Origin of the sequence: Pedobacter terrae (assembly GCF_900100705.1) — a bacterium.
Lineage (GTDB): Bacteria > Bacteroidota > Bacteroidia > Sphingobacteriales > Sphingobacteriaceae > Pedobacter > Pedobacter terrae.
Genome location: NZ_FNCH01000013.1, coordinates 1 through 57,671 on the forward strand (window position 1 = coordinate 1; position 57,671 = coordinate 57,671).

At 39.2% G+C, this 57,671-nt stretch carries 51 protein-coding genes (1 of these 51 running past the window's edge); 18 read left to right on the forward strand and 33 right to left on the reverse strand.

Annotated elements, in window-relative coordinates; translation table 11 throughout:
• A partial coding sequence (locus BLR60_RS25095; protein WP_208600656.1) for a hypothetical protein occupies positions 1 to 252 on the reverse strand: 252 nt, incomplete at its 3' end.
• A gap of 200 nt (positions 253 to 452) precedes the next feature.
• On the opposite strand from BLR60_RS25095, the gene rlmF reads away from it, so the two are divergent.
• Positions 453 to 1,421, forward strand: coding sequence for a 23S rRNA (adenine(1618)-N(6))-methyltransferase RlmF (rlmF, locus tag BLR60_RS16155; RefSeq protein WP_090501659.1), 969 nt, complete (start codon positions 453 to 455; stop codon positions 1,419 to 1,421).
• 373 nt (positions 1,422 to 1,794) lie between these two features.
• Here the strand turns inward: rlmF and BLR60_RS16160 are convergent, their stop codons facing one another.
• A complete protein-coding gene (locus BLR60_RS16160; RefSeq protein ID WP_244155683.1) occupies positions 1,795 to 2,346 on the reverse strand; it encodes a VIT1/CCC1 transporter family protein in 552 nt (183 codons plus the stop codon).
• Positions 2,347 to 2,414: 68 nt separating this feature from the next.
• Positions 2,415 to 2,837 carry a cupin domain-containing protein gene (locus BLR60_RS16165; RefSeq protein WP_090501661.1) on the reverse strand — a complete coding sequence of 141 codons (423 nt, stop codon included), beginning with the start codon at positions 2,835 to 2,837 and terminating at the stop codon, positions 2,415 to 2,417.
• 1,148 nt (positions 2,838 to 3,985) lie between these two features.
• On the opposite strand from BLR60_RS16165, the gene sucD reads away from it, so the two are divergent.
• From sucD to fabG, 11 genes are all read left to right on the forward strand, one after another.
• The gene (gene sucD / locus BLR60_RS16170) at positions 3,986 to 4,858 is read left to right on the forward strand and encodes a succinate--CoA ligase subunit alpha (protein ID WP_090501663.1); all 873 of its coding nucleotides are present in this window, start codon (positions 3,986 to 3,988) and stop codon (positions 4,856 to 4,858) included.
• A gap of 476 nt (positions 4,859 to 5,334) precedes the next feature.
• Positions 5,335 to 5,838 carry a methionine-R-sulfoxide reductase gene (locus BLR60_RS16180; protein WP_090501667.1) on the forward strand — a complete coding sequence of 168 codons (504 nt, stop codon included), beginning with the start codon at positions 5,335 to 5,337 and terminating at the stop codon, positions 5,836 to 5,838.
• A 144-nt stretch (positions 5,839 to 5,982) separates the two neighbouring features.
• Positions 5,983 to 6,363, forward strand: coding sequence for a septal ring lytic transglycosylase RlpA family protein (locus tag BLR60_RS16185; RefSeq protein WP_090501669.1), 381 nt, complete (start codon positions 5,983 to 5,985; stop codon positions 6,361 to 6,363).
• Between the two features lie 451 nt (positions 6,364 to 6,814).
• Positions 6,815 to 7,786, forward strand: coding sequence for a ribonucleoside-diphosphate reductase small subunit (locus BLR60_RS16190; protein WP_090501671.1), 972 nt, complete (start codon positions 6,815 to 6,817; stop codon positions 7,784 to 7,786).
• Between the two features lie 175 nt (positions 7,787 to 7,961).
• Positions 7,962 to 10,346 (forward strand): ribonucleoside-diphosphate reductase subunit alpha, encoded by a 2,385-nt coding sequence (locus BLR60_RS16195; RefSeq protein ID WP_090501673.1) that lies wholly within the window; start codon positions 7,962 to 7,964, stop codon positions 10,344 to 10,346.
• Positions 10,347 to 10,543: 197 nt separating this feature from the next.
• Complete coding sequence (locus BLR60_RS16200) at positions 10,544 to 10,765, forward strand: cysteine-rich CWC family protein (protein ID WP_090501674.1); 222 nt, start codon at positions 10,544 to 10,546, stop codon at positions 10,763 to 10,765.
• A gap of 527 nt (positions 10,766 to 11,292) precedes the next feature.
• A complete protein-coding gene (locus BLR60_RS16205; RefSeq protein WP_090501675.1) occupies positions 11,293 to 13,260 on the forward strand; it encodes an SPFH domain-containing protein in 1,968 nt (655 codons plus the stop codon).
• 418 nt (positions 13,261 to 13,678) lie between these two features.
• Positions 13,679 to 14,554, forward strand: a complete 876-nt coding sequence (locus BLR60_RS16210) for a carbon-nitrogen hydrolase (protein ID WP_090501677.1) — start codon at positions 13,679 to 13,681, stop codon at positions 14,552 to 14,554.
• Between the two features lie 147 nt (positions 14,555 to 14,701).
• Positions 14,702 to 15,055, forward strand: a complete 354-nt coding sequence (locus BLR60_RS16215) for a four helix bundle protein (RefSeq protein ID WP_090501679.1) — start codon at positions 14,702 to 14,704, stop codon at positions 15,053 to 15,055.
• A 233-nt stretch (positions 15,056 to 15,288) separates the two neighbouring features.
• Positions 15,289 to 16,365: an agmatine deiminase family protein gene (locus BLR60_RS16220; protein WP_090501681.1), complete on the forward strand. Its 1,077-nt coding sequence runs from the start codon at positions 15,289 to 15,291 to the stop codon at positions 16,363 to 16,365.
• 98 nt (positions 16,366 to 16,463) lie between these two features.
• Positions 16,464 to 17,207, forward strand: a complete 744-nt coding sequence (gene fabG, locus BLR60_RS16225; protein WP_090501683.1) for a 3-oxoacyl-[acyl-carrier-protein] reductase — start codon at positions 16,464 to 16,466, stop codon at positions 17,205 to 17,207.
• 145 nt (positions 17,208 to 17,352) lie between these two features.
• Here fabG and BLR60_RS16230 read toward each other — a convergent pair whose 3' ends face one another.
• Positions 17,353 to 18,087, reverse strand: coding sequence for a L,D-transpeptidase family protein (locus BLR60_RS16230; protein WP_090501685.1), 735 nt, complete (start codon positions 18,085 to 18,087; stop codon positions 17,353 to 17,355).
• 250 nt (positions 18,088 to 18,337) lie between these two features.
• Between BLR60_RS16230 and BLR60_RS16235 the strand changes: the two genes are divergently transcribed.
• The gene (locus BLR60_RS16235; RefSeq protein ID WP_090501686.1) at positions 18,338 to 20,422 is read left to right on the forward strand and encodes a hypothetical protein; all 2,085 of its coding nucleotides are present in this window, start codon (positions 18,338 to 18,340) and stop codon (positions 20,420 to 20,422) included.
• Between the two features lie 150 nt (positions 20,423 to 20,572).
• Positions 20,573 to 21,121, forward strand: a complete 549-nt coding sequence (locus BLR60_RS16240; RefSeq protein ID WP_090501688.1) for an REP-associated tyrosine transposase — start codon at positions 20,573 to 20,575, stop codon at positions 21,119 to 21,121.
• Between the two features lie 182 nt (positions 21,122 to 21,303).
• On the opposite strand, the gene BLR60_RS16245 is transcribed toward BLR60_RS16240, so the two are convergent.
• The 7 genes from BLR60_RS16245 to BLR60_RS16265 all read right to left on the reverse strand — a co-directional run bounded on the left by BLR60_RS16245 (position 21,304) and on the right by BLR60_RS16265 (position 26,533).
• Entirely contained in the window at positions 21,304 to 21,918 is a 615-nt protein-coding gene (locus BLR60_RS16245; protein ID WP_090501690.1) for a trimeric intracellular cation channel family protein, read from the reverse strand.
• Positions 21,919 to 22,017: 99 nt separating this feature from the next.
• Complete coding sequence (locus tag BLR60_RS16250) at positions 22,018 to 22,317, reverse strand: FtsB family cell division protein (RefSeq protein ID WP_025145767.1); 300 nt, start codon at positions 22,315 to 22,317, stop codon at positions 22,018 to 22,020.
• A gap of 217 nt (positions 22,318 to 22,534) precedes the next feature.
• Positions 22,535 to 23,830 (reverse strand): phosphopyruvate hydratase, encoded by a 1,296-nt coding sequence (gene eno / locus BLR60_RS16255; RefSeq protein WP_090501692.1) that lies wholly within the window; start codon positions 23,828 to 23,830, stop codon positions 22,535 to 22,537.
• A 135-nt stretch (positions 23,831 to 23,965) separates the two neighbouring features.
• Entirely contained in the window at positions 23,966 to 24,136 is a 171-nt protein-coding gene (locus BLR60_RS24905; protein WP_167354765.1) for a hypothetical protein, read from the reverse strand.
• A gap of 224 nt (positions 24,137 to 24,360) precedes the next feature.
• On the reverse strand, positions 24,361 to 24,504 hold the full coding sequence (locus tag BLR60_RS24910; RefSeq protein WP_167354766.1) for a hypothetical protein: 144 nt from the start codon (positions 24,502 to 24,504) through the stop codon (positions 24,361 to 24,363).
• Positions 24,505 to 25,103: 599 nt separating this feature from the next.
• Positions 25,104 to 25,952: a DUF2911 domain-containing protein gene (locus BLR60_RS16260; RefSeq protein ID WP_090501876.1), complete on the reverse strand. Its 849-nt coding sequence runs from the start codon at positions 25,950 to 25,952 to the stop codon at positions 25,104 to 25,106.
• A gap of 71 nt (positions 25,953 to 26,023) precedes the next feature.
• Positions 26,024 to 26,533 (reverse strand): GNAT family N-acetyltransferase, encoded by a 510-nt coding sequence (locus tag BLR60_RS16265; RefSeq protein WP_090501694.1) that lies wholly within the window; start codon positions 26,531 to 26,533, stop codon positions 26,024 to 26,026.
• A gap of 75 nt (positions 26,534 to 26,608) precedes the next feature.
• Here BLR60_RS16265 and BLR60_RS16270 point away from each other — a divergent pair, with 75 nt between their 5' ends.
• Both BLR60_RS16270 and BLR60_RS16275 read left to right on the forward strand, forming a co-directional pair.
• A complete protein-coding gene (locus BLR60_RS16270; protein WP_090501696.1) occupies positions 26,609 to 27,241 on the forward strand; it encodes an ABC transporter ATP-binding protein in 633 nt (210 codons plus the stop codon).
• Positions 27,241 to 28,371, forward strand: coding sequence for a hypothetical protein (locus BLR60_RS16275; protein WP_090501699.1), 1,131 nt, complete (start codon positions 27,241 to 27,243; stop codon positions 28,369 to 28,371). The genes BLR60_RS16270 and BLR60_RS16275 overlap by 1 nt, the downstream gene beginning before the upstream one ends.
• A gap of 281 nt (positions 28,372 to 28,652) precedes the next feature.
• Here BLR60_RS16275 and BLR60_RS16280 read toward each other — a convergent pair whose 3' ends face one another.
• The 15 genes from BLR60_RS16280 to BLR60_RS16350 form a co-directional block, all read right to left on the reverse strand.
• On the reverse strand, positions 28,653 to 29,012 hold the full coding sequence (locus BLR60_RS16280) for a hypothetical protein (RefSeq protein ID WP_090501701.1): 360 nt from the start codon (positions 29,010 to 29,012) through the stop codon (positions 28,653 to 28,655).
• 15 nt (positions 29,013 to 29,027) lie between these two features.
• Positions 29,028 to 30,437, reverse strand: coding sequence for a D-alanyl-D-alanine carboxypeptidase/D-alanyl-D-alanine endopeptidase (dacB, locus tag BLR60_RS16285; protein WP_090501703.1), 1,410 nt, complete (start codon positions 30,435 to 30,437; stop codon positions 29,028 to 29,030).
• A 105-nt stretch (positions 30,438 to 30,542) separates the two neighbouring features.
• Complete coding sequence (locus BLR60_RS16290; protein WP_090501705.1) at positions 30,543 to 31,145, reverse strand: CDP-alcohol phosphatidyltransferase family protein; 603 nt, start codon at positions 31,143 to 31,145, stop codon at positions 30,543 to 30,545.
• Positions 31,146 to 31,202: 57 nt separating this feature from the next.
• Positions 31,203 to 32,192, reverse strand: a complete 990-nt coding sequence (locus BLR60_RS16295) for an aspartate-semialdehyde dehydrogenase (protein WP_090501707.1) — start codon at positions 32,190 to 32,192, stop codon at positions 31,203 to 31,205.
• Positions 32,193 to 32,420: 228 nt separating this feature from the next.
• Positions 32,421 to 33,290, reverse strand: coding sequence for a sugar phosphate isomerase/epimerase family protein (locus BLR60_RS16300; RefSeq protein ID WP_090501708.1), 870 nt, complete (start codon positions 33,288 to 33,290; stop codon positions 32,421 to 32,423).
• Between the two features lie 11 nt (positions 33,291 to 33,301).
• Positions 33,302 to 34,177 carry a sugar phosphate isomerase/epimerase family protein gene (locus BLR60_RS16305; RefSeq protein ID WP_090501710.1) on the reverse strand — a complete coding sequence of 292 codons (876 nt, stop codon included), beginning with the start codon at positions 34,175 to 34,177 and terminating at the stop codon, positions 33,302 to 33,304.
• A gap of 8 nt (positions 34,178 to 34,185) precedes the next feature.
• Positions 34,186 to 35,076, reverse strand: a complete 891-nt coding sequence (locus BLR60_RS16310) for a hydroxypyruvate isomerase family protein (protein ID WP_090501712.1) — start codon at positions 35,074 to 35,076, stop codon at positions 34,186 to 34,188.
• A gap of 1 nt (position 35,077) precedes the next feature.
• Positions 35,078 to 36,316, reverse strand: a complete 1,239-nt coding sequence (locus BLR60_RS16315; RefSeq protein ID WP_090501714.1) for a nucleoside permease — start codon at positions 36,314 to 36,316, stop codon at positions 35,078 to 35,080.
• A gap of 220 nt (positions 36,317 to 36,536) precedes the next feature.
• Positions 36,537 to 37,217: a 3-keto-disaccharide hydrolase gene (locus BLR60_RS16320; RefSeq protein WP_090501716.1), complete on the reverse strand. Its 681-nt coding sequence runs from the start codon at positions 37,215 to 37,217 to the stop codon at positions 36,537 to 36,539.
• A gap of 58 nt (positions 37,218 to 37,275) precedes the next feature.
• A complete protein-coding gene (locus tag BLR60_RS16325; RefSeq protein ID WP_090501718.1) occupies positions 37,276 to 38,733 on the reverse strand; it encodes a Gfo/Idh/MocA family protein in 1,458 nt (485 codons plus the stop codon).
• Positions 38,734 to 38,765: 32 nt separating this feature from the next.
• Complete coding sequence (locus BLR60_RS16330) at positions 38,766 to 39,152, reverse strand: c-type cytochrome (RefSeq protein WP_090501720.1); 387 nt, start codon at positions 39,150 to 39,152, stop codon at positions 38,766 to 38,768.
• Positions 39,153 to 39,174: 22 nt separating this feature from the next.
• Positions 39,175 to 40,233 carry a sugar phosphate isomerase/epimerase family protein gene (locus tag BLR60_RS16335; protein ID WP_090501722.1) on the reverse strand — a complete coding sequence of 353 codons (1,059 nt, stop codon included), beginning with the start codon at positions 40,231 to 40,233 and terminating at the stop codon, positions 39,175 to 39,177.
• Positions 40,234 to 40,240: 7 nt separating this feature from the next.
• Positions 40,241 to 41,398 (reverse strand): Gfo/Idh/MocA family protein, encoded by a 1,158-nt coding sequence (locus BLR60_RS16340; RefSeq protein WP_090501724.1) that lies wholly within the window; start codon positions 41,396 to 41,398, stop codon positions 40,241 to 40,243.
• A 176-nt stretch (positions 41,399 to 41,574) separates the two neighbouring features.
• The gene (locus tag BLR60_RS16345; RefSeq protein ID WP_208600657.1) at positions 41,575 to 43,275 is read right to left on the reverse strand and encodes a GMC oxidoreductase; all 1,701 of its coding nucleotides are present in this window, start codon (positions 43,273 to 43,275) and stop codon (positions 41,575 to 41,577) included.
• A gap of 18 nt (positions 43,276 to 43,293) precedes the next feature.
• Positions 43,294 to 43,881 carry a gluconate 2-dehydrogenase subunit 3 family protein gene (locus tag BLR60_RS16350; RefSeq protein WP_090501727.1) on the reverse strand — a complete coding sequence of 196 codons (588 nt, stop codon included), beginning with the start codon at positions 43,879 to 43,881 and terminating at the stop codon, positions 43,294 to 43,296.
• Between the two features lie 492 nt (positions 43,882 to 44,373).
• On the opposite strand from BLR60_RS16350, the gene BLR60_RS16355 reads away from it, so the two are divergent.
• Positions 44,374 to 45,318, forward strand: coding sequence for an NAD-dependent epimerase/dehydratase family protein (locus tag BLR60_RS16355; protein ID WP_090501730.1), 945 nt, complete (start codon positions 44,374 to 44,376; stop codon positions 45,316 to 45,318).
• A gap of 74 nt (positions 45,319 to 45,392) precedes the next feature.
• Positions 45,393 to 46,121 (forward strand): YebC/PmpR family DNA-binding transcriptional regulator, encoded by a 729-nt coding sequence (locus BLR60_RS16360; protein WP_029274031.1) that lies wholly within the window; start codon positions 45,393 to 45,395, stop codon positions 46,119 to 46,121.
• A gap of 1,201 nt (positions 46,122 to 47,322) precedes the next feature.
• Here BLR60_RS16360 and BLR60_RS16365 read toward each other — a convergent pair.
• From BLR60_RS16365 to BLR60_RS16395, 7 genes are all read right to left on the reverse strand, one after another.
• Positions 47,323 to 48,102 (reverse strand): carboxylesterase family protein, encoded by a 780-nt coding sequence (locus BLR60_RS16365; protein WP_090501731.1) that lies wholly within the window; start codon positions 48,100 to 48,102, stop codon positions 47,323 to 47,325.
• A gap of 198 nt (positions 48,103 to 48,300) precedes the next feature.
• On the reverse strand, positions 48,301 to 50,598 hold the full coding sequence (gene bglX / locus BLR60_RS16370; protein WP_090501733.1) for a beta-glucosidase BglX: 2,298 nt from the start codon (positions 50,596 to 50,598) through the stop codon (positions 48,301 to 48,303).
• A 332-nt stretch (positions 50,599 to 50,930) separates the two neighbouring features.
• Entirely contained in the window at positions 50,931 to 52,685 is a 1,755-nt protein-coding gene (locus tag BLR60_RS16375; protein WP_090501735.1) for a discoidin domain-containing protein, read from the reverse strand.
• A 14-nt stretch (positions 52,686 to 52,699) separates the two neighbouring features.
• Complete coding sequence (locus BLR60_RS16380) at positions 52,700 to 53,110, reverse strand: hypothetical protein (RefSeq protein ID WP_090501737.1); 411 nt, start codon at positions 53,108 to 53,110, stop codon at positions 52,700 to 52,702.
• Positions 53,111 to 53,168: 58 nt separating this feature from the next.
• Positions 53,169 to 54,542, reverse strand: a complete 1,374-nt coding sequence (locus tag BLR60_RS16385) for a glucoamylase family protein (RefSeq protein WP_090501739.1) — start codon at positions 54,540 to 54,542, stop codon at positions 53,169 to 53,171.
• Positions 54,543 to 54,598: 56 nt separating this feature from the next.
• The gene (locus tag BLR60_RS16390; RefSeq protein ID WP_090501741.1) at positions 54,599 to 56,080 is read right to left on the reverse strand and encodes a RagB/SusD family nutrient uptake outer membrane protein; all 1,482 of its coding nucleotides are present in this window, start codon (positions 56,078 to 56,080) and stop codon (positions 54,599 to 54,601) included.
• An 11-nt stretch (positions 56,081 to 56,091) separates the two neighbouring features.
• Positions 56,092 to 57,671 carry the 3' portion of a SusC/RagA family TonB-linked outer membrane protein gene (locus BLR60_RS16395; RefSeq protein ID WP_090501743.1) on the reverse strand. The gene runs 1,435 nt beyond the window's last position, so the window shows 1,580 of its 3,015 coding nt (coding positions 1,436-3,015); its start codon lies beyond the right edge, outside the window; the stop codon is at positions 56,092 to 56,094.

Consider the following 57,671-nt stretch of genomic DNA (forward strand, 5'->3'; position numbering starts at 1 on the left):
ATGTATTTTTGCCCATGTTGTATTTAGGTGTGGTAACTCAAATATAACAGCACAAAGGGTAGCTTTTATCGCTACCCTTTTTTTATAAGCAAAAATATTTTCTCCGGACAACAGTGAATTTATTTCAGCATCTTTCCTGCAAAATAGACCCTGAAATGAATTCAGGGTGACGACTATAGGGTTAATATCAACTAAAAACTCCGAACTCCCAACTAAAAATTCCCAACTCCAGGCTAATTCGATTGTTTTCAAACCTTCCAGCCTTTAACTTTCCCACCCTCAACCTTTTTATTTATTTATTGAAACAAATTCGACATCTATCGGATCAATGTGGTAATCGCTTTATTTCTGTACTTGATAACTCCCAACTAAAAACTCAGAACTCCAAACTATTTAAACTATCTTTGCAGCAGAAACAGGCAACACAGCTTGTTTAGTTAATTCATAGCACATTGGCTCAAGAAGAACAAAATAACCGCAAAGAAAAGAGCGAGTTACACCCACGCAACAAACACCGTTCGCGTTACAATTTCAAACAACTTACCGCAACTTCAAAAGAATTGAAACGTTTCGTTTTTAAAAACGAACATAACGACGATTCTATCGATTTTGCCGATCAAAATGCCGTAAAAGCGCTGAATAGGGCTTTATTAAAATATTTTTACAATATCCAGCAATGGGATATTCCTCAGGATTTTCTTTGTCCGCCTATTCCGGGCCGGGCAGATTATATCCACTATGTTGCCGATCTGTTGGGATCGAGCAACAAAGGTAAAAATCCAAAAGGACCTAAAATTAATGTGCTTGACATTGGCGTAGGCGCTAACTGCATTTACCCGATTATCGGCCATCAGGAATACGGATGGAATTTTGTGGGCTCGGAGATTGATCCACTTTCGGTTGAATCGGCGAAGCGCATTATCGAAGCCAACAAACCATTGCAGGGTGCGATAGAAATCCGTCAGCAATCATCTAAAATGGGTATTTTTAGGGGAATTGTAGGCAGAACAGAACGTTTTGATGCCGTTGTTTGTAACCCACCGTTCCATTCTTCCTTAAAAGAAGCTGAACAGGGTACCCGCCAAAAATGGCGCAACCTGGGCGGAAATGAAAAAGAAGTAAAACACGTACTGAACTTTGGTGGGAATAAGGCAGAACTTTGGTGCCCTGGAGGCGAACGTGCCTTTGTGGAGCAGATGATTATCCAGAGTGCCCAAATTAAAAACCAGGTGTTATGGTTCAGTTCACTCGTTTCAAAAAGCGCAAACCTTAAAAGTATTTATAACGCTTTGGTTAAAACAAATGCTTTTGAAGTACGTACTGTTATCATGAGTCAGGGCCAGAAAATAAGCCGCTTTGTGGCCTGGACTTTCCAGGATGAAAAAGCGCAGGAGGAATGGGTAAAAGGATGGAAAGCGTAAGTTGGGAGTTCCTAGTCTGGAGTTTTCAGTTTTGGATACATAATTCAATCAGATCATATGATAATGCCGGGTGGATATCATTCATTCGACATTATTGTTTATGGTTTTTTCCGTTTTAACATTGTAATTTAGATCAACCTTATTCTCTTTCAGTTAGTCGGGCTTTGCAATTCCGATTTGAACGTTTAGATTATAAATTAACTGCCAACTGAAAATTGTAAACTGCCAACTGAAAACTAACCCGTCTTAGCGCCAAAAATATATCCGGCCAAAGCAGTCACCACCATGGCCACGGTTCCCCAGAAGCAGATTCTAATTACGGCTTTAATTACATTTGAACCTCCGGCCCTTGCTGCAATCGTACCAGATAAAGTTAAAATACAATGGCGAAACCATATTGATAAAACACCATCGATTTAATGGGCGCAAAAAAAGCAACCAGAAATGGTAAAATACCACCGGTAATAAAAGATGCTCCAGATGCAAGCGCTGCCTGAAGCGGTTTTGGCTGGGTAATTTCGTTAATGCCAAGTTCATCTCTGGCGTGCGCGGCCAAAGCATCTTTCTCTGTAAGCTGTATCGCCACCTGCATGGCTAAATCTTCATCCAACCCTTGGGTCACATATATTTTCGCAAGCTCTTTAAGTTCTACCTCTGGCATAGTTTCGAGTTCCATTTTCTCCCGTTCCAGATCTGCTTTCTCAATGTCGGACTGAGAGCTTACCGAAACGTATTCGCCAGCGGCCATTGATAATGAACCTGCCACCAAACCAGCCAGGGCTGCCAGTAGGATAGGGTTTCTCGTATCGCTCGCAGCTGCTATACCAATAACCAAACTCGTTGTAGAAATAATGCCATCGTTTGCACCCAGTACGGCAGCTCTTAACCAGCCCGTTCTATTGGTGTAATGCTTTTCCAGTTCCATTTTTGGTGATGTGTTTTTCTTTTGGTCAGGGCTGAGCGGGGTCGATGCCCCTTATCCTCCGAATATCATTATTTCTTTTCATAAACAATCAAAATGGTTAGGTCATTGCTTGCATCTGGCGAAATGCCATGCGAACTGCCTGGTCGGGTTAAAATCGCATCGCCAGGTTTAACAGCAAACGTTTTCCCATTCATTTGCATAGTTCCTTTTCCGCTGATCACATAATAAATTTCATCCTCTTTTTGCAGGTGGTAACCGATTGATGAGCCCGGTTTCAAAATCCTTTTCCTAAAGGCTGTTTTCAGGTTTTTAGCTTGGGCAAAGAAATTAAAACCGATGGTTTTGCCTCCACCATTGTGCGTGCCTGGCTCTTCTTTGGCTACTTCAGCATCGTTTTGCAAAAAGTATTTACTGGTATCGGCAGTTTGTGCTTTGGCCGCGATTGAAATAAAAAATATGAAAAATAGTAAGGTTAGTGCTCTGCTGCTCATTTGGCTCGTTTTATATCAATATTGGCTTTTAAGCTTTGGTCTTTCTGCTTTAGCCTTTAAAGGTAAATTTAAGCGTTTCACCCGGATGTTGCCAAAAGCGTCTGAACTTTGTTACTAAACTACTGCCCGTTGCAGGCGGGCGATCTTAGTGATTCCTCGGGCTCCTGCACCTACCGTGGACATTTTGTTTTAAGAATAGGTTAGGCATTTTGCTAACCAACTTTAATAAAGCACGGATTTTAACTAAGGACGCTGTCGATCCCAAGAGCCAGGGAAATCAAAAAACAGTTGCAGTTTAGGTAAATTAGCACTCAACAAACCTGAACCGCAGTGGTTTTGTGTTCATAACAACAAGAATTGCGAAAAACTACCATGCCGCCGCGGCATAGAACGGTGAAAAAAATATTAATTATTTGTCCATACGGTAGGATTTTCAATGGAATTCATCTGAAGAACGGAGCTGAAGTTTACCAAAAGCGTTGGACTACTCATTTCCTGATTTCCTTACCAGTGTTTTTGATTAGGAAACGGACGTTTTGTGGTTCTTGGCCCTCACAGCCCTGCCATCCACTATAGCTCCGATAGAAGAAATCGGAGGCTGCCGTTGCTGTCAGGTTTATTACCGAGGGCTTGCTTAGGGCATGTTGCCAAAAAGCACCTAGCCTTTGTTACTAAACCCCTGCCTGCAGCAGGCAGGCGATCTTAGTGGGATGCTCCCGATTTAAGCACTGTTTTTTGTTTTTTATTGGTGTGCTTGCTTGTTTTTACAGGTTTCATCGGAGCAGGAACGGGAGCGGGGCTGAAGCCCTCCAAAAGACGGGACTGCTCATTTCCTAATTAAAAGAAACAATATTTTTTGTAAATGATCGATTTGTGGTTCTTCGTCTCTAGCCTTGCCACACAGCGTAACTCCTATAGAAGAAATCGGGTGCTACCGTTGTTGTTAATAACCAGGTGTAACTGCCGATAGCATTTTTTTATACCACTAAGACAATCGTTGATTTGCTTTAGGCTTTTAGCTTTAATCTTTCCCCTTTCGGCTTAAAACCATTTCCTTACATTTTCCTGAAAAAACGGACTAAATAATATGGTTTTAGATTTGAATTACAGTTCAATAATATTAGCTTTGCACAAAAAAATATTGATACATGAGCGTTTTAGTAAATAAAGATTCTAAGGTTATCGTTCAGGGTTTTACCGGAAACGAAGGAACTTACCACGCTGAGCAGATGCTGGCCTATGGTACAAACGTAGTTGGTGGTGTAACACCTGGCAAAGGTGGGCAATTACATTTAGAAAAGCCTGTTTTTAATACTGTTAAAGATGCCGTTGATCAAACGGGTGCAAATGTATCTATCATTTTTGTGCCACCGGCTTTTGCTGCTGATGCCATTATGGAAGCTGCCGAAGGTGGTATTAAAGTTATTGTTTGTATTACTGAAGGTATCCCTACAAAGGATATGATTCAGGTTAAAGAATATATTGCTGATCGTGATGTGACGCTTATCGGCCCTAACTGTCCGGGTGTAATTACTGCTGACGAAGCTAAAATTGGTATCATGCCAGGCTTTATCTTCAAAAAAGGTCATGTAGGTGTGGTTTCTAAATCAGGAACTTTAACTTATGAAGCGGTAGACCAGGTGGTTAAAGCTGGTTTAGGTATTACGACTGCAATTGGTATTGGTGGCGATCCTATTATCGGAACACCGACCGTAGAAGCAGTTAAATTATTAATGAACGATCCTGAAACACACGGTATCATTATGATTGGTGAAATTGGTGGTGGAATGGAAGCTGAAGCTGCCCGTTGGATCAAAGAACACGGTACTAAACCTGTTGTTGGTTTTATCGCTGGTCAAACTGCGCCTCCGGGACGTAGAATGGGTCACGCCGGTGCTATTGTTGGCGGTGCTGATGATACTGCAGCTGCAAAAATGAAAATCATGCGCGAGTGTGGTATCCGTGTAGTAGAAAGTCCAGCTGAAATCGGTGCTGCAATGGCAGAAGAATTAGCAAAATAAGATTTTTAAAATTTACATAAAGAAAAGCGTTTCGATTAAGTTCGGAGCGCTTTTTTGTTTAACCGCAAAGAAGGCAAAGAGCAGGCGCAAAGTGCGCAAAGTTTGTTTGTCCTGATTAACCAACGAGTATACAGAGAATGGCACAGAGAAGAACGAGGCTTTAGTAGATCTCATTTTTTTACCGTAAAACTGGTTTTGATCACCAAATCGCAAATAATACAAAGTTGGACTTTATTGTTTTTTCATTTCGTCATTCCTGCGCAGGCAGGAACCACAAAGTGCTCAGCGAAGCTAATCTTAATGCCTTTGGTTAAACTTAGTTTCGGGTTAAAACCACTTCATTTTGTTTCCCTTTCCTTTAGGGGAGGGATAGCACAAAAAGATAATACGCATCAAACTTTGTCAGGGTGAAGTAAACAGTAATTAATTCTCTCAAACCAGCAAACCAAAGCAAAATCTATAGCGTATATTGAGATATGAAAACGATGTTAAATAAACTATTTTTGCTTTCCGCTGTTGTTTTAATTACAGGGCTTTCAGCCTGTGCGCAAAAGCAGGATAAGAAAGAAACAAAACAAGCAACGGAAGCAGCACAAATTATACCCAAGAAAAAGATGAACTGGAATCCATTAACTCCTGAAGAAGAAAGAGTAATTGTAAATAAAGGTACTGAATATCCTGGTACCGGTAAATATGAGCATACCACTGATAAAGGGACTTACACCTGTAAACGTTGTAATGCGTCACTCTATCGTTCAGAAAGTAAGTTCGATGCCCAATGTGGCTGGCCTGCTTTTGACGATGAAATTAAAGGTGCGGTAAAACGTATTCCCGATGCCGATGGCTCACGTACAGAAATTGTTTGCGCCAACTGTGGTGCACACTTAGGCCACGTATTTTTGGGTGAAGGATTTACCAATAAAGACACTCGTCATTGTGTAAATTCAATCTCCATGAACTTCGTGCCAGATAAAAAATAAGGTGGATGTAGATGGGTTAGGTAGAGGCGTAAGGCGATAAGCTTTACGCCTTTTTTAATGCACAAAAATGGACTGTTTTTCCACAAATTATTGATTATAAACTAAATGCTTATATTTGCAGACTCGATAAAGAAAATTTAGCCTATGAAGTATCTGCTGTTATTAAGTTTTTGTTTCCTGTTTTTACAAGGTAAAGCACAAAAGTCTGATTCATCAAATGAACCAGATAGTATCAAAAAAACAGTTCTCGCGACTTATTATCACAGAAAATTCGAAGGTCACCGAACCACGAGCGGCGCTAAATACCGCTATAAAAAACTAACAGCTGCCCATCGTACCCTGCCATTCGGCACCATGGTTAAAGTAACCAATCCGGATAACGGAAAATCAGTAATCGTAAAGGTGAATGATCGTGGCCCTTTCTCTAAAAGATTGGCTATAGACTTGTCTGAGCGTGCTGCAAAACAGATCGGTATCTACCGCAAAGGCGTAGGCAGAGTAAGTCTCAGCTATACAGTTGAATAATACGCTTTTTAGCTTCATTTAAAGCTCAAAATACTCCTAAAATTTAAGTTATTAACACTCATTTTGGTTTGCTAAAGCCTTGAAAAGAAACGATTAGCTTTTTTTTCGCTTGAAAATGATATTGGGCTGATCGTTTTTCCCCAGCAATTGGCTTGGGTGTTAACAACTTTGGTTCACTAAAAAGGCCCGCCGTGTATATATTTGTTACAACAAAGTTCTTTAACTTCTTGCGTTTGGAAACAAATATAAAAGCTTAGTTTTTAGTTAATTACAGGTAGATCTCTCAGATTATCATTCTAAATTTTCGCAACTAAAAACTCAGTTGTTTGCCAGCAATAGGGTTAGCACTTTCACAGCAGCGTTTTGATCAAGACATTACAATCATCATATATAAAATTGGTGGATGCGTGTCGTTGTCGGCTTTGTTAAAATAGAATTAAAATATCAGCGTATGGAACAGGAATTATTACTACAAGAAAACAAAGATAGATTTGTGCTTTTGCCGATTAAATATCCGGCAATCTGGGAAATGTATAAAAAGACCGAAGCTAGTTTTTGGACTGCAGAAGAGATAGATCTTTCTGACGACCAGAAACACTGGGATAATTTAAATGATGGCGAAAGACATTTTATTTCGCACATCCTTGCTTTCTTTTCTGCTAGTGATGGCATTGTGAACGAAAACCTTGCTGTAAACTTCATGAGTGAGGTTCAATTGCCAGAAGCACGTTGTTTTTATGGTTTCCAGATTATGATGGAAAACATCCACGCTGAAACCTACGCCCTGTTAATTGATACTTATATTAAAGATCCGGAAGAGAAAGACCGTTTGTTCCATGCTATTGATACCGTACCAGCGGTAAAGAGAAAAGCAGAATGGGCTTTAAGGTGGATTGAAAACGGAACTTTTGCAGAGCGTTTAGTGGCTTTTGCTGCGGTTGAAGGTATTTTCTTCAGCGGTAGTTTCTGCTCTATTTTCTGGTTAAAGAAACGCGGTTTGATGCCTGGATTAACTTTCAGCAATGAGTTAATCTCGAGAGACGAAGGTTCACACTGCGAATTTGCCTGCTTGTTGTACAGCATGTTAAGTAATAAACTAAGTGAAGAACAGGTTCATGGCATCATCAGCGATGCGGTTGAAATCGAAAAAGAATTTATTACAGATGCATTGCCGGTTGCTTTAATCGGCATGAATGCAAAATTGATGAGCCAATACATCGAGTTTGTGGCCGATAGATGGTTACAGGAATTAGGTTACAAAAAAATATACAATGCAACCAATCCTTTCGATTTTATGGAAATGATCTCGTTGCAGGGTAAAACCAATTTCTTCGAGAAACGTGTAGGCGACTATCAGAAAAGTGGTGTATTAACCGCTGCCGATAATAACAAACAGGCGTTTTCTTTAGATGAAGACTTCTAAGGTGGAAGGTTAGAAGGTTGAGGGTGGAAGGTTAATCTTGATGCCATATACTTAAATCTTGATACTTTTTAGCAGCTACTTGAATACCAATTAATAAATAACAAATATAAAGTGATCATTAAGTCTTGATACTTAATACTCGCTACTAAATATTAACTAAAAAATCTCATAAAATATGTTCGTACTAAAAAGAGATGGCCGGAAAGAACCGGTGCAATTTGACAAAATCACAGCACGTATTCAAAAACTTTGCTATGGTTTAAATTCAGATCTTGTGGATCCGATTGACGTTGCCAAAAAGGTAATCGAAGGTTTATACGATGGGGTAACCACGTCTGAGCTGGATAACCTTGCTGCAGAAACAGCTGCCTCGTTAACCACCAAACACCCTGATTATGCTTTGTTGGCCTCGCGTATTGCGGTTTCCAACTTACATAAAAATACCACTAAGTCATTCTCGGGTACGATGAAAATGTTGTACGAATATTTCGATCCGAAAGCGCAGAAAGATGCTCCTCTTATCGCTGATGATGTTTATGAGATTATAGAAAAAAACAAGGATATTTTAGATAGTTCGATCATTTATGACCGCGATTTCGGCTTCGATTATTTCGGTTTTAAAACTTTAGAAAAATCGTACCTGTTAAAAGTTAATGGTCAGATTGTAGAGCGCCCTCAACATTTGTTTATGCGCGTTTCTGTTGGTATCCACAAAGAAGATATCGAAAGTGCCATTAAAACCTATAACTTAATGAGCGAGCGTTGGTTTACACATGCTACGCCAACTTTGTTCAATGCTGCTACACCAAAACCTCAAATGTCGTCATGTTTCTTATTAACCATGCAAGATGATAGCATTGAAGGTATTTACGATACTTTAAAGCAAACAGCTAAAATTTCGCAAAGTGCTGGTGGTATTGGTTTAAGCATCCACAACATCCGCGCCACCGGATCTTACATTGGTGGAACCAATGGTACAAGTAACGGTATTATCCCAATGTTACGCGTATTTAACGATACTGCCCGTTATGTAGATCAGGGTGGGGGTAAACGTAAAGGTGCTTTTGCCATTTATTTAGAGCCTTGGCATGCCGATGTTTTCGAATTCTTAGATCTTCGTAAAAACCACGGTAAAGAAGAAATGCGTGCACGTGATTTGTTCTATGCCCTTTGGATCAACGATTTGTTTATGCAACGTGTTAAAGATAATGGCGACTGGACCTTATTCTGCCCGCACGAAGCACCAGGTTTAGCAGATTGTTTCGGTAAGGAATTCGAAGATTTATATACCAAATATGAAGCTGAAAACCGTGGCCGTAAAACCATTAAAGCGCAGGAACTTTGGTTTGCTATCTTAGATTCGCAAATTGAAACCGGTACACCTTATATGTTGTTTAAAGATGCAGCGAACAGCAAATCTAACCAGCAGAATTTAGGTACCATCAAAAGTTCTAACCTGTGTACCGAAATTATCGAATATACCTCTAAAGATGAAGTTGCGGTTTGTAACTTAGCTTCACTGGCATTGCCTCGTTTCGTTATTAACGGTGCTTTCGATCACCAAAAATTATACGATGTAACTTATCAGGCTACGTTAAACCTAAATAAGATCATCGACCACAACTATTATCCTGTACAGGAAGCAGAAAACTCTAACATGCGCCATCGTCCGGTTGGTTTAGGTGTGCAGGGTTTGGCTGATGCCTTTATCTTAATGCGTTTACCTTTCGAAAGTGATGAGGCTAAACGGTTAAATAAAGACATTTTCGAAACGATTTATTTTGCTTCAATGACCGCTTCACATGATTTAGCTGTGAAAAACGGTCCTTACCAAACTTTTAAAGGTTCACCGTTATCGAAAGGTAAATTCCAGTTCGATTTATGGAATGTAACACCAGATAGCGGCCGTTGGGATTGGGATGCATTACGTAAAAAGGTAGTTAAAGATGGTGTGTACAACTCATTATTGGTTGCACCGATGCCAACTGCATCTACTTCGCAGATTTTAGGTAACAATGAGTGTTTTGAACCATATACGTCAAATATTTACACCCGTCGTGTATTAAGTGGAGAGTTTGTGGTAGTAAATAAACACTTATTGAAAGATTTAGTAGCTTTAGGTTTATGGAACAACGATATGAAAAATCAGATCATATTGGCTAACGGTTCAATCCAGGCTATTGATTCTATTCCAGATTACATTAAAGAATTGTATAAAACGGTTTGGGAGATTAAAATGCGTAATATCATCGATATGGCTGCTGACCGTGGTGCCTATATCTGCCAGTCGCAATCGTTAAACTTGTTCGTAAATGCACCAAATACATCAAAATTAACTTCAATGCACTTTTATGCATGGGAGAAAGGTTTAAAAACCGGCATGTATTACCTGCGTACACAAGCTGCTTCTCAAGCGGTTAAATTTACTGTAGAGAACCAGGGTGGAAAAGCAATTGAAGCGGTTATTCCTGCTCAAATCCCACAAGATCAGGTGGCAGAAGAAATCGTTGACGGACCAGTTTGTTCAATGGAAGAAGGCTGTATTAGCTGTTCTGGATAAACTCCCAACCCTTAAAAGGGGTTTTAAGAGTGGCCGTCATGCTGAATTTATTTCAGCATCTGTACAACATAGGTCCTGAAACAAGTTCAGGATGACGAATCTAATAATATCGTAAGGTTTTGGGCAAATGCTCAAAACCTTATTTTTTGTTTATATTTTTGTATTACAATAAGGTTTACCTTAAACCTTTACATCTTATGCCTTATACCTCAACTCATAGCAAACACGAAATCATTCCTTGCGAAAGATGCGGAACCGCTATAGAGTGCAAGGCAAATTCATATACCAAATGTCAGTGTAGCGTAGTGCAACTTAGCATTAACGAAGTGCAATACATATCCGAACTGTACGATGGCTGCCTCTGCGCTAAATGCCTGTTCGAACTGCAACAGGAATACAGAGAAGAAATAGGCGTATAAGATTTTCCAAAGTCATACGGCCTAAGTTACTTTGTCTGTGTTGCCCAGATCAAAACCTGTCTTTTTTATTGATTGATGAAATATGGCATTCGTGCAATCTGGTTTAGTTAACGTGGTTTCTGCTCTTTTTAGGAAATACATTTATCTCAGGTCACTTGTATTTAAATAAATCACTAAAATTGATTTATTGATGTATCCTAATTCGGACAGTTGTATAGGTCCAAAAAAGGACATATTTTTCTGATTAATTGTAATATATAAAATTAAAATTTCTATAGGTATTACTGAAGACCTAAAAGGTTAGTTTTTAGCCTTTATAAGCGTTCAGCTAGGGTATTCTCCAAAATGTCATCTGCAGATGATATTTTGCTCTCAATCGATCCTGAGTCGTTTTTAAGGCTTTAAAATCAATAAAAAATAGTTTGAAAATAAGGGCTGAAAATGGTAACAAAGCACGCCGTTTGATATCTAGATCGTGCTTGATAAATGGTTTATCAGGTTAAAAAAAAAGAAAAAATTATAACATTATGGAAGCGCTCATTTCTAATTACTGGTGGGTTTTAGTGGCACTGTTGTGCATCATTTTATACAAATATATTTTACGTTTCTTATTCGGGATGGTCATTGTACCCGAAGACAGGATCGGATTAATTACTAAAAAATTTGTCCTCCTGGGTTCCGATCGGGAACTGCCCGACGGGCGTATTATTGCCATTAGGGGCGAAGCAGGTTTTCAGGGCAAAACCTTGGCGCCTGGGTTGTATTTCGGAATGTGGTTTTGGCAGTATAGTGTTACTATGGAACAGTTTACCATTATTCCTGAAGGAAAAATTGGGTTGATTATGGCTAAAGATGGTTCAGAAATCCCAACAGGGAATATCCTGGGGCAAAAAGTAGAGTCTGATAATTTTCAGGATGCAGTGAAGTTCCTCGAAAATGGTGGTCAGCGGGGTAGGCAAACGGCTTATATTACTTCCGGTTCATACCGGATTAATACCATGCTTTTTCAGGTTTCGGTTACCGATATGATCCGGATTCAGGAGAGCATGGTAGGGATTGTAACTACGCTGGATGGTTTACCGATCGAAGCCAACCAGATTGCAGGTAAACTGGTAGAAGGCCACAATAATTTCCAGGATTTTGATGCCTTTATAAAACATGGTGGTAACCGGGGTTTACAGCCACAGGTAATTCTGGCTGGTTCATACAATTTAAATCCATGGGCTATCCAGTTAGAAGAAATACCCATGACCGAAATTGCCATCGGTTACGTAGGCGTGGTGATTTCGTTTATTGGTAAAGAAGGTGATGATTTAACCGGTGTTGATTTCAAACATGGTAATATTGTGGCCAGAGGATCCAAAGGTGTTTGGCTGGAGCCACTTGGTCCGGGTAAGTACCCAATTAACAAATACATTATGAAGGTAGAACTGGTACCTACAACCAATTTGGTGCTCAACTGGGCTTCGGCACGTAGCGAAGCGCATAACCTGGATAAAAACCTGTCCACCATTACTGTTCGTTCTAAAGATGGTTTCCCGTTCAACCTGGATGTGGCGCAGATTATCCACGTGCCTACAACCGAAGCACCAAAAGTAATTGCCCGTTTTGGCAATATGGTGAATCTGGTTTCGCAGGTTTTAGAACCTACCATTGGTAACTATTTCCGTAACTCCGCACAGGGCAGTGATGTGATTGCCTTCTTAAGCACCCGAAAAGAACGCCAGGAATCGGCTAAAGAACACATCCGTAAAGTGCTTGATGAATATAACGTAAATGCGGTTGATACCCTGATCGGTGACATTGTTCCACCAGAATCGTTAATGAAAACCCTAACGGACCGTAAAATTGCGGAAGAGCAAAAGGTGACTTACGAAACCCAAAAACAGGCACAGGAAACCCGTCAGGGGATGGAAAAAGAAACCGCGATTGCCGATATGCAAAAAGATATTGTGAAAGCGCAACAAAGTGTAGAGATTGCCGAACGTACCGCAAGTGCAACCGTGAAAAAATCGGAAGGTGATGCGGCCGGAGTAAAACTCGCAGTAGGAGCAGAGGCTGAGGCCACAAAAATGAGGGCACATGCTGAAGCTGAAGCCACCAAAGCAAGGGCACAAGCCGATTCGGAAGCGATTAAATTAAGGGCATCGGCAGAGGCCGAACAGATTTCGTTAACCGGTAGTGCCGAAGCAGGTAAAATTTTAGCGGTAGGTAAATCAACCGCCGAAGCTTACGAACTTGCCGTTAAAGCTTTAGGTGGTGAAAACTTTACCCGTTATAAAATTACAGAAGAGTTATCGAAAGGTAATGTGAAACTGATTCCTGATGTATTAATTGGTGGCAACGGCGGTAATCATGGAGGATCAGCTATGGATGGCTTATTAGGCTTGAAGCTGATGGAATTAATGGACCCTCATGCACGTAAAGAAGTCGTAGCCGTAGCGGAGATTGTAGAAACAAAACCGAAACCTAAAAAGGATAATATTAATCCATAATTTAGTTTAATCAGATTGGAAAGCCTCGATGGAAATCGGGGCTTTTTCTTTTTATTAGTTAATGATCCTGGTTCGTGCTTTGTCGGTTGGTGGGTTAACGTTAATAATTGCAATAAACATGCTATCTAAACGGGATAGAAATGGCAGCCTCCGATTTAAGCACTTATCTTTGTTGTTTTATAGCGTGCTTGGTTTTTTCACAGGTTTCATCGGAGCTATAATGGATAGCCCGACTGACAAACGTTTGAAATGTTGCTTTTGCTTTTCCTAAAAATAGAAAACAATTACATAATTATGCCGTTCTACTTTTAAACAAAATAGTAACTTTGCAACCTAATTTTGAATGAATGAATTTTGAATGATTAAATGATATACAAATCACTCATTTTATCATTCTATCATCCAATAATTTTAAAAAATGAAGAAAGTAAATGTTGGCTTGGTGCAGATGAGCTGTACTAAAGATAAACAAGAAAATTTAGATAAAGCGATCGCGAAAGTAAGAGAAGCAGCTGCAAAAGGTGCGCAGATTGTATGTTTGCAGGAGCTTTTTACTTCCCTGTATTTCTGCGATGTTGAAGATTACGACAATTTCGATTTAGCTGAAGCTATTCCTGGTCCTTCTACGGATGCTTTGCAGGTGGTGGCTAAAGAATTGGGTGTGGTAATTATTGCTTCTTTGTTTGAAAAACGTGCTGAAGGTTTGTACCACAATACCACAGCTGTTTTAGATGCAGACGGTTCTTATTTAGGTAAATACCGTAAAATGCATATTCCTGATGATCCCGCTTTCTACGAAAAATTCTATTTTACCCCAGGCGATCTAGGTTACAAGGTCTTCGAAACCAAATTTGCAAAGATCGGTATCCTGATCTGTTGGGATCAATGGTATCCTGAAGCTTCTCGTATTACGGCCTTAATGGGTGCTGATATCATGTTCTATCCAACAGCAATAGGATGGGCAACAGACCAGGACGAAGAGACTAACCAAGACCAATACAATGCTTGGCAAACGATTCAGCGCTCGCATTCGGTAGCCAATGGCGTTCCGGTGGTGAGTGTAAACCGTGTTGGTTTTGAACAGGATGGTGCAATGAAATTTTGGGGTGGCAGTTTTGCTACAAATGCTCAGGGTAAATTACTTTATCTGGCATCCCATGATCAGGAAGAAACTGAAGTGGTAGAATTGGATCTGGATCAAAGCGATTTTATGCGTAAACACTGGCCATTTTTAAGAGATAGAAGAATTGACTCTTACCAGCCGATTACGAAAAGATATATTGATGGGGATTAAGTAGGTCGGAGGTCAGGAGACCGAAGTCTGAAGTCCAGGCGTGTAAATTCAAATGACAAAGGTTTGGATTGAATTTTAAGAAGTTGTAATTTGTATATATAAATTATATCAGAAATACTTGATTTTCGAACTTTAACTTTTGAAAAAATGGCATTTAAATTTGAGAAACTTAAAGTCTGGCAAAAAGCTTTAGACCTTGCAGATGAGATAGATAAAATGACAAAATTTTTCCCAAAAGAAGAGGTTTATGTGCTAACATCGCAAGCGAAACGGGCAGCAGATTCCATTTCTATGAACATAGCAGAAGGGAGCACAGGACAAAGCAATCCAGAATTTAAAAAGTTTCTGGGTTATGCGTTAAGATCAGATATAGAGGTGGTCAATTGTTTACACTTAGCTCTCAGGAGAGGATATATTACTGAAGAAATCTTTCGAAAACATTATCAGGCATGTGAAGAAGTTTTGATCATGATTTCGGCCTTAATCAAATCGCTAAATTGAATGAATCTGCGTTCAAAAAATCGGAATAGCATATATTCGGACTTTATTAACACTAATTCACCCGACCTCGGACATCCGACTTTCGGACTTTATTAACACTAAATCACCGGACTTCGGACATCCGACTTTCGGACTTTACTAACACTAAATCACCGTATCTCGGACATCCGACTTTCGGACTTTATTAACACTAAATCACCGGACTTCGGACATCCGACTTCGGACTAAAAAATATGTCAAACTTTCCGCCAAGAAAAGATTTAAATATCAATCAATTCGATTATTCGCCGAAGCAGCAAGGTTATGCTTTCCCCGCTGAATGGGCTAAACATGAGGCTACCTGGTTAAGTTGGCCGCACAAAGAAGCCAGTTGGCCGGGTAAGATCGAAACGATTTATGAGCCTTACTGTCAGTTTATTAAAGCTGTTGCCGAAGGTGAAAAGGTACGGATTAATGTAAAAGACGAAGAAATGAAAACTTTTGCCATTGCCGAACTTCAAAAAGTAGCTGCCGATTTAACGCAGATTGAATTTTATTTCAACGAAACTAATGATGCCTGGTGCCGTGATCATGGACCGGCATTTGTGGTTAAAGGGAACGAAAAAGCAGTGATAGATTGGGGTTACAATGCCTGGGGCGGTAAATATCCACCGTTTGACCTGGATGATGTTGTGCCTACCAAAATTGCGAAACATTTTAATTTACCATTGTTCAATCCCGATATTGTAATGGAAGGTGGTTCAGTAGAATTTAATGGCGCCGGAACGGTTTTAACCACTACAGCCTGTTTGTTAAACGAGAACCGCAATCCACATTTAACAAAAGAACAGATTGAGCAATATTTACTCGAATATTACGGACAGGACCAAGTGTTATGGTTGGGCGATGGAATTGTAGGTGATGATACCGATGGTCACATTGATGATATTACCCGTTTTGTAAATGAGGATACTGTTTTAACGGTTGTAGAAAGTAATCCTATGGATGAAAATTATATCTTGTTACAAGAGAATCTTGAGATATTAAAAGCTATGAAGCTGAAAGATGGTCGCTCGTTAAATATTGTAGAACTGCCGATGCCATCACCAGTAATTTACGATGATACACGTTTGCCTGCATCTTATGCGAATTTTTACATTGCCAATGCAGCGGTAATTGTTCCGGTTTTTGATGATGTAAACGACCAAAAAGCTTTAGATATTATCCAGGGCTGTTTCCCTGATCGCAAAGTGATCGGAATTAATTCAGTCGATATTATTTGGGGATTGGGCAGTTTTCATTGTTTAAGTCAGCAGGAACCAGCGGTTTAAGTTTTCAGTTAACAGTTGGTAGTTTGCATTCAAACTATAAAAATAAATAACACGTTCGGTCTTCGACAGGCTCAGACTGACAAACAATAAGATAACAAATGAAATTACTAGAAGGAAAAACAGCATTAATTACCGGCGCATCAAAAGGAATCGGTCGTAAAATAGCGGAGAAATTTGCCGAGCAGGGCGCTAACGTAGCTTTTACCTATTTATCATCAGTAGAAAAAGGCGAAGCTTTAGAGCAGGAATTACAAAGCTTTGGTACCAAAGTTAAAGGTTATCGTTCTGATGCTTCGAAATTTGCTGAAGCAGAACAGTTGATTAATGATATCGTAGCTGAGTTTGGTGCTATTGATATTGTGGTAAATAATGCCGGTATTACCAAAGATGGTTTATTGATGCGTATGAGCGAGGAAAACTGGGATGATGTAATCAATGTCAACTTAAAATCGATCTTTAACGTAACCAAAGCAGCTTCTAAAATAATGATGAAAGCCCGTAAAGGTGTTTTTATCAATATGGGTTCCATTGTAGGTACTACAGGTAATGCTGGTCAGGCCAATTATGCAGCTTCTAAAGCAGGTATCATCGGTTTTACCAAATCAATCGCGAAAGAATTGGGTTCGAGAAATATTCGCGCCAATGTGGTTGCACCAGGGTTCATCCGTACCGAAATGACAGATATTCTTGATCCGAAAGTAGTTGAAGGCTGGGAAAAAGATATTCCATTAAAACGCGCCGGCGAAACGGAAGATATTGCCAATGTATGCGTGTTTTTAGCTTCTGATATGAGCGCTTACGTAACCGGACAAACATTGTCTGTTTGCGGCGGGATGCTCTAGGGAGGTTTAAGGCAGAAGGCTTAAGGTAGGAGGTTTCTTTCAACAAGCTATAGAATATTAAAGGCGTAAGGTGGGGCTAACCCTAAACCTTACGCCTTTTAGCTTTTACCTTGTTTGCAATTTTTCAACCTTTTAACTTTCCAACCTATTTCACAACATATTTTCCTTTTACCTCACTAACGTTCGGTTGCGTTTTATTCTTCTCAAAGGATAAATATGCGGCTTGTAAAGATTTCCAGAAATTTGCCTGCGCAGGGAATCGAGCAACGTATTTTTTCATATTCCCATCGGTCATTTTGAAAGGATAAATGTTAACGGGAATCCTTTCCTGGCCTGTATTCCTGGCTTCAACACCCAAAACATAGACTTCTTTAATTTTTTCGTCCGTTAAAGGAATACAACCTACGGTTACACAATTGCCATGGATGTAAATATCACTTCCGGGTTTTCTATTTTTTCCGGTTCGGGCATAATCTATCGTGTTGGGATAATTTACACCAAGCGATAAATGAAAATTGCTCATGGGGTTGAAAACATTGATGTAATAAAAACCTTCCGGTGTTTGTCCATCGCCTTCCATTACTTTTGGCCCTAATTTACCTGAATGTGCACAAAAATCGTAAGTACGGAACAATTTATAGCTTTTATCACTATTAGACTTTAGCCAAACTTCCAACTTACCTTCACTCTTGTAAGCGTTAATTACCATTGAAAATTGGTTGCCAAAGCCGTCAGCCTGGATAAATTTCCGCAATGTTTCCCACTTTTCGCTGTAAGCTTTTTCTACTCTTTCAAATTTGATTTGAGTGGCTTTGAAATTATTTTGGGCATTGACCATAAAGCTTAGAAATAGCAGTAGCGTTAAAAAGACTAATTTCATAAAGATCAATTTGGTTTAAAGATAGGTAATTAACCACAGAGCGTATAGCGTTCTCTTTTTTACCACAAAGGTCACAGAGAAAAGACGCGAAGCACACAGAGTCGGGTGCTTAAAAAGGTTTAGATACTCCATGATCCTCAGTGTAAAACTCAGCGCACTCGGTGGTTAAACGAATGGTGTTTTAGCTTAGCATAATTCTTTATGATTAACAACCTTGAAAATTTCATCAAAATTACCATCTTTATGAATTATGGCTGGTTTTTTTTCGGGTGTTTCTATTTTGTCTTTTCTGAGTTGCCTGGCGTTGGGTATGCTGTATGGCTGGTTGCTTTATCGTGGTAATAAAAATTTAGATAAAAAACTTCAATATGGTTTAGCTGCACTGCGGATTGTAGTGGTTACCACCATCGCATGGCTCTTATTTGCACCACTTATTAAAACCTTAAATTATACTTTTGATAAGCCTGTAATTATCATCGGACAGGATAATTCGCTATCAGTTGGCCAGGTAAAAGCAGCTGGTTTCGACCAAAAACGATACGAACAAAACCTTGAAAAATTACGGGATAAACTCGCAGGCAAATACGAGGTAAAAGTGCTTCATTTTGGAGATCAGGTTGCTGACGGTTTCGACTTTAAAAATCAGGGAAAATCAACAGATGCCTCGGCATTTTTTCAGAAAATTAGAGATGAATATACCAACCGCAATGTTGGAGCAATCGTTTTAGCTACCGACGGGATTTTTAATCATGGCGGCAACCCCTTATATAGTGTCAATCAGATTAATGCGCCAATTTATGCCATTGCCCTAGGTGATAGTATTCCCAAACGCGATGTGCTGATCTCGAATGTGAATTACAATAATATTGTATACCTGGATGATGATTTTACGGTCGAAGTTCAGGTCCAGGCCTTTCAAAGCGATGGTGAAAGTACTTCGTTAACGGTCAGCCAAAATGGTACGAAGATCGAACAGCAACATGTATCAATTAATGGAAGCACGTTCAATAAAACGATCCCGGTTAAGCTCCATGCGGGTAAAATAGGTGTTCAGAAATATACCATTCAATTGGCGGCTTTACAAAATGAAATTACGACCAGAAATAATGTTCAAACCTTTTATGTAGAAGTTATTGATGGCAGACAGAAAGTATTGCTCGCTGCTGCTGCACCCCATCCCGATCTGGGCGTTTTAAAGGAGGCTATTTCGCTTAATAAACATTACGAAGCTAAACTTGCCCTTGCTGATGATTTAAACGCGACAGATCCGTCTAAATTCGATTTAATTGTTTTGTATCAGTTGCCCGACGTGCAGAATATCTCTTCAGTCTTTTTAAAGAAATTAACCGCATTAAAGAAACCGGTCTGGTACATTTTGGGGGCGCAGAGCAATGTAAATGCTTTTAATCAGATCCAAAATCAAGTTAATTTGAGTTCTGCCAATGGTTCTGTTCAGGAAATATATGCCGATTTTGCCAATGGTTTTACCAGTTTTAACCTGACCGATACTGATAAAAAGCAAGTTTTATCTTTCGATCCCTTGCTTAGTCCTTTTGGCAGGTTAACGGTGAATGCCGGAGCAACTCCGGTGTTTAATCAACGCATTGGTAAAGTGAGTACGCAGCAACCATTGCTGTTTTTTGTAAACGAAAACGGCTTAAAAACTGGTTATTTAATGGGAGAGGGGTTATGGCGATGGAAACTTTCGGAGGCTGAAAATGAAGCGCCACAATCTGTTTTAAACGATTTGATTTCAAAAACCGTACAATACCTTTCGGTTAAAGATGATAAACGCAGGTTTAAAGTGTTTACAGCTAAAGCGGGCTATGACGAAAATGAAAGCATCCAGTTTAATGCAACACTTTATAACGACAGTTATCAGGCAGTTAATGAACCTGAGGTGAATCTGCAGGTTAAAAATGAAGCTGGAAAAGTGTTTAACTACATCTTCTCTAAAACTGAAAATGGCTATCAGTTAGATGCCGGAACAATGCCTGCAGGTAATTATTCGTATGTAGCCAATACCGAATTAGGAGGAAAGAAATTTACTGCTTCAGGAAGTTTTTATGTAAATGCGCTCATTGCAGAATATCAGCAAACAACAGCCAATCATCAACTTTTAAACACCATGTCTAAACAAAGTAATGGTAAGTTATTTATGCCCGAAAACCTGCTTAAAATAGCGGATGAAATCCTGAAAAACGAAAACATCAAAACCATCAGCTATGAAGACCGCAAATACGATGAGCTGATTAATATGAAATGGTTGTTTGGCTTAATTATGATCTTGCTTGGGACAGAGTGGTTTTTAAGGAAAAGAAACGGGGAGCTTTAAGTTGGGAGTTGGGAATGGTGATTTTTGTGTGCAGTCAGATGTTACCATCTGACTCAGTACTAATTATTTTGGAATGAATACATAAAATTATTATATTCAAATCACTTCGAAAACCTTAGGAGGTAATACTTAACACCGAAAACAATTGTTATGGGATTAAGAAACAGAAATTCATTTCGGGAGAAAAAATGTTTTTTTGTTACAACAAGCTGCTATAAGCATATAAAGGTACTTGAAGATGATTTTTGTAAATTAATAGTTGCTAATAGTCTGAATTTCGTTGCAGTTAAATATAAAATTTCAATTCTTGGTTATGTGATTATGCCCAATCACCTTCACGCTTTATTTTACTTCAATGAGGAAAATAAATTATCTGAAACGATGCGTGATCTTAAAAAGTTTTGTGCATTTGAAGTACGTAAATATCTTGAAGCTACCGGAAACTTCTTAATCAATTACATCAGAGTTGAGCATGGGAAGCAAGTATTTAAGGTTTGGAACGATAGATTTGATGATGTTTGGATCGGTAATAGAGAGCTTCTAGAAATTAAATTGGAATATATTCATCAAAATCCTTTGCAATCTCACTGGAGTTTAAGTGAGTACCCTGAAGATTACAATTATAGCAGTACTGCGTTTTATCTTGGTATTAAAAATGATTTTATTAAATTAACTGATTATAGGGATATTTTTGATTGATAGTTTTGAGCAGTAGATGTGCAATTAGCTGTTACCATCTGACTGATAGATATCTTCTTGTGAATAATTAAAGGTGTTTAACTTTGATAGTGTCAGATGGTAACATCTGACACCACGGAAAAAGGAATAGGGAGCTTTAAGTTTGGAAGCTCAGAACTCCGAACTGAAAACTCCCAACTAAGTTAGTGCCATTCATCCCGGTAAACAAACTTTGGCATATGCCATTCGAAACGGATGGAAAGCAGTCTCAATGTTAGGCCTATTATGGCAGCCAGAACCGTTGCAAGCATTTCGGAACCGTGAAAATGTTCAATCCCGATATAAACCGCGCCCGTAACTATCGCAGCACTGGCATAAATTTCTTTTCTAAAAAGAAATGGTACCTCATTGCACAATACATCACGGAGTACGCCACCTGCACAACCGGTAATCATTCCGCTAAAAAGTACAATTAAATAAGGCAAATGCATCTGTTGGCCTACCTGACAACCAATAATGGTAAATACCACTAAACCCAGCGCATCAAGATAAAGAAAAAGCTTTTTGAGCTTGGTCATGATGGAGGCGATAAATGCAGCCAATAAGGCGGCTACCGCGGTAATCACTAAATATTCTGGATGTTCTACCCAACTCATGGGGTAATGGCCAAATAATACATTTCTAACCGTTCCACCACCTAAGGCTGTAACCCAGGCAATGATGCAAACACCAACCCAATCCATATCTCTTCTGCCGGCAGAGAGTGCGGCGGTCATGGCCTCAGCTGTTATGGCAATAATGTAGAGGATGTGGAGCATTCTAGTGTTTAACGGTTTGAACTGGTTAACTGTTCGGCAAATTCTTTAATAGTTGAACTGCCAACCGAATACTGCCAACTGAATACTGCCAACTGAAGACTAATCTTTCTTTTCTTCCTGAATGATCACAAAAACATCTTCATTGTCTTTTTTCATGAAATATTTTTCGCGGGCAAATTTTTCAGCGGTATTCAGATTGGTATTCAGCTCGTTTAAATCTTTTTTAACCTGAGCGGTTTCTTTCTCGAAATATTCTTTCTCTTCCTGCAGTTTATTGGCCTGACTGCGGTATTCGTATTGCGACATCATATCGTTTTTGTCGAAAAATAGCATCCACATCGCAAAAGCGACCGTTGCGAGGAAATATTTATTGCGGAAAAGATCTATTAAACGTTTCATAGTTCGAGATATGATTATTGAGATATGTGATTTGGGATATTCACATAACGCTGCACAAATATAGTATTAAAATAAAAACATCCGAAGATTTAAAATCTCCGGATGTTTCGCAACTCAATTTTTCAACTTGTTAACAAATTGGATTGTCATGTTGACCGCATCGAAACACCTATCGAAAAGTTCTTCAACAAGCTCAGAATGACACTCATCATAAGGATTATTTTTTCGCGTATTTGAATTTCGAACCGATGAAACGTGCATTTTCACCCAATTCTTCTTCAATACGTAATAATTGATTGTATTTTGCAATCCTGTCTGAACGTGATGCAGAACCGGTTTTAATCTGTCCGCAGTTTAATGCTACAGCTAAATCGGCAATCGTAACATCTTCAGTTTCGCCAGAACGGTGACTCATTACCGAAGTATAACCACTGTTTTGCGCTAAAGTAACGGCATTAATGGTTTCAGTTAACGAACCAATCTGATTTACTTTTACTAAGATCGAGTTAGCTGTATCTTCGTCTATACCACGTTGTAAACGCGTAACATTAGTTACAAATAAATCATCACCAACCAATTGAACATGGTCACCAATTTTATCGGTTAAGCTTTTCCAGCCAGTCCAGTCGTTTTCGTCCATACCATCTTCAATAGAAATGATCGGATATTTAGCTGATAAATCTGCTAAGTACTGTGCCTGCTCTTCGCTGGAACGAATTACACCGGTAGCACCTTCAAATTTGGTATAATCATATTTACCATCTTTGTAAAACTCAGATGAAGCACAATCTAAAGCCAAACAGATCTGTGAACCTGGTTGGTAACCAGCAGTTTCAATCGCTTTTAATACGGTTTCGATTGCATCTTCAGTACCATCAAAAGTTGGTGCAAAACCACCTTCATCACCTACCGCAGTAGATAAACCTCTATCATGAAGAATTTTTTTCAAGCTATGGAAAACTTCAGTTCCCCAACGTAAAGCCTCAGAGAAAGAAGGCGCACCAACTGGCATAATCATAAACTCCTGGAATGCGATAGGGGCATCAGAGTGAGAACCGCCGTTGATGATGTTCATCATTGGGATAGGTAAAGTATTTGCATTAACACCGCCAATGTAACGGTATAACGGCTGGCCAATTTCGTCAGCAGCAGCTTTTGCAACAGCCAAAGAAACACCTAAAATAGCATTAGCGCCTAAGTTACCTTTGTTTTCGGTACCATCAAGTTCTAACATAAGTTTGTCAATTGCGTTTTGTTCAAAAACATCAATACCTCTTAATGCATCAGCAATTTTGGTATTTACATTTTCTACTGCTTTTAAAACGCCTTTTCCTAAATATGTAGATTTATCTCCATCGCGTAATTCAACAGCTTCATATTGTCCGGTAGATGCACCACTTGGTACTGCAGCACGGCCAAATGCACCTGCCTCTGTTACTACTTCTACTTCTACTGTTGGATTTCCTCTTGAATCGAGGATTTGTCTCGCATGGACATTAACTATTATGCTCATTTTTATTTTAATTTTTTATTGATTTCTTAACCTGCTTAGTGTACAAAGTACAATTACTAAGCCCAACATCAAAGTTAGTATAATTTTTAAATAAATAAAGCGTTTTGGGGCTTAATGTTACGATAGTTGTTTGAGTTAATAGATGGTTAATTTTAAGTTAATATCGATCGCTAAACTCATGATCTGATCAGGATGGACCATCATACTTTTTTGAAAAGCAATTGCAGTATTACTTGGGCTGGGGTTGGCCCCGCTTTCCATTACAAGTCCTCTCCCGATGAAAAATCGGGATTGCGGGCTTTTCATTGCAATCGGGTTTAAATTACTTAGGTTAGGTAATTTAAAGGGACCATGTCTGAAGATGCCGTGATCTCGACTGGAACGCAGTGGAATGGAGAGATCTATCCAGGCAGATTTAGCTCGCTGAACAATCGTGGTTCCCGGCTGCGTTGCACTCCGCTCGAAATGACGACATCGTGGGGTTAGTTTCATCTATCGGCCGGTGTCTCACCGACCGAAATAGAATATTCTTATTTTTTAGCTTCAGCGAAAAGTTCTGAATTCAGGCGTACATATTCATCAACCTTTTGAGCTTTCGCGGCATCAATGCCTTGCTGCGCTGAACTGCTGCACTTGCTTTGTCGCCCATTTTTAATTGGATACGGCCTTTCCATAACTTAAAATCGGGTTTAAATTACTTAGGTTAGGTAATTAAAGGGACCATGTCTGCGGATGCCGTCATCTCGACTGGAACGCAGTGGAATGGAGAGATCTATCCAGGCAGATTTAGCTCGCTGAACAATCGTGGTTCCCGGCTGCGTTGCACTCCGCTCGAAATGACGACATCGTGGGGTTAGTTTCATCTATCGGCCGGTGTCTCACCGCCCGAAATAGAATATTCTTATTTTTTAGCTTCAGCCAAAAGTTCTGAATTCAGGCGTACATATTCATCAACCTTTTGAGCTTTCGCGGCATCAATGCCTTGCTGCGCTGTAACTGCTGCACCTGCTTTGTCGCCCAGTTTTAATTGGATACGGCCTTTCCATAACTTAAAATCGGGTTTAAATTACTTAGGTTAGGTAGTTAAAGGGACCATGTCTGAAGATGCCGTCATCTCGACTGGAACGCAGTGGAATGGAGAGATCTATCCAGGCAGATTTAGCTCGCTGAACAATCGTGATTCCCGGCTGCGTTGCACTCCGCTCGAAATGACGACATCGTGGGGTTAGTTTCATCTATCGGCCGGTGTCTCACCGACCGAAATAGAATACTCTTATTTTTTAGCTTCAGCCAAAAGTTCTGAATTCAGGCGTACATATTCATCAACCTTTTGAGCTTTCGCAGCATCAATGCCTTGCTGCGCTGTAACTGCTGCACCTGCTTTGTCGCCCATTTTTAATTGGATACGGCCTTTCCATAACTTAAACCAAGGCGCTTTAGGATCTGATTTTTCTGCTTCTGTCACCCATGTTAAAGCTTGTTTTAAATCTTTCCCATGTTGAAAGTAATATTGTGCAGCTGCAAAATAGGGTTTCTTTTCACCCTTCATCGCTTCAGCAATATTGGCCATTACTTTTTCATCAATAGATGTAGTAATATTAAGGGCATATGCACTGTTCTCCCACATCATATTTAAAGTTGCCAAAGTTTCGCCAACAGCCGAGAATTGCATGGTTAAAGTTTCTACTTTATCCTTTAAAGCGATCGTTTTTACCTTTACACGCAAAACATCATCACTTTCTTTATATTCGTATGCACCCCACTGATTGGCAATTTTATTGAAGATAACCGTCCACTCTGTTTTGCCGGGAATGCTGAATAAACCATATTCTCCTGCTGGTAAATCTTTACCTTCAATTTTAACATCATCGGTAAATTTAATCCGGGTAGCTGCGTTTGCACCATTTCTCCAAACGGCACCCATTGGTTCCATGCCACCAAAAATTTTCCGGCCTTTTACATTCGGACGTGAGTACGTTAAGGTGATTTTGCCCAATCCAAAATCCTGGATTAAGGTTTGGCCACTGCTTGATTGTGGGAATTTAACTTCCTGGGCGTTGGCGAAATTTGCGGCACCTAAAAGTGCAACAGATAGCATTAATGATTTGATTGATAATTTCATTATTTTGTTGTTTTTGCTTTTTGCGAATTTACGCAATAAGCGCTGGGTTTAACAAAAGTTTAATATTAGCGCTAAATCAGTTGGTTTTTTCTGAAACCAAAAATCAGCTCATCAAAATATTCATTATTTTTAAAAATAGTACCCTTTAATTCCGCTTCGAAAATAAAACCAGATTTCTGTAAAACCCTTTGGGAAGCCAGGTTGGTATGGGTAGTCCTCGCGAAAATTCTGTCGATCTCAAATGTTTTGAAACCATATTGTAGCATTTCTTTTATCGCAAGCGCAACGATGCCTTTACCCCAATGTTCTTCCCCAATCCAATATCCCATTTCTGCACTTTTGCTGTAAATGTCTGCCAGTTGATGCACGCCTATAGAGCCAATGACTTCATCGTTTAATACAATGGCTTTGATCTGTAGAGGATCGTGACTCGAAGCCAATTGAATAAAAGCCTCACCATCTTTTTTTTCATATGGGAAAGGGAATTTATTGGTCAGGTATTTGGAAATGTTAAAGTTATTGGCATGTTTAACCAAATTTTCAATATCACTTTTTTGGTAAGGGCGTAAAATTAATTGCATTCGTTTGAAATTTTGTCGGGATGAGATCAGGCTGTAACTTTTTAATAAATATAAAGTCAGAACTGAAATGATTTTATGTTACACTTCAGTCAATTCGAAAAATCCTATCTCGATCATCTTGTTTTAAAGATAAATAATATTATGCTTCCTGAAGGCATTTTTTGGTTAAAAGGAAGCAATGGATCCGGTAAAAGTACACTGTTAAAAGCAATAGCCGGAATATTGTCTTTTAAAGGCGATATCGCAATTGGTAAAGTCTACTTAAAAACGCATGGCGTTTCTTATCGGAGGCTTGTGAATTTTGCCGAAGCCGAGCCGCTATTTCCTGAATTTTTAACCGGATTAGAAATGATCAACATTTTCGCCAAAGCAAAGAGCGCAATCACCGGGCAGCAAGAGACTTTAATTACTGAAATGGGTATGAAACCTTACATTCATCATCCCTTAGGATCGTATTCTAGCGGGATGTTAAAAAAGTTATCTCTGGTTTTGGCGTTTTTAGGAAAACCTAAGTTAATCCTGCTGGACGAACCTTTAAATACAATTGATATCGAATCTTTAGCAATATTATACCGTTGGATTAATGAAAAATACCAGAATGAAAAAATCAGTTTTTTATTATCATCGCATCAGCCGTTAGACGCGCTGAAGTTGCCCGGATTAAAACAGGTTTACATTGAGGATAAAGAATTAAAACTGAATTTCTAATGTTTTTGCTTTCTAACACTGCTTTAAGGAAGATATTTGTTGATGGATTTTACCGGACCCATGCCGGCATGCTGGTATTTGTTTTTGTCATGTTGATCAGTTATTGTTTGTTCATCAATACTTTGGGTACGGTAATGCCTGATCAAATCGATTTCTGGCAATTTTTCTTTTCGGTCAGTTTGGTAAGTAATCCACTGATGATGACCTTCTATCTGATAGCCAGTTCGATATATGCTTATAAAAGCTTAAAGTATGTTTTAAGTCAGTTAGCTTTGCCCCAGCATGAGTTTCTCTATTATAGTTTTAATGCATCAAGCAAAAAACACCAGTTTAAAAATTGGTTTGCTGTACAGGTATACATTTTTATTCCTGTTTTAAGTTATACACTATATGCAATAATTATTGGATTTATATTTGGATTCTATCTTATATCTACAGTTATATTATTGTTCCAGCTGCTCCTGATTGTGGTTTGTGCCTACATATGCTTAAATGAAAATAACCGTTTAATTGAAGCCAATAAACCCAGTTGGTTGGTTAGGATTGCCAGAAAATGGAACAAGCCCATTTTTTTATTATACAGTTTTCAGGTTTTTAATCAATCGAAGTTGGCTTATGTACTCACAAAGTTGCTTTCATGGGGGTTGATTTCGAGTGTATTTTTGGTTTTTACAGACCTTAAACATAACGATAAGTTGCTCATGCTGATTACCTTGTGCATCGTTATGGCACATGTTGTACTCATTTATCAGGAAAAAATTTTTAACGATCGTTACCTATCTTTCCTCCCAGGCTTTCCATTCACAAAAACGAAGCTGTTTTTTAGCTTTGGTTTAAACTATTTCATTTTATTATTGCCTGAAATCTGTTGGCTATTTACCAGTTACAACATTTTAACTGCATTTGAGTTAACGGCGTTTGCCTTTTCTGCAGTGCTGTTATTTAGAAGCTTGCTATTGTTGAATGCGATACAGATTAAAGGATTTTTGATCAGGGTTTTTATCCTGTTTTTTGTTTTTTATATCGTTATGATGTTTGGCTTGGGCGTAATGTTAATTCCTGTAAATACGATTGCTGCCTGGTTGTTGTATAGGAGGAATTATTTGAATGATAATGGTTTAGGTATTTGAAGTGAAAGTTTATCTATGGTGACCGTCATGCTGAATTTATTTCAGCATCTTTTCTGCTAGATAGACCCTAAAATAAATCCGATAGCTATCGGATCAGGGTAACGACATGATGGGAAGTATCGGTTAATGTGATATTATTAATCCATTTATTTAAGAAGTAATGTTAATTTTATCCGTTGTCTGTGTCCGCACAGGTCATTTATGAATTTGATATTGTAAATAATAAATAATTAGTTTTACAAATGTTCTTTGAGGACACAAACCAAGGAACCGGAATGTTTTTAAATATTCGCGAACAAAAAGTTTAACCTGGCAAGCTCTGTTTTGATCTGGTTCATCCCAATTAAACCACCCGACATGCCGCTGGATTGCTGAAAAACATTTACTGTAAGCCCGTTTTCTTCTCCCGGCATCATGGTTACGCTGAATTTGTAGTAAGTGGCAAATGCACCCAGTAAAAGTCTTTTGATTCGACTGCCTTTTTCTAAAATTAAATTCCCGAATTGTTGATCAATTACTTTGTAGCCCTGTAATTCAAAGAGCTCAGTAATCTTCTTAGTCATTTCTTCCATAGAAATATCTCTATACAGGTTCGAAATCAATCCATCAACCGTTTGCAGGTTTTTTACAAAAAAAGTCATATTAATAAGTAAGGGTTATTTTAGTTCATCTAACACCTTAAACAACTTTTTGTTTATACTGTTTCCGCTATAGTTATTAATATTGATCACCAATACATATCTGTTACCTGCAACATCAGTATGGTAACCTGCAAATGCCGAAACATCATTTATGGTTCCGCTTTTAATTTTCATGCCATTGTATTCCGGTAAAGCTTTATAATAATCAGGAAACCAGTTTTCTTTTTGAATCTGGAAAAGTATATTGGCCATTGCAGATGTTGTGATCCTATCACCCGGAGAAAGTCCGCTGCCATCAATGATGTTAAGTGCCGTTTTGTCGATACCCTTATCGGCCCAGAAGTTGATCTCGGTTTCTGCACCTTTGCTCGTTGTGGCTTCTTTGCCTGATTTTATTGCAATGGTTTTTAAAAGTGACTCGCCATATAAATTAATGCTTTTCTTTAAAAACCAATAAGTAATCTCGCTTAAACTTGGCGAACTAATGGTGCTCATTTTTTGAGTAACCGAAGGAATGACCTCATTGTTCAACGTCATTAATCTCGCCGTAGTGGCCTGCTGGCTAGCAGAAATTCCCAGCCTTTTCAACGTATCCAACAAACGGTATGCACAATCAAATGCAGGATCTGGCAATGCAACGGAAATACCAGTTTTAGTAATCCCCATTCCCCAGCTTCCGCGTAGGTAAGCCACATGGCTATAGGGTGGGAGAAAGGCATAACTTCTGTCGCCGGTACCAGATGCGCCAGTTCTCAGCTCATTTACAACTTGAACATACGGAGTTGCCGGAACGGTTTTTACAATTTTCACCTCACCAGCTATGCTGCTACCAGGCCTGAGGTGAATATCAAACTGATTTTCCCGCCAGGCTAAGCCTGAAGTCCCTGCGCCATAATAATTACCAATATCCTGCCAAACCCAACCATCTGGCGTAGTTTGCGTACCAAAAATACGATCATCGCCAATTATGGCGCCTTCAATTTTCTTTATGCCCGCCGCTTTGATAGCTGAAACCCATTGCATTAAAACAGTATTTTCTTTATTCTGATAACGCCAGGAGCCCAAAGTTGGATCGCCGTTTCCAATTATCATTAAATTTCCCTTTAAGATTCCATCGGAAGTAACTGTGCCAGTGTAAGCCAAAGTTGTCTGGTATCGAAAATCTTTTCCTAATATGCTAAATGCTGTGGCAGCAGTGATGGTTTTTAACGTTGAAGCAGTAGCCAAACCTATCTGTTCATTTTTTGCATATAATGTTTTGCCCGTATTGGCATCTAAAACGCATAGTGAAACAATCGCGTGCTTGGCTTGTTCGTCGTTTAAAAAATTATTAAAAGCTTTTTCGATATTTTGAATCCTATTCTGTGCAAAGCTTTGTGTAAAGGAAAGGGACAGAAGGATGAAAAGGAATTTGAAAAATTTCATTTATGATGCAATGGAAATCACTAAATTATATATAATTCGGTGATTATAATCTCTTTTTTAGATATAATTTAGTGAGGACGATCCCTTTTCTATTTTTTTTCGCGCTTAGCCATTAAAGAGTTTATTCCGTTTAATTTCTTTTCCCTGTCTGAGTTTTATAGCGTGATAAATGGTTGGTACATCATTTGTCCATCGTTTGAGCGTGAACACAATAGCGAGTATTTCCAATCGGGTAGCCAGGCCGAGCCAAAAGCAAATTTCAAAGAGCACCACCGATTCGCAGTGAACCATAATTTCGACAAGGGTAGCAAATATGGTCAGCGTCCAGATTTTAGCACCGATAGAATGGGTAGCAATTTCCTTTTTGAATTTAATATAGCTTAAGACATAGGTCGAAACTTCAAAAGCACCGAGCACAATCAGTTTTATGAGATTGGCTTTAAAGAAATCGGGGCATTGGATGTAAGTGGCGACTGCCACCGAAATAAAAAATACTTGATCGATAGCCGAGTCCAAACGTCTTAACTTTTCGGAAGAGATATTGAGCCGGCGGGCAATAATCCCATCAAAAATATCGGTTAACAAACCGAGGGATAAGAAAGTAATAGCTAAAAAGGAATAATGACTAATACGGAAAACGCTTAACAGAATGATTCCAAAACCGATGAGTAACCTGGAATAAATTAAAGCGATTGGAATATGTTTCATGATGGAGCGCGCATAAAAAAGCCCCGATAAAATCGAGGCTTTTACTTAATTTATGAATTAAACCAATTCTTTTTGAACCAGGTATTCGGCAATTTGAACGGCATTGGTTGCAGCACCTTTACGTAAATTATCGGCAACAATCCAAAGGTTTAATGCTTTTGGTGCTGATTCATCTCTACGGATACGGCCTACAAAAACTTCATCTTTTTCATGTGCATCTTTTGGCATCGGGTATTTTAGGTTGGCCACATCATCCACAACAATTACGCCCGGCGCTTTTTCTAAAATACTACGCACTTCGGCTAAATCGAAATCATTTTCGAACTCGATATTTACCGATTCTGAGTGACCGCCCATCACCGGGATCCGAACAGTGGTAGCGGTAACTTTAATGTTGTTATCGCTCATGATTTTGTTCGTTTCCTTTACCATTTTCATCTCTTCTTTGGTGTATCCGTTATCGGTGAAAACATCAATATGTGGAAGCACATTCAGGTCAATTTCGTATGGATAAGCTTTAGGACCATCAATGCCTTTGCGCTCGTTCATTAACTGCTCAACCGCTTTAACACCCGTACCCGTAACCGATTGGTAAGTAGAAACGATTACACGTTTAATTTTGTATTTATCGTGCAATGGTTTTAGAACTACCACCATTTGAATGGTAGAACAGTTGGGGTTAGCAATGATTTTGTTATCAATAGAAAGTTCGTGTGCATTAACTTCCGGTACAATTAATTTAATTGCCGGATCCATTCTCCATGCAGAAGAGTTGTCGATAACGGTTGTTCCAGCCTCTTTAAAACGAGGTGCATGCTCTAATGAAGTATTTCCACCTGCTGAAAACAAGGCGATATCCGGTTTCATACTGATTGCAGTATCCATGCTAACGATTGGGAACTTCTTACCCTTAAAAGTAATTTCCTTACCAACACTCTTTTCTGATGCTACGGGAATCAACTCTGTTAAAGGGAAATTTCTCTCCTCCAATACTTTTAACATGACAGTGCCAACCAATCCGGTGGCACCTACTACTGCTACTTTCATTTTAATTTTTTTTATATTATTAATTATAGATATGAATTCAAATATGCTAAAAATTAAGCTGATATCCCTATCGTTGCCAATTTAATTTGCTTTCAAGTGCAGAAATAGTATTTTTTTAACAGGTAGTCGGTTTTTTTAACGAAAATGTAATTAAAAGTGAAACTTTGGTTGAACCGAAACAGAACAAAAAGCCCCAATGCTTTTTAATTGCTTTGGGGCTTTTGTATATTAAATCAAATTTGCTTTGATATAATCGCAGCTGGTTTTAATCGAGCCGATGGGATCTGGCTGATAATTATTTTCGTGCTCTACAAAGAAATGCTGCATGCCCGAAAGTTTTGCCTGGGCAAAAATGCTTTTAAAATCAATTGAGCCTTTACCCACTTCGGTGTTTAATTCAGGTTTGGCTTTGTCCATATCCTTTACATGCCACATTGGGAAACGGCCAGGATATTTTTTAAACAAAGCTAACGGATCGTTACCAGAACGGACAACCCAGTATAAATCCATTTCAAAATTGACCAGGTTTTTATCGGTTTCGCTTAAATAAACGTCATAACCAGTAGTATGGCCCAAATTTTTAAACTCAAAATCATGGTTATGGTAGGCAAATTTTAAACCCGAAGCTTTGACAATTTCAGCTACTTTATTAAAATCGCTCGCGGTTTTTTTGAAGCCATCTACACCTTTGCTCATATCAACATGGGCACCGGCAATAGTAAAATATTTACCACCAATTACAGCTGATGATTCGATATCTGCTTTTAATCTATCGGCATTTCCTGTTTTTACAAAATCGTCCATGTGGTAATGACCACTCGGTGCTTTTAGGCCATTGGCATCAAGTAAGGCTTTAAATTCTTTAGGTGTTAAGCCCCAAAATTTTCCATTTGCGAAACCATAGGTTTCAACTTCTTTGTACCCGGCTTGAGCCACTTTTTCGATTACGCCTTTAACATCTTTAGGTATTTCATCGCGCAGTGTGTACAACTGCAGGCCAACATTTTTACTCGCTTTATCAAAAGCAAATGATGGTATTAATAAGGCCGCCCCGGCCGCTAATCCTGCCTGTTTTAAGAAAGTCCTTCTTGAATTCATTGCCTTAGATTTTAAATAATCGCCTTTTTAATATAAGCACAGCTTGCTGCAACAGATTCCATGGGGTTTGGTTTGTAGTTGGTTTCGTGTTCTACAAAGAAATGTTTCATACCCGAAAGTTTTGCCTGTGCAAAAATCGGTTTGAAGTTGATAGAACCTGTTCCTACTTCAGCATTCAAGGCCGGGTTGGCTTTATCCATATCTTTAACATGCCACATGGTAAAACGGCCCGGATTTTCTTTGAATAATTTAATCGGATCGTGTCCTGAACGTACTACCCAGTATAAATCAAGTTCGAAATCAACCAGTTTTTTATCTGTTCCTTTCAACAGGATTTCGTAACCGGTAGTATCACCCTGTTTTTCGAATTCGAAATTGTGGTTATGGTAAGCTAATCTGATCCCTGCCGCCCTACACATTTTGCCAGCTTCATTTATTCTGGCTGCAATTTTCTTATAATCGGCAGCATTTTTTCTGATGTTTGCCTCTAACCAGGGGATGGTTACATACTCGCTCTTCAGTACTTTTGCTGCTGCAATTGCCGCTTTTAATTCGGTGGTATTGCCATCGCTTAAATAAGTGCCTAAACCATAATGGCCGCTTGGTGCTTTTAAACCATTAGCATCCAATAATGCTTTAAATTCTTTAGGTGTTAAACCCCAAAACTGATCTTTTATCGAAAAACCATAGGTTTCTACTTCTTTAAAGCCTGTTTTGGCAATTTTTGCTATCGTTCCTTTTACATCTTTCGGCAACTCATCTCTTAGCGAATATAGTTGGAGGCCAACAACTCTTTTATTGTCTGCTGCAAAAACAAATGACGGAACAAGCAGCGCCGCTGCTGCAGCCGCGCTGCTGTTGATTAGGAAATTTCTTCTTGATATCATAATGTAGATTAAATATCGCAGATAGATACCGCCTTTTTCAACGACGCTATTTTATCTGCTTGTTTAGGTATAAATTCTTGTGCAACGTAACCTTTAAAGCCGGTTTCTGCAATGGCTTTCATAATAGCCGGATAATATAGTTCCTGGGTATCGTCTATTTCATTACGGCCCGGTACGCCAGCGGTGTGGTAGTGCGCTATGTATTGATGATACTGCCTGATGTTACTGATCACATCACCTTCATCAATTTGCATATGATAAATATCATATAACAATTTGAAGTTTTCAGATCCTAAACGTTTACAAAGTTCAGCTCCCCAAGATGTTCTGTCGCATTGATAATCTTTATGGTTAACTTTGCTATTTAATAACTCCATTACCAATACCACATTGTGCTTTTCAGCTAATGGCATTAGTTGCTTTAATCCTTTAACGCAATTGTTCCAGCCTGTTTCATCATCTTTACCACGACGGTTTCCACTAAAGCAGATCAGGTTTTTATAACCAGCTTGGGCCACAAGCGGAATCATGGCGGTGTAATTTTGAATTAACTTTTCGTGGAATTTTTCATCGTTAAAACCATCTACCAAATTAATCTCAGCACCATTACACATGGTCGATTCTAAACCATGTTTTTTTAAGGTCGGCCAATCTTGCGGACCCACCAGATCAATCCCTTTAATCCCTATTTTTTTGGCTTCAATGCAAAGTGTTTCTACATCAAAACTACTAAAACACCAGCGGCAAACGGCATGGTTGATCGTTCCTTTAAGTCTAAGTGGCTCGTTTGATTCTGTTTTGTTCATGGCTAGGGCTGATAAGCCTGAAGAAACACCAATTGCAGCAGTTCCTGCAATGATGTTCTTTAAAGCATTTCTTCTATTTACGTTTGAGGCCATGTTAAACTGCTTTAGCTGCTATTTCAGATTTAGTTTTATCGTTGAACAGCAGGGCGAATAATAGGAAAACGGCAGCTGCAATTCCCGCTGGTATAATCCAAACCATTTTCCAGTCAGTTACATCCCCGGTTTTATACATATCTGTAATTAATCCTGCTACTTTAAACCCAATCAACATACCAACACCATAGGTGGCTAGGGTAATAATACCCTGAGCTGCACTTTTAAATTTCTCTCCTGCTTTTGAGTTGGTATAAATCTGACCAGAAACAAAAAAGAAATCGTAACAAACACCGTGAAGTGCGATACCTATAATCAGCATAAAGCTTAAATTGCCTGCATTACCATAAGCAAACAGTACATAACGTACCGCCCAAGCCAGCATACCAACTATAATGGTTTTCTTGAAACCGTATTTTGAAAAGAAAACTGGAATAGCCAGCAAAAATAATGCTTCGGAAACCTGACCAATGGCCATTTTACCAGTTGGGTTAGAAACTTTGATATCGGCTAGGAAAAGCCCTGCATTTTGATAATAAAAGGCTAATGGAATACAGATCAGGATAGAAGAAATAAAGAAGACAGCAAAATTTTTATCTTTTAACAATTTCAACGCGTCCAAACCCAAAATGTCGCCTACTTTTATTTTTTCATCTTTGGCAACCTTTGGAGGAGTTGCAGGTAAAGTAAAACTAAATAATCCCAATACCAAAGAGGCAATACCAGCCATTAAAAACGTGCTTTTTAATAATCCAGCCTGAATTCCTTCCGGAGAATCCCAGTGGAAGGCAAAACTGATTAATAGACCAGCAATGATCCAGCCGATTGTACCAAATACCCTGATGTTAGCAAATTCTTTTTCGGCATCTTTCATTTGGTTAAAAGATACAGAGTTTACCAGCGCAAGGGTAGGCATAAACAAAATCATGTAAGCTAAAACGTAAGGGTAGAAAACACTTACATCTGGCGCACTATACATCTGGTACATTAAAATAGCACCAATAATATGCAGCACACCTAAAATTCTTTCAGCGTTAAAATATCTGTCGGCGATGAGGCCTATTATAAATGGAGCAATTATAGCGCCCCAGGATTGTGTTGAAAATACAGAACCAATTTCAGAGTTGGTTGCCTTCAGGTTATTGTTTAAGAATGCTCCTAAAGTTACAAACCATGCGCCCCAGATAAAAAATTCAAGGAACATCATGGCAGAAAGTTTAAAGCGGGTAGTGCTATTCATTTGGCTAGTAATTGTGTGAAATGGTTAAGGTAAGAGTGGTGATGGGAACGTATATCCGTAACTCATCTTATAATTTTATAATATTTTAACTGGATTAGGTAAGAGGGATTTTGTAATTCACATTATACATTTTCCCTCTTACCATTAATGTTATAAAATGTAAGTGTTTGGATGATGGTATAATTCACATTAACCATATTCCATCTTACATTTTCCGTATTTAAAGTTCTTTAATAGAGATGTTTTTGTACCAAACTTCGTCTCCATGATCTTGTAAGGCAATTTTTCCGGTTTTGTATGTTCCCCAGTTTTCCCATGTTGCAAATTTGCTGCCTGCAACAATTTTTTTCCAGTTATCATCCCAAAGGGTTGTTTTTACCACTTCAACACCATTTAAAATTAAGGTCAATTTGCCTTTTTTGCTAATGATTTCAGCTTTGTTCCATTCGCCAACTGGTTTAACCGGTTCTGATGAACTTTTTACCAAATCATAAAGATCGCCGGCACGGTGTTTGGTGATTTTTCCGTCAGGGTGACCATCGTTATCGATTACTTGCATTTCTAAACCTGTAGAATAAGTAGCGTGATATTTCGGTTCTTCATGAACATAAAAAATAACACCGCTATTTGCTTTAGGAGCCACTTTCCAATCATATTTCAAGTGGAAATCGCCATACTCTTTATCGGTGACTAAATCGCCACCGCCATCTGTACCTTTTTTAGCTAAATCCAGGTGTAGTGCGCCATCCTGAACCTGCCAGCCACTACCAACGGTAGTTTTGTTGTAAGTATGCCAGCCTGTTGTAGTTTTACCATCAAAAAGTGGTTTAAAGCCTTTTTGTGCTTTTGATATTTGTGTAACTGCTAGTATGATGCAAGCAGAAAGAAAGATTTTTTTCATTTTTTTAAATTTAAACCTGATGGATATTAAAATCCATCAGGTTTGTAAGTACTTTTAATTAAAGTGTTAAATTGTTCCAGCCTTTACGGTATTCGCGTTTAACAAACTGGTTGGCTTCATCAAAGTTGGTCACTTTCATATTGTCATTATCCCATAACATCTTCGTGTACCTGCCTGGGTAAGTAGTCTTACCGTTTACCGTTTTTTGGATATCAAAACTTCTGATTGCCAGGTTGGCCATCAATAAAGCTTCTGTTAACGGACCTGCAATTTCAAAAGGCGAACTTACTTCTTGTTTGCCATAACCGGCAATCGCTGCTTCAACCCATTGTTTGTAGTGTCCGTTTGCACCATCTGGTACGCGAGCATATTTTGGAGCAACTTTAATGTCTTTATTTCTGCTTAAAGGCAATAATTTTGGATTTGCACTATAAGTCTCAGACATCATTTTACCTTTTGTCCCGATAAATAATGTGCCATTACCACCATCACCGAAAGTTTCGTTTGCTTCTAATTCTTCCGGACGTTCTGGCTGGATACCACCATCCATCCAGTGTAAAGTAACATCACCTTTTGTTTTATTTGTTTTAGGGAATTTTAAGGTAACATGGCTTGATGGAGGGCAGCTTTCAGGGAAATAACCGCGTTTAAATTCATCCACATAAACAGAACCAACACTTGCTTCAACTTCTTTAGCATATTTTAAATTTAATACACTAAAAGGAGCCTCGATTAAGTGGCAACCCATATCGCCTAAAGCGCCAGTTCCGTAGTCCCACCAGCCACGCCAGTTGAAAGGAACTAATTTATCAACATAATCCTTTTCAGGAGCCGTGCCCAACCATAAATTCCAGTCTAATTCTTTAGGAATTTCTGCTTTCTTGCTTGGCCATGGAATACCTTGTGGCCATACCGGACGGTTAGTCCAGGCATAAACCGTATGTACGTCGCCGATTAAACCAGCTTCGTACCATTCTTTCATCTGCCTTGGACCGTCGTTTGATGCACCTTGATTACCCATCTGTGTAACCACTTTATATTTTTTTGCCGCTGCGGTTAGAATCCGCGCTTCATAAATATCGTGTGTTAAAGGTTTTTGAACGTAAACGTGTTTACCCAGCTGCATGGCGGCTAGCGCCTGGATGGCATGGTTATGATCGGGAGTAGAAACAGAAACAGCATCGAAGTTTTTATGCTCTTTATCCAACATCTCGCGCCAATCTTTATAGTATTTAGCTTTAGGGAAAGCTTTTACACTATTGGCTGCACGGCGATCGTCTACATCACACAGAAAAGCAATATCTGCTTTTCCGCTTTTGTAAAACATTTCTAAATCGCTTTGGCCTTTTCCGCCAACTCCAATGCCGGCAACCAATAAGCGATCGCTTGGCGCTAAATAACCTGTTCCGCCCAAAACATGGCGTGGAACAATCATAAAGGCAGCGGCAGCGATTGCCGAAGTTTTAATAAAATCACGACGGTTACTCGTGCTTTTATTTTCTTGCTCTGTTTTCATATTTAGTAAATCGATTTGCTAAAGGAATTCGACTATTTTTTCTTTAAAGATAAAATATACTTTACCATTAATTTTGCATCATCTTTCTTAAGCGTAGCATGAGCAGTCATCGGCATATTGCCCCAAACACCCGTTCCGCCTTTAATAATTTTATCGGCTAACATGTTGATGTTTTTTTCGGTAGCCGGATATTTTTTTGCAATATCTACGTACGCAGGACCAATAATTTTGTTGGTTTTGTTGTGGCAACCTAAACAATCTGATTTATTGATCAGTTTTTCTCCTGGATTTGATTGAAAAGCAGCATGGTTTGTTGTTGTTGCCGTTGCAATCACGGTTTTTTCTTTCGCTAAATCTGCTTTTGAAAACGACGCCATAAAAATGACTACAGCGCCTAAAATTAAAAATGTTTTTTTCATGTTGTGTGTGTTTTGTGTGTTGTTATTCTTGTAATCCTAATATTCGTTTATTGAAAGCGCTATCACTACCCGATGCAGCAAAATCATCAAATGCCTTATCAGTTACGTTAATAATGTTCTTTTTTATAAACGCTGCACCTTCCCGGGCACCATCCTGCTGGTTTTTAATGCAGCATTCCCATTCCATAACAGCCCAGCCTTTAAAATCATATTGGGCTAATTTACTAAAAATGGTTTTAAAATCAACCTGTCCATCACCTGGTGAACGGTAGCGCCCTGCCCGGTTTGCCCAACTCTGGTATCCGCCAAAAGTGCCTTGTTTGCCCGTAGGGTTAAATTCTGCATCCTTTACGTGGAACGCTTTGATGCGTTCGTGGTAAAAATCGATGTACTGAATGTAATCCAATTGTTGCAACACAAAGTGAGATGGATCATACAATAAGCATGCCCGAGGGTTATTATTTACTGCTGCGAGGAACATTTCGTAGGTTTCGCCATCAAATAAATCTTCTCCGGGGTGTATTTCATAACAAACATCTACACCACATTGGTCAAATTCGTTTAAGATCGGTGTCCACCGTTTTGCCAGTTCTGCAAAACCTTCTTCAACCAAGCCGGCCGGACGTTGTGGCCAAGGGTGGAAATATTGCCATAATAACGAACCACTAAAAGTGGCGTGTGCATTTAAACCCAGGTTTTGTGATGCTTTGGCTGCATATTTCATCTGCTGTACTGCCCATTCCGTTCTGGCTTTTGGGTTTTTGTGTACTTCTTTTGGGGCAAATGCATCAAATAAGTCATCGTAAGCAGGGTGAACTGCAACCAACTGGCCTTGCAAGTGTGTAGATAGTTCGGTAATTTCTAAACCGTAAGTGGCAATTTTACCTGTTAACTCATCAGCATAGGTTTTACTTTCTGCTGCTTGTTTAAGATCAATAAAACGGTTATCGAGTGTTGGCATCTGGATGCCTTTAAATCCCAAATCTGCAGCCCATTTGCAAATACTATCAAGTGAATTAAATGGAGCTTCGTCGCTTATAAACTGTGCTAAAAATACAGCTGGTCCTTTTATCGTTGTCATGCCGGAATTATATTTTATGGTCGAACCATTTTTGATCTGATTGGCCTGAAGCCACTACATTTTCAATAAATGCCATTCCTCTGATTCCATCTGCGGTACTAGGGAAATCGAGCATTTCTGCTGAAGGTTGTTCGCTGTTTAATTTAGCATCTACAGTAAGCGCAAAGTTTTTATAGATATTGGCGAATGCTTCTAAATAGCCTTCAGGGTGACCGCCCGGTGTACGGGTATTGTGTTTTGCAAAGCTTCCCATATAACCATTACCGGTTCTATAAATTTGTGCCGGTGCATTTAACCACCTCACAATCATGGTATTTGGCTCCATCTGGTGCCATTCTAAACCACCTTTTTCGCCATAAACGCTTATTTTTAATGCATTTTCTTCGCCGGCAGCAATTTGTGAGGCCACCAATACACCGTTAGCGCCATTATCGAATTTTAACAGTACGTTACCATCATCATCAATGGCTCTTCCTGGTACCACAATATTTAAATCCGCACAGAGTTTAGTAATTTTTAATCCCGAAATATATTCTGCAAGATTTGCTGCATGTGTACCTATATCACCCATGCAACCGCTTTTTCCGGTTTTAGATGGATCGGTACGCCAGGCTGCCTGTGCATTACCTTCGCGTTCAGAAAGTGTGCTTAACCAGCCTTGAGGGTATTCTACCACAATTTTACGTATTGTACCCAATTCGCCTTCGCTTACCATTTGTTTCGCCTGCTTAACCATCGGGTAGCCTGAGTAAGTGTGCGTTAAACAAAGGGTTAATCCTGTTTCTTCTACCTTAGCATGAAGCTGTTTTGCTTCTTCTAAAGTTAAAGTCATTGGTTTTTCTATGACCACGTTGAAACCTTTATCCAATGCCATCATTGCAGGTGCAAAATGGGCAAAGTTTGGGGTAACAATGGTTACAAAATCAATTCTTTCGTCTGCTGGCAATTCACTTTCTTTTGTCAGCATTTCTTCGTAATTGTTGTAGATCCTGTTATCGGGAAGAAAAAGCATTTTTCCAGATTCGTATCCCACTTCAGGATTTACACTTAAAGCTCCGGCAGATAATTCGATTAGTCCATCCATGTTAGCGGCCAAACGATGTACGGCACCGATAAAGGCGTCTTTTCCGCCGCCTATCATGCCCATTCTTAATTTTCTTTTCATGTTATAAAAGGTGTGGAGAGTAAGGTGTAAGGTTTAGGGTGAATTTCCCATACCTTAACGCTTAAGCCTTTTCCCTATTTAGATATTGTTTTTTAAATAAAGTTTAAGGTGTAGGGATTAGGGACCAGACCTTACGCCTTTTACCTTAACCCTTACACCTCATGTTTTAAACCTTTCTAGATATTCTTTTTCTTAAGTTCTTTTACGGCATAATCAGCAGCGCGTGCAGTTAGCGCCATAAATGTTAATGAAGGGTTTTGGCAGGCAATAGACGGCATGCACGACCCATCGGTTACAAAAACATTGTTCACTTCGTGCATCTGGTTCCATTTGTTCAGCACAGAATTTTTTGGATCGTTACCCATTCTGGCAGTACCCATTTCGTGAATTGCCATACCTGGAAAGCAGCCATTATCGTAAGTTTTGATGTTTTTTATACCTGCTTTTTCTAACATTTCAGCAGCATCATTCATCATATCCACACGCATTTTTTTCTCGTTTTCTTTGTATTCGCAATCAATTGCCAATACAGGCTGTCCCCACTTATCTTTTTTGGTTTTATCAATATAAACCTTGTTTTCATAGTAAGGTAACATTTCTCCGAAACCGCCTAATCCCATGCTCCATTTTCCTGGAGTGGTCATTTTTTGTTTCAGGTCTGCACCAAATGATAACTCGGCAACGTCATTTTGCCAGTTGCTTCTGCTTGCGCCGCCCTGATAACCGAAACCACGTAAGTAATCGCGTTTATCGTTACCGATGTTTTGGTACCTTGGTACATAAATCCCATTTGCACGGCGACCATAAGTATATTTATCATCGAAACCTTCAGCCTCTCCGGATGCTCCGCAACGGAAGTGGTGATCCATTAAATTATGGCCCAATTGACCACTGCCATTGCCCAATCCGTTTGGATGTGCTTCTGATGTTGAATTTAACAGAATGAACGTAGAACCTAATGTAGAACCGTTTACAAAAATGATTTTAGCATAAAACTCCATCGTTTTATTGGTTTCTGCATCAATCACCATTACACCTTTAGCCTTCTTGGTATCTTTATCATAAATAATATGATTTACGATAGAGTACGGCCTTAACGTTAAACGTTTGGTTGCCATTGCTGCGGGTAGGGTAGAAGACTGCGTACTGAAATAAGCTCCGAACGGACAACCGCGGCTGCACAGGTTTCTATATTGGCAATTTCCACGGCCTTTGTGCGGAACGGTAAGGTTGGCTACACGGCCAATCATGATGATACGTTCCCTTTTATAATGTTCTTCAACACGGGCTTTTACTGATTTCTCAACAATGTTTAAATCCATCGGTGGTAAAAAATCACCATCGGGACAAGTTGGCCAGTTTTCTTTAGAACCACTGATGCCTGCAAAACGCTCTGCATAATCGTACCAAGGTGAAAGTTCTGCATAGCGGATCGGCCAATCGTTTCCGTGACCATCTTTTGCATTATCTTCAAAGTTATGGTCGCTTAAACGGTAACTCTGACGGCCCCACATCAAAGATTTACCACCCACGTGGAAACCACGGTACCAGTCGAAACGTTTATCTTCTGTATATGGGCATTCTAAATCGTTTACCCACCATTTTTCGTTTGCTTCCTGGTATGGATAATCTCTTTTTTGCACCGGGTGGGTACGTTTTTGTTCTTCGGTAAGTTTACCTGCATGTTTAAAATCCCATGGATTTTTCATGGCGCTTTCGTAACCGGTAATGTGCTCAATGTTCATCCCTCTTTCGAGCATGAGTACACGTAAACCTTTCTCGGTAAGTTCTTTTGCAGCCCAGCCGCCACTAATCCCCGATCCTATAACAATAGCATCGTAAGTATTTTCTGCTTTTAAATTCGTATTTAAATTCATGATGTTTTGTAGTTGTTGTTAAGAGGTAGCCCAAGATCTTTGGCCAGGTTTTAAAGGCGCATTGCCGTCATATCGGCCCGGAATAAGGACATATTCCCTTGCTTTGGTACAACCAATTTCTGAAGAATAGTAACCGAGTAGGGTCAAATCACGTGCAGTGATAAAAAAGTAGGCTAAATCTTTATTCTCTTCTGATTGGCCATCTTTTTGAGCAAGTGCGATAGCCCTCAAATCGATCATTAGTTTTTTGCGGTCGGCTGGTGTTAAGGTAAGATAACTTTTCCCGAAATCTTTCATGGATTTTGCCTGAAGATCTTTAAAGCCTTTAGCAAAGGAAGTTTGCATAGTGGCAGGGTAACAATCTTTCATCATCATCGGAATGAATTTTCCTAAACCTGCGGCTTTGGCACCTGCTGATGATTTGGTTGTCGGGACAATGATATCAGCAAATTCTGCAAAGATTTTTTCGTCTTCAAGCGAATAGTTTACAAAGTTTTTTTCATTTTCGGGGAGCGTAAAACTTTCAAATAACACGCCCATTGTACTTGCCGAGATTGCTCCTCCCAACAAAAATGCAACGTTTTTGAGTGCTTCTCTTCTGTGCATCGTCTTTATGATTTTATATTTTGGTTACTTATGTGTTCAATTAGTAATATTAGAAAAAATATAACGTAAAGCGTAACTTTATTACGTTAATTTATCGGTTTGCAATATGATTGTTACCGCGTGGAATTGTTCTAAATAATAGGCTTTTTATAGCTTAACAACGATTTAAGCCGCGTTTTTATAATAATGTTACTTGGTGTAAAAACTACATTTAGTACTGGAAAATGTGTTTTTTGCCAATAAATCCGAAAACGAAGATTTTTCAGGTAAAATTCAGATCTGAAACAGGGTTCAATTGAGCAGTTTATAAATCGCAATTGATCAAAGTTCACCAGTTTTCAATTAGTAGTTTTCGGTTAGTAGTTTGTCGTTAATGAGTTTTGCAAGCTGGTTTAACAACTAACCGGATTAACATTAATGGTTTAACCTCTTCTTAAAATATTTTATTGCCTTTTATCTCATTTTTTTACCTTTGCTCAATCTCAAAAAAATATGCAGGAAAAAATTGTTGTTTTAGGCTCTAACGGGCAAATTGGCACCGAGTTGGTAACTACGTTACGTAAAATATATGGTGATGATCATGTTGTTGCATGCGATATACGCAGACCGGATTATGATATCAAAAATTCTGCACCGTTCGAATTTGTGAATGTACTTGATAAAGAAATGATCAATGGCATTTTTCATAAATACAGGCCAACACAGGTTTACCTTTTAGCTGCTTTATTATCAGCAACAGGAGAACAAAATCCGAAGTTAGCCTGGGATTTAAATATGAACGGTTTATTAAACGTGTTAGATTTAGCTTTAGAATATAAAACGGCAAAAGTATATTGGCCAAGTTCTATCGCTGTATTCGGACCAAATTCGCCGAAAGATCATACATCGCAATATTGTATAATGGATCCGAATACCGTATATGGGATCAGTAAGCTGGCCGGTGAGCGCTGGTGCGAATATTACAACCAAAAATACGGATTGGATGTGCGCAGTATCCGCTATCCGGGATTGATTAGCTGGAAAGCTGCTCCAGGAGGTGGAACAACAGATTATGCGATTCATATTTTTCATGATGCGTTGAGAAAGGGGAGTTACCAGAGTTTCTTAAATGCGGAAACAGAATTGCCTATGATGTATATGGAGGATGCGATCCGCGGAACAATCGAGCTGATGGATGCACCTGCAGATCAAATTTCGGTACGGAGCAGTTATAATTTTGGCGGGGTAAGTTTTACACCTGAAGTTTTAGCTGCCGAAATCAGAAAACATATTCCAGATTTTAAACTAACTTACGCAGCTAATGATCCACGTCAGCAGATTGCAAACAGCTGGCCACGTTCTATCGATGACAGCTATGCTGCAAAAGACTGGGGATGGAAACCAGAATTCGATTTATCGAAACTGACAATTGATATGTTAAATAATTTAAAAAAGTAATATAAGGGTAGAGGGTTTGTGGATTGAAGGCGTAAGGTCTCACATCTCACATCTCATATCTCAATACTAAAATAATGGGAAGAGCATTCGAATTTAGAAAAGAGAGAAAATTTAAGCGTTGGGCCAAAATGGCGGTTCAGTTTACGCGTATTGGTAAAGATATCGTAATGGCGGTTAAGGAATCGGGACCTCATCCAGAAACCAACTCGCGTTTACGTACAGCTATGCAAAATGCAAAAGCGGTAAACATGCCAAAAGATAGGGTAGAGGCGGCAATTAAACGTGCTTCTGATAAATCGATGGCCAATTACGAGGAAATTGTTTACGAAGGTTATGCGCCACATGGTGTTGCCGTTTTAATTGAAACAGCTACCGATAATACCAATCGTACCGTAGCAAATGTTCGTAGTTATTTTAACAAAACTGATGGCTCTTTGGGCAAAACAGGATCTTTAGATTTCGTATTTAACCGCAAATCGGTTTTTCGTTTTGTACCCGCTGAAGGTTTAGACCTGGAGGAACTTGAATTCGAATTAATCGATGCTGGCTTAGAAGAACTTTATGTTGAAGCCGATGAAGAAGGGAATGATATTGCTGTAGCACAGGGTGCATTCGAAAACTTTGGGTCTTTACAAAAGGCACTGGAAGAAAAAGGCATCGAGTTAAAAAGTTCAAAATTAGAGCGTATTGCTTTATCTCACCATGAGGTTACTGAAGAGCAGGCCGCTGATGTTTTGAAATTGATCGACAAGTTGGAGGAAGATGATGATGTGCAGGCGGTTTACCACAATATGGCAGAGTAATAATCACCATTGATATTATAGAAAAGGGCCCGATGTGAAAAAACGGGGCCTTTTTTTTCTCCGATCGTCACCCTGATCCGATGGCTCTCGGATTTATTTTAGGGCCTTGCCAAATAGATACTGAAACACCCGTCCGACCGGCCAGCGGAAGTTCAGTATGACTAACTGTTTTGCTATTTTCTCATGAAAAAACAATCTCTCGTCTTAGCGTCTCGCTAAGCCACCCAATTATGGGTTTTCCAATTTATACGGTAAAAAAATAAGGTTGTAGCGAAATGCAAAATTAAATAGCCTTGAAGATTTTTCTTCAAGGTAACTTTGATTTTGCTTTTTGAAGAGCAAAACCTGTATTTATCGGTTACAGCAGTCCCGCCATCATTTCAAGTCCTCGGTCTCGTTCCTCACCCTCCGGGCTTTCCATTTTGTCGGGTCTATTTTACTTAGGTTAACCAGGGTAAGTTAAACCTGACAGGAGCGTGCAGGAGCCCCAATTTTTTCAATTGGGGCGAGTAAAGCGGATGGCAGGGCTTTCGAAACCGATAACACACAGAACCCTGCTTTCCAATTTTTTTTCTCTGATTGTTACCCGGATCCGATGGCTGTCGGATTTATTTCAGGGTCTTGCCAAATAGATACTGAACACCCGTGCGGCCGGGCGGAAGTTCAGTATGACTAACTGTTTTGCTATTTCTCATGAAAAAACAATCTCTCTTCTTAGCATCTCGCTAAGCCACCCAATTATGGGTTTTCCAATTTATAAGGTAAAAAAATAAGGTTGTGGCGAAATGCGAAAATTAAATGGCCTAGAAGATTTTTCTTCAAGGTAACTTTGATTTTGCTTTTTTGAAGAGCAAACCTGTATTTATCGGTTACAGCAGTCCCGCCGTCATTTCAAGTCCTCGGTCTCGTTCCTCACCCTCCGGGCTTTCCATTTTGTCGGGTCTATTTTACCTAGGTTAACCCGGGTAAGTTAAACCTGACAGGAGCGTGCAGGAGCACCAATTTTTTCAATTGGTGCGAGTAAAGCGGATGGCAGGGCTTTCGAAACCGATAACACACAGAACCCTGCTTTCCAATTTTTTCACCTCCGATCGTTACCTTGATCCGATGGCTATAGGATTTATTTCAGGGTCTTGCCAAATAGATACTGAAACACCCGTCCGACCGGGCGGGCGGAAGTTCATTATGACGGATCGTTTTATTATTTCTTATGCGAAAATAACCAGCTCAACAATTCTGGTTCGGCAAATGCGCTATCCCAGCTATTATGATTTGCATTAGGATAAAGCGTAAATTTCACCTCATCACCAACACTTTTCAATCGTTCGGCAATGGCCATAGATAATGCCGGATCTACGATATCATCTTTTGCACCATGAAAAATCCAAAGCGGCACTTTCTGATATTTTCTAATGTTGTTGGTATTGTCGCCACCACAAATAGCAATCGCTGCAGCAAATTTACGGCGTTGTCTCCTTAACAGCTCATAGGTACCCATAGCGCCCATTGATAAGCCGCCAACATAAACCTGATCTTTATTTACATATGGCTTTCGAAGAAAATCTTTGATCATGCCCTGTAAGGCATGCATTACTTTGGTAGGTTTGCCACCGTCTACAAAACTGAACGTTCTTTTGCCATTTGCATTTTTGTCAATATTAACATTGGCCCAATAATCGTCTTTCGGACATTGAGGGAAAACTACAATAGCGGGGAAATTTTTCCGGACATCATTTTTTAAAAATAATTTGCCGCCATGTACCAGTTGACTGGCATTGTCGTTTCCCCTTTCTCCACTTCCGTGCAAAAAGAAAACGATCGGATATTTTTGCTTGGGATTAAAATTCTCTGGAAATAAAATTCTATAGTAAATAGAATCTTTTCTTTTAATAAAACTTCCCCTGTCGTATTTTTTTAAGTCTTGAGCATTTAAAAAGAGTACAGGAAAAAGAATGCAAATCGTTAGAATAATCTTTTTCATCTGTTTAATTAATAATTAGTGTGATTATTATGTCCGGTATTGGAGCCTATTAGCTCAATTTTTTAATAGTGAGAACGACGCTATCATAACTTCTTAATATCAATTGTATCCCGTGAATTATAATAATTTCATTCAGCAAAAATAAAAAACCCTGGCTACTTTACAATAGCTCAGGGTTTATAACCAAACCTAATGGTCTTATTTCAACGTAAAAGATGCTTCTTTTACATCGTGGGAATTTGTACCAATAAATACCTTAAAATCGCCAGGTTCTGCAACGAATTTCAAATCTGAATTATAAAACTTAAGGTCGTTCTCCGAAATAGTGAAAGTAACGGTTTTACTTTCTCCGGCTTTTAAATTAATCTTCTGGAAACCTTTTAGCTCTTTTACCGGCCGGGTAATGCTTCCAACAAGATCCTGGATATATAACTGAACAACTTCTTTACCCTCATATTTACCTGTATTGCTTAGTGTAACGGATGCTGTGATCGATTTTCCTTTGCTTAAGGTATTTGCACTTAGTTTAACATCACTATAATTAAATGATGTATAGCTTAAACCAAAACCAAAAGGATATAATGGATCATTACTAACATCTAAATAGTTGGAACGGAATTTCTCGAACCATTTACCTTCAGCCAGTGGGCGACCGGTATTTTTATGGGCATAATACAACGGCACCTGACCTACGTTTTGAGGAAAAGTTGCACTCAATTTACCAGATGGATTAACATCGCCAAAAAGTACATCGGCAATTGCATTTCCGGCTTCACTTCCCGGGAACCAAACGTTTAAGATTGCCGGGATATTTTGCTGTTCCCAGTTCAAGGCTAATGGACGACCTGTAAACAGCACCAATACCACTGGTTTACCGGTTTTAGCCAAAGCTTTTAAGAGGTTTTTCTGTGTTTCAGGAATCTGGATATCAGTAACACTACTGCTTTCGCCTGTAAATTCAGAACCTTCTCCAACGGTAGCCACAATAACATCTGATTTTTTCGCCACTTCTAAAGCTTCTTTAATCATTTCAGCTTCGGTACGTGAATCACGTTTGTATGTTGGATTGTGGATGTTTACATAACGCTGCTCCATAGCAGAATCTGCCAGGAAGTTTGCACCGCGTGCGGTTAATATTTTTGCTTTATCACCCAAGACATTTTTTAAACCCTGAAGTACTGTTACTGACTTGTCAAAAAGCGCGGCAACACTCCAGGTACCATACATATTAGCGGTATTATCTGCCAACGGACCAATTAAGCCAATGGTACCTGATTTTTTTAATGGGAGTACATTATCGTTATTTTTCAACAGCACAAAACTTTCTGTTGCAACTTCACGTGCCACCTGGCGGTTAGCCGGACTAAAAACCTCTTTTGCTGCTCTTTCTGTATTGCAAAATTTGTAAGGATCTGTAAATAAACCCAATTTGTATTTGGCTTGAAGCACCAATCTACAAGCCCTGTCAATCTGCGCGATACCCACTTTTTTCTCTGCCAATGATTTTTTTAAAGTGCCTAAAAAGCCTTCACCCACCATATCCATATCAACTCCGGCATTTAAAGCTAATGCGGAAACAGTTTGCAAGTCACCCATGCCGTGCGCGATCATTTCAGGGATACCCGTATAATCAGTCACTACAAAACCTTTAAAGCCCCATTGGTTACGTAAAACATCTGTCATCAGCCATTTACTTCCAGTTGCCGGAATGCCATCAACTTCATTAAAGGAAGCCATAATACTGGCTGCACCTGCATCAACAGCGGCTTTATAAGGTGGAAAATACTCGTTATACATGCGGACTTTACTCATATCTGTGGTATTGTAGTCTCTGCCGGCTTCAGCAGCGCCATAAAGCGCATAATGTTTTACACAAGCTAAAATCTCGTTATTGGCCTGAAGTTTTCCCTGATAGCCTTTTACCATGGCTGCGGCAATTTGTGAGCCTAAATAAGGATCTTCTCCACTTCCTTCTGAAATGCGGCCCCACCGCGGATCCCTGGAAATGTCAACCATAGGGGAGAAGGTCCAGTTAATTCCGCTTGCACTGGCCTCTATTGCTGCAATACGGGCCGATTTTTGCACGGTAGCCATATCCCAGATACAACTAACGCCTAATGGAATTGGGAAAACGGTATTATATCCATGGATCACGTCCATTCCAAAAAGCAATGGAATTTTCATACGGCTGTTTTCTACCGCTATTTTTTGCACCGCTTTAATCTTATCAACTCCCTTGATGTTGAATAAACCACCAACTTGTCCGGCTTTAATTTTTTTAGAAATGTCGCTACTGTTGGCCTGTCCTGTAGTAATATCGCCAGAACTCGGCAAATTCAACTGACCTATTTTTTCGTCAACGGTCATTTTCGCCATCAGGTTGCTGATGAAGGTATTCATCTTTACCTCTTCTGCCGAAACAGTTTTTTTGTTTTGTGCTGATCCGTTCAGTACAAAAAGGGTTAAAAAAACAACCAGGATATTCGCTCTCTTCATTATATATGTGTTTTATTCTTTATTAATCAGTTTTGTGGTAATCGTTAAAAAACGATTAGCCTTTCTCACGCTCGTTTTTAACGAGCGTGATCTGTTGTTTTTTGCTGGCGCTCGTTTCTAACGAGTGCATAAATAGCTTTGCGATTCTATCGCTTTACTGTTAATCGTTAAAACGATGCGCTATGTTCACACTCGTTAGTAACGAGCGTGAGCCTTTATTCTTTATTTGCTGGCGCGCCCGTTCAACAAGTGCTTAAATAGCTTACATTGCATTTAAAAATCAATAAATATTAGTCATTTCTTAATCTAAAGAAACCAACATAAGTTATTATTTAATCCACTTTCTTCACTTCAGTTTTAACCGATACGCCGTTCTCATTAATCGCCTCCATAGCAAAATAGTATGCTTTTTGACTGTCCATTGCTTTGAACCAATATTCATTAAAATCATGGATCATGATGCAGTTATAAAGCTTATCAGGTGCTGTGCCATAGTACAGATTATAAGCAAAAGCATTATCAACAGGCTCCCATTTGATGTAGGCACTGCGTTTATCTTTTTCTGTTCTTAATACGATGAGGTTTTTTACTTTCGTGGGTTTCTCTCCGTTTCCGTTGCCGAATACGCGTAGGCCACTAATGGCAAATTTTCCGGTAGGCATGTGTACGTTCACCATTTTGATGAACCTCGTTTTAACCGGTTTTTGAAGTTCGATGTAGTCATGTGGAACATCTGTTTTATTTTGGCTTTTATCAACAAGCGTGTTCCATTTTTTTCCATCTGTTGAGGAAAGAATTTTATATTGATGATAAATTCCAGTCTGTTTTCCTAAAAAATCAGCATCCTGATCGGCATAATTGATCTGGATAGCGTTAACAGTTGCAAGACTGCCCAAATCGGTCTGGATCCATTCGCCATTATTTGCTGTTTTGGCACTCCAATAGGTTTTAATGTTTTCGTCAACTGCATTATTAGCGTTAAAGCCGCCAAGGGTAGAGGATACGGTTACTGGTTTTTTATAGTTGATGAGCATCCAGCCCGGACCGGCAGGCCCTTCAGCTTTTCTTTGAGCAGGTAAATAAAGCGGGTAATCGCCAAATGCGGTATTGGTCCACATCACATCGTCCTGATCAAAACCGGTTGGCCAAATACCCATGCGGCGTTCCCAGGTATTTTTTACACAGATAATGCTGGTAGAAATATGCCAGTAATTTTTGTTGTTATCCTGAAAGGTTGCGCCATGTCCTGCACCCCGTGAAAATCCTCCACCTTTATAACTCAAAGGATCAGATTGAGGAGTTGTAGGCGTATCATAGAACAAAGGTTTGGTACCCACTACCACACCGTCTGAGTAACCACTGAATTCTGTTCCCGGTGCACCGTATTGGAAATAATATTTTCCATTATGTTTGGTCATCCAGGCACCTTCGGCAAAGGGATCAAGAAAAGTATTATCCATATACTCGCCAAAACGTTGCCAGCCATAGCGCCAGCTCTCCAGTAAATACATTGGCGTACGGGTACCTTTGGGTTTAAAAGTTTTGCGGTCGAGCTCTACACCATACATGGGGTAATTATTACTGCTACCGTTGTACATATAAAATTTACCATCATCATCGGTAAAAAAGGCTGGATCCCAGCCACCTATTTCTAAAGAATCAACCAAAGGAAACCATTTGTTGCCTTTAGGGTCAGTACTTCCCCAAAGGGTGAAGTTTTTGGTGTAAGTGCTGCCAAAAACCACCATGGTATCGCCAACAATGCCCACGCCTGGCGCACAGAGTTCATCTTTGGTTTTATTCCATGGGCGCAAAAACTTTCTTTCATGGAATTTCCAGTTCAGCATGTCGGCGCTATGCCAGTATCCCCATTGGTTGGTGCTAAACAGGTAGAAATCGCCTTTATAATTTACAATTACCGGATCGGCGGTTGCGCGGTGTTTTCCCCATTGGGTAAAAGATTCGAAAGGTGTATAACCATAATCTAAATTGATGGGGTTGCAATAGGTTTTCTGCTGGGCATGTACAGCGTACGTGCTGCAGAAAAAGGTTGTTATTAAAAATATTTTAAATAAATGTTTAGCCATCAGTTAAGGGTTAATTAAAAGATCTGGATTTTAGCACAGGCCTGGCAACCAATGGCCATTCCGCTTACGCTTAATCCTGTAACGTTCGATTTGTGCTCCCAATAAACCCACATATTGTGCGCACCGCCGGTTGATGTTAAGCCAACAGTATAAACATCTCCACTTTCTGGTATCTGACCTAAAACTGTTCCATTAGGTGTATTTGGCGGAATAAAAAATGAATATGAACCTCCGCTGGTGTTATTTTGCAGGGTTACATATACGCCATCGGATGTTGAATTTGTAGCCGTTAAATTTACAGTGCTGAATTTTGCCTTTTTATTGACTTTTTTAGTCGCTAACTGATGTTTGGGGATCGTGGTGAAACCTGAGTTTACAATGGTAATTCCGATAATTACTGTTAATAATAAAATGATTTTTTTCATGGTTCTGAAGGTTTAATTTGAAATATATAGTGACTAAACATTTATATACAACCCCATATTATGGCTGAAACTGAAAATCCAGTTTTTTTAATCCATTCTGAACATCTTTGTTTCCCATAAATAACTTCCAGAGAAGGCCAGAACGGTAATTTTCGATCATCACGACCATTGGACCCTGATCTATGCCTAAATACCTTTTAGGATACCAGTTATCGGTTTCTGAAAAAGCATCGTAGAAGCCATATTTACCCCAAACTTTGTCACCCAGATCTTCATAGAGGTGTCTGATTACCTTCATCGATTCTTTTGGGGTATAAGGTATAGAAGATATGGCTGCGGTTGGCGAAATAACACCATAATCTTCCTGCAGACTATGGGCAGCATAACCTTTTACGGAATAACTGGCCGTTAAACCCCAGCTATTTTCTCCATAACCTTTAAATTTCTTTGGATTGGCCACGCAATAATCGTGTATGGCCAAAGTTTGATTAACATTGTTCTGCCAATAATCGGCATAACGGTCTTTTAATCCTTTCGGATTTAAACCTAAATATGAATAGTGTGTCCAGAATAATGGACCCACAGAATTTTTAGCACCTTGGAAATCTAACGGGATATGATGCCCGTACAGATCGAAATTTGCCTTGATTGCTCCTCCTCTTGCCCAGCCTTCATGATAAACTTCGGCAGGTACGCTATGAGTTGGAGAAGAGGCTGCCATTACGTACATAATTAAACATTCGTTATAGCCTTTTACGGGGAAATTCATTTCCCAATTGTACTCCGGCGACCAGTGCCAGTATAATACATTTTGGCCACCATTGCGGTACCAGTTAAAATCAATGCCTTTCCAAAGTTCGTCAGCTTTTTTAGCTAAAGCTTTTTCGGCTGCTGTACCATTTTTATAATATTCGTTAATGCAGATCAATGCCTGTGCAACAAATGATGTTTCTACAAGATCGCCTCCATTGTCTTTTTGTCCGAATGGACGTACTTTACCTGTTTCGCCATAAATCCAGTGTGGCCATGCACCGTGAAAGCGATCGGCCGTGGATAGAAAATCCAATATTTTATTTAAGCGGTCTAAACCCTCTTTTTTAGTTACATAATTCCTGTCAATGCCACTTAAAATGGCCATTAAGCCAAAGCCTGTGGCACCTGTTGCAACCGTACTTTTATCATTTTCCGGGTATACATTATCCACATGGAAACGCTCCCTGCCTGCACCTGATGTGGGTTCTGCACCATCCCAAAAATACTGGAAAGTCTGTTTTTGAACGAGATCAAGCAATTGCTCATCACTAAGGTTTATCTTAATGCTAAGATTTGGATTGTAGGTCTGGGTTCTAGCTTTAGAGCATGCGCCCAAAACCAACAACGAAACCAGGATAACGGATAATAATGAAATTCTTGTAGGATAGGTTTTTAGCATTGTGTAAGTGTGAAAAAAGGGTTACCAGTTTATCTGGCAACCCTTAGAATTGTATTTTAGTAACCAGGGTTTTGCGTTAACAAACCACCACTTAAATCAATTTCTGTTTGTGGAATTGGCCAAACTTCATTTTTATTGGCTTTAAAGCCTTTAACACCAAAAACTTCTACGCCTCTTCCTTGACGGATTACATCAAAAAGTCTGTCACTTTCTAAAGCTAATTCAACCTGTCTTTCTTTATAAATTGCAGCTCGAAGTGCTACTTTATCGGTAGTTGTAACATCGGGAAGAATGCCTGTAGCCGTTCCTCTTGCACGTGCACGAACTTTATTTAATGATGTTAGGGCAAGTGATGGATTATTAAGCTCATTAGCTGCTTCAGCATTCATTAATAAAATATCAGCAAATCTCAGTACCCTGAAATTTTGCTGAGAACCTTGATTGCCTGAAACGAACATGCTGAAAGGAACATAAGACTTTTGGTTGTAACCAATATTTACAACGTTTGTTTTGATAAAGTCGCCTTGTGGAGTAGTTTCTCCTGGAAATAGAATTGTTGCATCTTTTCTTGGATCGCCGGTTTCAAAAGCAGCTATCAATACTGCAGATGGAGTATTGAATCCCCAGCCACCAGCTGGTTCTCCGGCAACGCCTTGTACCTGACTATATTGAGAGTTTGAAGCATCATTATTGCCTGGAACAAATTCACATTGAACTTCAAATAACGATTCTACATTATTCTCATTTTGTGTGCGGAATCCTTTCTCAAAATCTGGGAAAAGGGAGTAACCCATATCCATTACCTGGTTGGTCAAAGATAAAACGTCATTCCACTTTTGTTGGTACATGGCTACTTTAGCATGCATTCCAATTGCGGCTCCTTTAGTAGCTCTTCCGATGTCTGAAGTGCCATAAGATGCTGGCAATACTGCTGCTGCTTCGGTTAGGTCTTTTTCAATCTGAGCATATACAGCAGCTTTATCTGCCCTGGGGATATTATATTCAGTGGCATCAGCAGGTACCTTTAATCTTAAAGGAACACCACCATATGCCCTTACAAGTCTGAAATATGAATAAGCCCTAACAAATTTTGCTTCAGCTAAATAACGAGCTTTCAAACTTGCATCCATTGAAATGTTTGGAATGTTATCTAAAACCTGGTTACAAAGGTTGATGTTCCTGTACTGGCCTGTCCAGAAACTTTGCAATGAACCTTCTGTAGAAGTAACAGTAAAGGTGTCGTAAAGGTTAAAAAACGTGGCATCTGTTACAGTACTACCTTTATCCGCTTCATCAGAACCTGTACTTTCGATGGCTAAAGCAGGGAAAGCCAAGTTTTCCCATGTACGTAAATTTGCATATATCGCATTTACTCCTTTGGTAGCATCTTCTTGTGTTTTCCAGAATTGTTGCGCTGCTTGTTGACCTTGTGGATCGACATCTAAAAAGCTTTTTTTACAAGATGATGCAAAAATTAAGGTTGATAATACACCAACTGCACACCATTTTTGTAAACTTATATTTATATGTGTTTTCATGTTCAAATCAATTAAAAGGTTAAGTTTATACCGATGTTATAAGTAGCAAACATTGGGTACACGTTAAAATCTATACCTGCTTTTGTTGGTACACCTCCAACCTCAGGAGTAAAACCTTTATATCCAAACAGATTAACTGCGTTTTGTGCATTGGCAAATACCCTTAGTTTTTGCATCTTCCATTTAGATACTAGTGATTGAGGTAAATTATAGCCTAATTGGATATTTCTCAATCTGATATAAGCACCGCTTTCAACATAAAATGAATTGGTTTGATTATTATTCCCACCAGCTAAACTAGTAGAAGGATAAGTGTTGGTAGATCCAGCACCTGTCCATCTGTTATCATAAAAATCTTTTGTATAATTCTCATTGCCAAATCTGTTACCCAGATTAGCATTAAATACGTCTACATCTGCTACCCCTTGAATATCAAGCGTTAAATCGAAATTTTTGTAAGCAAAATTGGTATTAATACCATAGGTATATTTAGGGTTTGGATTACCCAGGAAGGTTTTATCTTTTGAGTCAACAATTCCATCTCCGTTTAAATCAGCATATTTAAAATCACCAGCTCTTGCACCAGGCATACCCGAAGTGGCTGCCTCTTGTGCAGTTTGAAGAATGCCAACTACCTGGTAGCCATAGAAAGAACCAATAGGCATGCCTACCACAGTCCTTGTAGGAACTACAGCATTGTTTAACCCGTCACCTCCGGCATCAATTGGATTTGAACCAGAAGTTACGTTTAATACTTTGTTGTTATTAATACCAATATTACCACTAATAGAGTAGGTTAAACCACCAGAAGTTTTATCAGACCAGGTTGCTAATAATTCAAAACCGCGGTTCCTGAAATCAGCTTGATTGCCTAGCAGAACACTATTTGATGTACCTAGCGAACCTAAAATTGGAATATTAAAAATAGCCTGTTCAGTTTTTTTATTGTAGTAATCGGCTTCAATAGACAATTTATTGTTTAAAAAGCCCATTTCTAAACCAATATCAGTTCCTGCACTACGTTCCCAGAAAAGGGCAGGAGGAACAATTGTAGTTACGCTAGCTCCTGTATTAGCAATTCCATTATAAAATGCTATTAAAGCTGCGCTTTGATTTACTGTTAATGTTGTAGGGTTAATCGGAACGCCTGCATTACCTACTTTACCCCAACTACCGCGTAATTTTAAGTTACTGAAGACCTTTTGATCTTTCATAAAATCTTCATTGCTTATCACCCATCCAGCACCTACTGATGGGAAATATCCCCATAAATCACTACCACCAAAAAATTGTGATGCAGCGTCACCCCTCAAAGAAGCATTTAATAAATACTTGTTTTTGAAACTGTAGTTAATTCTACCGAAATAAGAAGTGGCCGTGTTTAACGATCCAGAATCTTCTATGGTTCTTCCTGATGCATTTCCTAAGCTTAGGTATAAATCGCCGTCTCTGGTGTAAGGTACATTTTGGGCTGTTCCGGTCATTGTATAAGATTTATAACGCTGCGCGGTTTGTCCAGCCAATATGGTTAAGCTATGGTCGTTCCATTTATTCTCATAGGTTAACGTATTTTCTAAAATCCAATTTCTGG

Bases quoted from the DNA above. Each gene is read 5' to 3' on its own strand.
- BLR60_RS16210 (WP_090501677.1), top strand. From the start codon at position 13,679: ATGAAGAAAGTAAATGTTGGCTTGGTGCAGATGAGCTGTACTAAAGAT.
- fabG (WP_090501683.1), top strand. From the start codon at position 16,464: ATGAAATTACTAGAAGGAAAAACAGCATTAATTACCGGCGCATCAAAA.
- bglX (WP_090501733.1), bottom strand. From the start codon at position 50,598: ATGAAGAGAGCGAATATCCTGGTTGTTTTTTTAACCCTTTTTGTACTG.
- BLR60_RS16375 (WP_090501735.1), bottom strand. From the start codon at position 52,685: ATGGCTAAACATTTATTTAAAATATTTTTAATAACAACCTTTTTCTGC.
- BLR60_RS16350 (WP_090501727.1), bottom strand. From the start codon at position 43,881: ATGCACAGAAGAGAAGCACTCAAAAACGTTGCATTTTTGTTGGGAGGA.
- BLR60_RS16265 (WP_090501694.1), bottom strand. From the start codon at position 26,533: ATGCAATTAATTTTACGCCCTTACCAAAAAAGTGATATTGAAAATTTG.
- BLR60_RS16290 (WP_090501705.1), bottom strand. From the start codon at position 31,145: ATGAAACATATTCCAATCGCTTTAATTTATTCCAGGTTACTCATCGGT.
- BLR60_RS16360 (WP_029274031.1), top strand. From the start codon at position 45,393: ATGGGAAGAGCATTCGAATTTAGAAAAGAGAGAAAATTTAAGCGTTGG.
- BLR60_RS16195 (WP_090501673.1), top strand. From the start codon at position 7,962: ATGTTCGTACTAAAAAGAGATGGCCGGAAAGAACCGGTGCAATTTGAC.
- BLR60_RS16280 (WP_090501701.1), bottom strand. From the start codon at position 29,012: ATGACTTTTTTTGTAAAAAACCTGCAAACGGTTGATGGATTGATTTCG.
- BLR60_RS16300 (WP_090501708.1), bottom strand. From the start codon at position 33,290: ATGAATTCAAGAAGGACTTTCTTAAAACAGGCAGGATTAGCGGCCGGG.
- BLR60_RS16305 (WP_090501710.1), bottom strand. From the start codon at position 34,177: ATGATATCAAGAAGAAATTTCCTAATCAACAGCAGCGCGGCTGCAGCA.
- BLR60_RS16230 (WP_090501685.1), bottom strand. From the start codon at position 18,087: ATGAAATTAGTCTTTTTAACGCTACTGCTATTTCTAAGCTTTATGGTC.
- BLR60_RS16250 (WP_025145767.1), bottom strand. From the start codon at position 22,317: ATGAAACGTTTAATAGATCTTTTCCGCAATAAATATTTCCTCGCAACG.
- BLR60_RS16310 (WP_090501712.1), bottom strand. From the start codon at position 35,076: ATGGCCTCAAACGTAAATAGAAGAAATGCTTTAAAGAACATCATTGCA.
- sucD (WP_090501663.1), top strand. From the start codon at position 3,986: ATGAGCGTTTTAGTAAATAAAGATTCTAAGGTTATCGTTCAGGGTTTT.
- BLR60_RS16275 (WP_090501699.1), top strand. From the start codon at position 27,241: ATGTTTTTGCTTTCTAACACTGCTTTAAGGAAGATATTTGTTGATGGA.
- dacB (WP_090501703.1), bottom strand. From the start codon at position 30,437: ATGAAATTTTTCAAATTCCTTTTCATCCTTCTGTCCCTTTCCTTTACA.
- BLR60_RS16165 (WP_090501661.1), bottom strand. From the start codon at position 2,837: ATGAGCAGCAGAGCACTAACCTTACTATTTTTCATATTTTTTATTTCA.
- BLR60_RS16295 (WP_090501707.1), bottom strand. From the start codon at position 32,192: ATGAAAGTAGCAGTAGTAGGTGCCACCGGATTGGTTGGCACTGTCATG.
- BLR60_RS16160 (WP_244155683.1), bottom strand. From the start codon at position 2,346: ATGGAACTGGAAAAGCATTACACCAATAGAACGGGCTGGTTAAGAGCT.
- BLR60_RS16365 (WP_090501731.1), bottom strand. From the start codon at position 48,102: ATGAAAAAGATTATTCTAACGATTTGCATTCTTTTTCCTGTACTCTTT.
- BLR60_RS16330 (WP_090501720.1), bottom strand. From the start codon at position 39,152: ATGAAAAAAACATTTTTAATTTTAGGCGCTGTAGTCATTTTTATGGCG.
- BLR60_RS16215 (WP_090501679.1), top strand. From the start codon at position 14,702: ATGGCATTTAAATTTGAGAAACTTAAAGTCTGGCAAAAAGCTTTAGAC.
- BLR60_RS24905 (WP_167354765.1), bottom strand. From the start codon at position 24,136: ATGAAAAGCCCGCAATCCCGATTTTTCATCGGGAGAGGACTTGTAATG.
- BLR60_RS16200 (WP_090501674.1), top strand. From the start codon at position 10,544: ATGCCTTATACCTCAACTCATAGCAAACACGAAATCATTCCTTGCGAA.
- BLR60_RS16335 (WP_090501722.1), bottom strand. From the start codon at position 40,233: ATGACAACGATAAAAGGACCAGCTGTATTTTTAGCACAGTTTATAAGC.
- BLR60_RS16270 (WP_090501696.1), top strand. From the start codon at position 26,609: ATGTTACACTTCAGTCAATTCGAAAAATCCTATCTCGATCATCTTGTT.
- BLR60_RS16380 (WP_090501737.1), bottom strand. From the start codon at position 53,110: ATGAAAAAAATCATTTTATTATTAACAGTAATTATCGGAATTACCATT.
- BLR60_RS24910 (WP_167354766.1), bottom strand. From the start codon at position 24,504: ATGGAAAGGCCGTATCCAATTAAAAATGGGCGACAAAGCAAGTGCAGC.
- BLR60_RS16260 (WP_090501876.1), bottom strand. From the start codon at position 25,952: ATGAAATTATCAATCAAATCATTAATGCTATCTGTTGCACTTTTAGGT.
- BLR60_RS16185 (WP_090501669.1), top strand. From the start codon at position 5,983: ATGAAGTATCTGCTGTTATTAAGTTTTTGTTTCCTGTTTTTACAAGGT.
- BLR60_RS16320 (WP_090501716.1), bottom strand. From the start codon at position 37,217: ATGAAAAAAATCTTTCTTTCTGCTTGCATCATACTAGCAGTTACACAA.
- BLR60_RS16180 (WP_090501667.1), top strand. From the start codon at position 5,335: ATGAAAACGATGTTAAATAAACTATTTTTGCTTTCCGCTGTTGTTTTA.
- eno (WP_090501692.1), bottom strand. From the start codon at position 23,830: ATGAGCATAATAGTTAATGTCCATGCGAGACAAATCCTCGATTCAAGA.
- BLR60_RS16340 (WP_090501724.1), bottom strand. From the start codon at position 41,398: ATGAAAAGAAAATTAAGAATGGGCATGATAGGCGGCGGAAAAGACGCC.
- BLR60_RS16385 (WP_090501739.1), bottom strand. From the start codon at position 54,542: ATGCTAAAAACCTATCCTACAAGAATTTCATTATTATCCGTTATCCTG.
- BLR60_RS16390 (WP_090501741.1), bottom strand. From the start codon at position 56,080: ATGAAAACACATATAAATATAAGTTTACAAAAATGGTGTGCAGTTGGT.
- BLR60_RS16205 (WP_090501675.1), top strand. From the start codon at position 11,293: ATGGAAGCGCTCATTTCTAATTACTGGTGGGTTTTAGTGGCACTGTTG.
- BLR60_RS16190 (WP_090501671.1), top strand. From the start codon at position 6,815: ATGGAACAGGAATTATTACTACAAGAAAACAAAGATAGATTTGTGCTT.
- BLR60_RS16355 (WP_090501730.1), top strand. From the start codon at position 44,374: ATGCAGGAAAAAATTGTTGTTTTAGGCTCTAACGGGCAAATTGGCACC.
- BLR60_RS16235 (WP_090501686.1), top strand. From the start codon at position 18,338: ATGGCTGGTTTTTTTTCGGGTGTTTCTATTTTGTCTTTTCTGAGTTGC.
- BLR60_RS16245 (WP_090501690.1), bottom strand. From the start codon at position 21,918: ATGCTCCACATCCTCTACATTATTGCCATAACAGCTGAGGCCATGACC.
- BLR60_RS16315 (WP_090501714.1), bottom strand. From the start codon at position 36,316: ATGAATAGCACTACCCGCTTTAAACTTTCTGCCATGATGTTCCTTGAA.
- BLR60_RS16240 (WP_090501688.1), top strand. From the start codon at position 20,573: ATGGGATTAAGAAACAGAAATTCATTTCGGGAGAAAAAATGTTTTTTT.
- BLR60_RS16325 (WP_090501718.1), bottom strand. From the start codon at position 38,733: ATGAAAACAGAGCAAGAAAATAAAAGCACGAGTAACCGTCGTGATTTT.
- BLR60_RS16220 (WP_090501681.1), top strand. From the start codon at position 15,289: ATGTCAAACTTTCCGCCAAGAAAAGATTTAAATATCAATCAATTCGAT.
- BLR60_RS16345 (WP_208600657.1), bottom strand. From the start codon at position 43,275: ATGAATTTAAATACGAATTTAAAAGCAGAAAATACTTACGATGCTATT.